We start from the raw sequence: 57671 nt of genomic DNA, 5'->3' as shown, positions 1-57671 counted from the left end.
GCAACGGACACAGCGCGCATTCGACTGATCAATTCCCGTGCATCGGCCGCGGGCGATCGGGTGACGGTCGCGACGCTTACCGTTCAAATACTTACAGCCGATTTTCAATTGTTTCCGTGATGTGCAGCGCAGCATTTGCCGACGCCGCCACACCTCACACGCTTGTTTCAAACTGTCTCAAATTTGAATCGGGGCACTAATTCGAGGCTCTGTCCGTTACCGCACACATCATGCTCAAGCCATTGATCCCAATGAAAAATCAGGCGCTCCCCGTTTATTTGTCAAATAATGTTCAATGTCGCGGGAGCCTTTCGTTGTACGATGCGCCACGTCGTTCGATTGATTCCGGTTCGACATCGAATGACAGGAAAGCGCACCAATCCATTTCCGGACAATTAATCCCTTGAAAATGAATCATTAAATCGGCATAACGTTTGCACTGAACCGCAATCGTCAAACTTTGTGAAATGACGTAATGCGAAATTGCCCGAATTCGATTGCGTGCTAGCCTTTTTCGCCAGTATCGTCATTCCGCTTTCGATCAACACAAGTCCGCACGATCGTGCGAAATCCCCGTTGCGGGATTCGCCGCGACGACGCGCGACCGCCACCCTGCGAGGATGCGCCGTGACTCACCAGGCCCCCGACGCCGTCGCGTATGCGAACGGCATGATCGAGCTTTCCCACAGCTTCGACGCCAACCGGTTTCTCGCGGCCATCGACCGCGATGAACTCGCCACGCTGACGCCCCACCTTCAACTCGTTCACCTGAAATCCGGGCAAGTGCTGTGCGAACCCGGCGAAATGCTCACGGCCGTCTACCTGCCGGTCACGACCGCGATTTCGCTGCAGTACGTGTCGTCCGGCGGCATGACGCTGGAAGTCGCGGAGATCGGCAGCGAAAGCGTGGTCTGCGACGACGTGATCGGCGGCAGCGGCCGGATGCCGTGTCGTGCGCTCGCGTGCCGCGACGGCTTCGTCTACCGGCTCGACCGGCGCGTCTTCGCCGCCGCGTTCGACGCGTCGCCGGTGATTCGCCATCTCGTGTTCGTCTGCGTGCGGCTGCTGATGGCGCAGGTGTCGCAGATCACGTTCTGCAGCCGTCACCACGTGCTCAAACATCAGTTATGCAGATGGTTCCTGCTCGCGTTCGATCGCACGCGCAGCATCGAGATCCAGGTGACGCACAGCATGCTCGCGCAAATGCTCGGCGTGCGGCGGGAGACGGTCACGGACGCCGCCGGCGAAATCCAGAAACTCGGCCTGATCCGGCAATACCGCAGCTCGATCGAGCTCGCGGACCTCGACGGCCTCGAAAAAATGTCGTGCGGCTGCCGCGCGATCGTGCGCGACGAGATGAAGCGCATCCTGTCGGCCGACTCGGGCGTGCCGGCCGCGTCGCGCACGTGATCAACGTGCCGGACCGGGACGGCGCGACGGCGCCGCCCGCGTGCAGGGTCAGCTGTTTGTAGGGTGGCGAACAGAACGCCGTGTCTGCCAATGGTCTACTGATGCCGGACTGCCGGGGGGATGTCAGCGCTTGTCGCGCGTCTGCCCGAGCGGACGACACCACGCACGCCGGAGCAGCACGTGAAAAACGAAATCAGAACCATCCTGAAGCACGTCGCCCATCTCGAAGCCGCGATCGATTCGATCGGTGACGGGGACGACCTCTACGAAGCGGGCCTCTCCTCGCTCGATACGATCCAGCTGATGCTCGCGATCGAAAAGCAGTTCAACATCGAGATTCCCGACGAGATGCTGAACCGCAACCTGTTCCGCAGCATCGACGCACTCGCGGACACGATCGCCACGCTGCAACGCACCGAGCATTCCGCATGAGCGCGCTGCTACCCGAACTCGCGCCCGACAGCGATTCGCATCGGCTCGACGAGGCCGCGCATGCGGTCGCGCAGATCGCCGCCCAGCATGCCGATGCGGTCGATCGCGACGCGCGCTGCCCGGTCGAGGCGATCGAGGCGATGCGCGCGCGCCGCCTGCTCGGCGCGATGGTGCCGACCCATCTCGGCGGCGCTGGCGCGTCGCTGGAAGACATCGCGTCGGCCTGCTCGATCCTCGGCCAGGCCTGTGCATCGTCGGCGATGGTGTTCGCGATGCACCAGATCCAGGTCGCCTGCATCGTCAATCACGCCGCCGACCAGGGCTGGCACAAGCTGTTCCTGCAACAGCTCGTGCGTCACCAGTGGCTGCTCGCCTCGGCCACGTCGGAAGACGGCGTCGGCGGCAACCTGCGCGCGAGCCAGTGCGCCCTCGAAACCGACGGCGGCGGGTTCCGGCTGCACAAATCCGCGCCGACGATCTCGTACGGCGACTATGCCGACGGCATTCTCGCGACCGCGCGACGCGATGCGGACGCGCCGGCTTCCGAGCAGGTGCTCGTCACTCTGCTGCGCGACGGCTATACGCTCACGCGCCGCGGCGAATGGGACACGCTCGGCATGCGCGGCACCTGCAGCAACGGCTTCGTGCTCGACGCGCAAGGCGCCGCCGTGCAATGCCTGCCGGTGCCGTTCGCGAAGATCGCCGAGGAAACGATGGTGCCGGTCTCGCACATCCTGTGGGCCGCGGTGTGGATCGGCGTCGCCGGCGACGCGTTCCATCGCGCGCACCAGTTCTTCCGCGCGCAGGCGCGCCAGACCGACGGCGCACCGTCGCCCGCCGCGCGGCGCATCGCCGAATCGCTCGCGCTGATGCAGGCGATGCAGGCCCGCGTCGACAACGTGCTGCGCCTCCACGCGAACGCGTCGGCCCGCTCGTGGTCGGCCGGCATGGCCTGGGCCGCCGAGATCAATACGCTGAAGACCTACGTGTCGGCAACCGCGCTCGAAGTCGCGCACCAGGCGATGATGATCTGCGGGATGGCCGGCTACAAGCAAGGCACGCCGTTCAGCATCGGCCGCCACATTCGCGACCTGCACGCGGCGCCGCTGATGATCAGCAACGACCGCATTGCCGCCAACACTGCGAGCCTGTTGCTCGCGCTGCGTCCTGCGACGCTGGAGAAACATACGTGAACGATCGCCTCGCCGTGCCCTCCGCCGCCTCCGCTCCCGCCGACGCACCGCTCGACCGCGCGGGCGTCAATCCGCTGCGCGACGCGCTGATCGACGCGGGCCTGCTGGTCTCGACCGGCATCCAGGGCCTGTTCGGTCGCAGCGAACGATTCGAGCGCGTGGTCGAGGCGCTCGACGCGTTCGTCACGCGCGTCGGCGCCGACCAGCAGGCCGAAGTGTTGCGCTTCCCGCCGGCGATGAGCCGCACCGAGTTCGAGCGCAGCGAATACATGAAGAGCTTCCCGCAACTGGCGGGCAGCGTGCATGCGTTTTGCGGCGACGAGCGCCAGCATCAGCGCGTGCTGCAATGCCTCGATCGCGGCGACGACTGGACCGAAAGCCAGAAGCCGACCTACGTCGTGATGACGCCGGCCGCGTGCTACCCCGTGTATCCCGTCGTCGCCCGCGCGGGCGCGCTGCCCGCCGACGGCCGGATCGTCGACGTATTCTCGTACTGCTTCCGTCACGAACCGTCGCTCGACCCGACCCGCATGCAGTTGTTCCGGATGCGCGAATACGTGCGGATCGGCACGCCCGAGCAGATCGTCTCGTTCCGCGAGACGTGGATCGAGCGCGGCACGCGGATGATCGAAGCGCTGCGCCTGCCGAATGCGATCGATCTCGCGAACGACCCGTTCTTCGGGCGCGGCGGCAAGATCGTCGCGAACAGCCAGCGCGAGCAGAACCTGAAATTCGAGCTGCTGATCCCGATCGAGCACGACGACCGCCAGACCGCGTGCCTGAGCTTCAACTACCACATGGACCACTTCGGGCTGCTGTGGGACATCCGCACCGCGACGGGCGACGTCGCGCACACCGGCTGCGTCGGCTTCGGCCTCGAGCGGCTCACGCTCGCGCTGTTCCGCCACCATGGCTTCGACATCGACGCATGGCCGCGCGAGGTTCGCGACGTGCTGTGGGGTACGCGATGAGGTTCGTTTCCCGCGACGGCGAAGACGCGTCGTTCGAGGACGTGCGCCACCGCGCGCGCCACTACCGGCCGCACCCGCTGCACAGTCAGGAGATGGTCTGGAAGCAGACCAACTGCTATGTCGACATGTGGCTCGAGGTGCTCCGGTGGTGGGGCCTCAATCCGTACGCGGCGCTGCCGTTCACGATCGCGCTCGACTTCGAGGGCGATCAGTTCACGTTCTTCAAGTTTCCGCACGACGAACTGGAGCGGCTCTACGGGATCGTCGTGCAGGAACATTCGATCTACGAGCCGCTCGACCAGCACATCGAGACGCAGGTCGCGCGCGGCCATCTGATGATCGTCGAGGTCGATGCGTGGTTCCTGCCCGATACGCGCGGCAGCAGCTACCGCACGCAGCACACGAAGACGACGATCGGCATCGACGCGATCGACCGCGAGAAGCAGCAGATCGGCTACTTCCACAACAGCGGCTATTACGTCGCCGAGGATTTCGATTACAACGGGCTCGTCGGCGGCAGTTCGCCGATGACGCTGCCGCCGTACGTCGAATGCGCGAAGCGGCGCTTTGCGCCGCTCGACGAACGCGCGCTCTGCGAAGCGTCGCTGGCCGCGTTGCAGCGTCACCTGCGGCGCCTGCCGGTCGTCGATCCGATCGCGGCATTCCGCCGGCAGTTGCAGGCCGACGCGCCCATCCTCGCGGAAGCGCCGCTCGAGCATTTCCATGCGTACTCGTTCAATTCGGTGCGGCAGCTCGGCGCGAATTTCGAACTGTTCGGCCACTATGCCCGCTGGCTGCAGGCAAGCGGCTGCACCGGGCCGTTCGCCGAGATCCGCGCCGCGTGCGATCGCATCGCGTCGGAAGCGATGGTGCTCGAATTCCGGCTCGCACGCGCGTGCGCGCGCGGCAAGGAAGAGCGCGGCGATTCGACGCTCGAGGCGATCGAGGCCGCGTACACCGACCTCGTCGCGTGCGCGCGGCAGATCGGTGCGCCACTGCGGCACGTGACACCCGTGCGCTACGACACGGCACCCGTGTCGGCCATGCGGTGACGCGCGCGCGCGCCCTGCCCGCGTGGTCGCTGCTGGCGACGGCCGCGGGCGCCGTGCGCGACCCGCGCGACCTCCCGGACGACCACGGCGGCTGGATCGCCGCGCCGGTGCCCGGCACGGTCGCGCAGGCGCTCGCGTTGGCTGGCCGGCTCGACGAAGCCGCGTCGCTCGACGAGCGCGACCACTGGTACCGGCTCGAGCTGCGCGGGCGCGGGCCGCGCATCCTGCGCTTTCACGGCCTCGCGACGCTCGCGCAGGCCTGGCTCGACGACACGCCGATCCACCACTCGGACAGCATGTTCGTCGCGCACGACGTACCGGTGTCGCTCGACGGCACGCACCGGCTGACCGTGTGTTTCCGTGCGCTCGCGCCGCACCTGCGCGACGCGCGCGCGCCGCGCCGTGCGCGCTGGCGCACGCGGCTCGCGGAACCGGCCGCGCTGCGCACGATCCGCACGTCGCTGTTCGGGCACATGCCGGGCTGGTTTCCGCCGTATGTCCCGACCGGCCCGTGGCGGCCCGTCGACGTGCTCGATCCGGCCGACGCGCCCGTTCCGAGCGACTGCAAACTGCATGCACGCGTCGACGGCGACACAGGCTGGCTCGACGCGGAACTGACGTTCGCCGCACCGCTACCCGAACCGCTCGTCGCGCGGCTGTCGTGCGGCGACCATCACGCGACGCTCGAACGCGCCGGCGCCGGCCAGTTGCGCGCGAGCGTCGCGATACCGAACGTGCGTCGCTGGTGGCCGCATACGCACGGCGAACCGGCGCTCTACGAGATCACGCTGCATATCGGCGACGCGCGCCTGCCGCTCGGCTCGACGGGGTTCCGCACGATCGAGATCGATTCCGGCGCAGACGGCAAGGGGTTCGGGCTGCGCATCAACGGCGTGCCCGTATTCGCGCGCGGCGCATGCTGGAGCAGCGCCGCGCCGCTCGCGCTGCACGCGGACGACGCGACCTACGGCCGCCTGCTCGGGCTCGCGCGCGACGCCGGTTTCAACATGATCCGCGTCGGCGGCACGATGACCTACGAGGCCGACGCGTTCCACGCCTGGTGCGACCGGCTCGGACTGCTGGTCTGGCAGGAATTCGGCTTCGCGAACTTCGATTACGCGCTCGACGATCCCGCGTTCGCGGCCAACGTCGATCGCGAAGCGAGCCAGTTGCTGTTGCGTCACGGCGCGTCGCCGTCGCTGGCCGTGCTGTGCGGCGGCAGCGAGATCGCGCAACAGGCCGCGATGTCCGGGCTCGGGCCGAAGCAGCGCTTCCTCGAGCTGACGGCCGACCGGCTGGCCGGCCACGCGGCCGCGCACCGCCCCGATGTTCCGTACGTGCCCGATTCGCCCGACGGCGGCGTGCTGCCGTTCACGCCGCGCGAACGCGTGTCGCACTACTACGGCGTCGGCGCGTACCTGCGTCCGCTCGACGATGCGCGCCGCGCGGACGTGCGCTTTGCGAGCGAATGCCTCGCGTTCGCGAACGTGCCGTGCGATGCGACGCTCGCCGAACTCGGCTGGCCGGGCGTGCACGAGCCGCGCTGGAAGGCGGCCGTGCCGCGCGACCCCGGCACGTCGTGGGATTTCGAAGATATCCGCGACCACTATCTGCAGACGCTGTACGACGTCGCGCCGGACCGGCTGCGGCGCGAGGACCCGGCACGCTATTTCGAGCTGTCGCGTGCGGTGATCGCGGACGTGATGCGCGAGACCTTTTCCGAATGGCGACGCAGCGGCTCGCGTTGCGCCGGCGCGCTCGTGTGGCAGTTCCAGGACGTGATGCCCGGCGCCGGATGGGGCGTGATCGACGCCGCGCACCGGCCGAAATCGGCCTGGTATGCGCTGCGCCAGGTGCTGCAGCCGATCCAGGTGCTGCTGGTCGACGAAGGCCTGAACGGGCTCGACGTGCATGTCGTCAACGAACGCCCGGCGCCGCTGTCGGCGGCGGTCGAACTGGTCGCGCTGCGCGACGGCCGCACGCCGGTCGCACGGGCCGGCGGCCCGGTGCGGATCGCCGCGCACGACACCGTGCGGCTCGGCTCGGCCGAGCTGCTCGGCCGCTTCTTCGACTGGACCTACGCGTACCGCTTCGGCCCATGCGAACACGATACGGTCGTTGCAACGCTGCGCGCCGACGACGGCACGCTGCTGTCGCAGGCGTTCCATTTTCCGTCCCGCACGCATCCGGCCGTGCTGGCGCGCCGCGAGCCCGGGATCGAGGCATGCGTGTCCCGCACCGGCGAGACCTGGCACGTCGACATCGATACGCGGCACGTCGCACGCCACGTGCAGATCGACGCGCCGGGTTTCATGCCGAGCGACGACTGGTTCCATCTCGCGCCGGGCACGCCGGCGCGCATCGCGCTCGTTCCATTGCAAACCGACGGGAAGCCCGCGACGGCTGGCGACAGCGCGCCACCGACGGTAGACATCCGCGCGGTGAACGCCGCGCGCGCGGTGCGGGCCACGCAGGCAGGGTGACGCGACGCTCGCGGCCGCCGCGAGCGTCGTGCCGCTCCGTGTCAGTGCCGCGCCTCAGTCGGACGAGCCGGTGCCGCGCGGTCGCTCGATACCGTACGCCTCCATCCAGCGATACAGCGTCGCGCGCGACACGCCGAGTTCGCGCGCCGAAGCGGCGACGCGCCCACGCGTGCGCAGCAACGCGGTTTCGATCGCCTCGCGCTCGATCGACTTGCGGATGTCGGCCACCGACGGCGACGCCGCGTCGAGACAGTATTCGAGCTCGAGATCCTGCGCGGTGATCAGGCGCCCTTCCGTCATCACGACCGCCCGGCGCACGCGGTTGATCAGCTCGCGGACATTGCCCGGCCAGTCGTGCTTGTAGAGCGCCGTGATCGCATCCGTCGAAAACCCGCGCACGCGATGGCGCGCATCGCCGCGAAAGCGTTCGAGCATGTGGTGCGCGAGCAGTTCGATGTCCTTGCCGCGTGCCCGCAGCGGCGGCTGGTCGATGCGCATCACGCACAGACGGTGGAACAGGTCGGCGCGAAAACGCCCTTCCTCCATCGCATCGCGCAGGTCGACGTGCGTCGCCGACACGATCCGGACGTCGACCGGCACCGGGTCGCTGCCGCCAAGACGGTGAATCGAACGCTCCTGCAGAAACCGCAGCAGGCTCGCCTGGCTTTCGTGCGGCAGGTCGCCGATCTCGTCGAGCAGCAGCGTGCCGCCGTTCGCGGCTTCGACGTAGCCGATCTTGCGCGCGTTCGCGCCGGTAAACGCGCCACGCTCGTAGCCGAACAGTTCCGATTGCAGCAGGTGCGGCGGAATCGCACCGCAGTTGACCGCGACGAACGGGCCGTTGCGCCGCTCCGAATGGCGGTGGATCGCCAGCGCCGTCAGTTCCTTGCCGGTTCCCGTTTCGCCGAACACGAACACCGGTGCGTCGGTGCGCGCGAAACGCCGCACCGTATCGAACAGCCGCAGCATCGCGCTGCAGGTGCCCACGATGCCCTTTTCCTCCGATTCGAGCTGTTCGCGATCGCGCGCGAACAGGCATTCCATGCCGTAGGCATGGCCGACCGTATCGGCGATCCGCTGATGCGACGCCGGCAATGTCACGTAATCGAAACAGTAGTCGCGCAACAGCGCCCGCACGTTCGGCGACGCGGTCTGGCCGACATCCACGAGCGCCACCCAGACGACGTCGCGCATCGACGCGCAGGTCGACGCGATGCTGCCGATCGCATCGGCGTGGCCGCCGCTCAGATCGAGAATGCCGCACGTAATTTCGCCGGACGTGTCGCGCAGCTCGCTCGCATGGGCGACGACCGACACTTTCCAGTCGCGGCGCGACAATTCCTTTCGCAGCATCACGGACGGCGATTGCGTCCAGTAAATCAGCGGACGCTGCCCGTTACCGCTCCCCGCGCCGGCGCTCTTATCGCGCGTTATTGGCATATTCATAACGAACCATCACTTTCTGCACTCCGCGAACCGTTCGCGTGCGCTGCGGCCGGCGGCGCATGGCCGCCTTTCCGCGCTGCGTTTCCGCAGCTTTGGCGAAGATCGAAACTGCACACGGCGAGAACCCCCGGAGGTCGAGCCGGATGTCATCCGGCCTCGTTGTCATCGAACTCGAACGGAATGCGCGGCTGCGGGAGCCACAACATTCCGGCTTTGAAGCGACCCGCCGTCAGGCGGGGCACGTCGGCAAACGGAAATTCCGTCCGCATGTGCGTCGCGTCGTACACGACAGTCGCGCCCGATGCTGAACCGGAGGGCCGCCAAAACCGCGCCGGATTGACCGCCCCATTTCATCCGCACCTGAATTTACACCCCGTTTCGAGATGACCTTGTTACCAAAAGATAAACCTGAATCAGTCGGTTACGCTGCCCGTGGCCGCGCGCTCCGCGCGTTTGACCACTGAGATTTGATTATCTCTGACCATTCCCGTCAATCAGTGGCAAATACTACTTTTCTGCAAGATTGATTCCGTCGATTGCCCGCGATTTCCATCGAAATCTCCCCAAAACCGCAGTACCGTGCTTCCCGGATCGCATAATCGCGCGCACCGCCGGGTAGCCATCCCGCCTTGCGGCCGCGTACGGACCGCCCGGCCGTTACACGTCGTAATCAGCGGCGTCACCCCGCGCCGGCGCTTTTCGGCGAATTCCCGCCGGCCGGCGTGAATGCCGCGCGCCGGCACGCGCGTCGTGCGGTGCAGCATGAGGGCCATCCTTTCTCGCCGGACCGGATGACCCGCGCGGTTCGAACGGAAGCAGACGCACCGCAGAGCGCGACAGCCATACATGCGCGCAAGCGGCAGCATACCGCCGGCCGGACGTGTGCACCGCGCAGGTGCGCACGATTCCAATGAAATGCCGCGAGGCCTCATGAACCGGCCTGCGCGAGGCAATCAACGACGAACCGGTGCCCGACGCCGTCATGCACGAGCGCCCATCGTGAACTCGCAATCGTCGGTCCCGCGCCCGGCGCCCAGTTCGTGCGCGATGTCCTCCGGCCGCACTTCGCTGCACGCCGCCACAATGAATCAATTATGAAAAGGCACCGGCCCCGACGGTGTGTGCTACCGCACATTGCGACGCTCGCGCGTCGCGAACATCGCCTCGTATCCCGCGCCCGGCATGCGAATCCGGAGCGTGAGTAGGCTTTCGAACAGACCGCCGGACCGTGCTTCCGGATGATGAAGATCGCCGCGCCGCACGGAACGATCGCGTCCGTGCGGCGCGACGTGCCGAAGGCATCACGCGAGGACAGCATCATGGAATGGCATTGTTGTGAATTCGAACATCTGAGCGCCGTCGATCTCTATGCAATCCTGCGCGCGCGCAACGCCGTGCTGGTGGTCGAGGATGCCCACACGCATCTCGACATCGACGGCAAGGACGCGGGCGCGCTGCACGTCTTCGCGAGCGTGCACGACGGCGACACGACGGAAGTCGCCGCGTATGCGCGCATCCTGCCAGGCGACGACATCGATCCTGACGTCGTGATCGACAAGGTGCTGACGAGCGAAAGCTGCCGCGACGACGACACGCTCGAGCGGCTGATCGGGCGCGCGCTCACCGCCGCGCAGGCCGCATGGCCGGACACCGCGGTGCGCACGCACGTCCCTGCGCCGCGTCAGGCGTTCTACAAACGGTTCGGATTCCGCAAGGCTTACGGCCCGTATCTCGAACAGGGTGCGCCGTTCGTCGGCCTGGTCCGGTCGGCCGACCGCGCCGCCGGCGCGCTGCGTCACCTGCTGTCGCGGGCCGTTTCGGTCTCGCGCAGCGACGACTCGCGCGCCGACGGCCGCGCTCACACCCGGCTACCCGCCGATACCGGAGCGAACCGATGACCCGCACCCTTCATCCGGTTCCCGAGCCCGATCTGCCGAGCATCCTGCCGGTGATTCTCGCCGGCGGCTCCGGCACGCGGCTGTGGCCGCTGTCGCGCGAACAGTATCCGAAGCAGCTGATCGAGCTGGTCTCGAACGAATCGCCGCTGTCGGCAACCGCGCGCCGCCTGAACGGCATCGCGAACGCGTCGCTCGGCGATACGCTGCTGCTGGTATGCGGCGAACAGCATCGCTTCATGAGCGCCGAGCAGGTGCACGGTCGCTCGGCGCCCGCCCGCATTCTGCTGGAGCCTGCCGCGCGCAACACCGCGCCCGCGCTGACGCTGGCCGCGTTCGACGCGAGCGCGCTCGCGGACGATCCCGTGCTCGCCGTGATGCCGGCCGACCACGTGATCGTCGATGACGGCGCGTTCCAGGATGCGGTCGCGCGCGCGGCGCGCTACGCGCAGGAAGGCGCGATCGTCACGCTCGGCGTGCTGCCGCGTCGCGCGGAAACGGGCTACGGCTACATCCAGGTCGGCGAGCCGCGCTCCGGCCGCCACGGCAGCCAGGGCGGCTACGCGATCGGGCGTTTCGTCGAAAAACCCGACGCGACGCTCGCCGAGCGTTACCTGCAATCGGGCGACTACTGGTGGAACAGCGGGATCTTCGTCACACGCGCATCGGTCTGGCTGAAGGCGATCGGTGCGCTCGCGCCGGACATCCACGCGGCCTGCGAGACCGCGTGGCGCGCGGGTGTCGCCGACGATCCGTTCTTCCGGATCGATGCGGCGGCCTTCGACGCGTGCCCATCGGATTCGATCGACTATGCGGTGATGGAGCGCCTCGCGGAGCATGGTGAACTCGGCATCGAAGGCATCGTGGTGCCGCTCGCGGCCGGCTGGTCGGACGTCGGCACGTGGGACGCGATCTGGGAAATCATGCCGAAGGACGACGACGGCAACGTCGCGCGCGGCCCGATCGTGTTCGAGGATACGCAGGACAGCCTCGTGCGCTCGGAAGGCCGCCTCATCGCATGCGTCGGGATGAAGGACGTCGTCGTGATCGAGACGGCCGACGCGGTGCTGGTCGCGAACAAGCACGACGTGCAGCGTGTGAAGAACATCGTCGCGCGCCTGAAGACCGACCAGCGACCACAGGCGAGCGAGCATCGCAAGGTGCAGCGGCCGTGGGGCCACTACGATTCGATCGATTTCGGCGAGCGCTTCCAGGTGAAGCGGATCGTGGTCGAACCCGGCAAGCGGCTGTCGTTGCAGATGCACTATCACCGCGCCGAGCACTGGATCGTCGTGCGCGGCACCGCGAAGGTGACGCGCGGCACTGAAACATTCCTGCTCGGCGAGAACGAATCGACGTACATCGCCGTCGGCGAAGTGCATCGACTCGAGAATCCCGGCCGGATTCCGCTCGAAATCATCGAGGTGCAGTCGGGCAACTATCTCGGCGAGGACGATATCGTTCGCTTCGAGGATCAGTATGGGCGGGCGGTCGAGGCACTGCCGGCCCAACAGACATAGCGGACACGACGCGCCGCCCGCGTCGCATGCGAACCCGATAGCGGTCGACGTCGTTCGCGACGCGCGTTCCGCCGTCGACCGGCGGCGCCGGGAATCAACGAGGCTGCCCGACGAGTTCGCGTACGCGCGGGAGCAACGACGTATCCGCACCGACTACGTCAGGCGCGACCGAGCGGGATTGAAGCGTCATCGCACACGGCCCGGATGTCGGGGAGTCGACCACGCAATCGTGCTTCGGGCCAACCCGTACCGGCATGCCGCCGATCCCCGACAGTTGATTGTCCGCGAGCCGGACCCCGGACACGTTCCCCCACAGGCGAATGCCGTCGAAGCGTGCTTGCGATACGCGATTGCCGACCACGGCCACTTGCGTCACCGCGCCGGACCACGTGCTGACCTCTATCGCGCCCTGCTGCGTGAGCGGGCGGGGATCGGTCCGGCCGGTCGCCGTCTGGATGTTCGCAATCACATTATTCTCAATCCGGACACCGGACGCGCCGTAGGTTTGGAAGCTGTCCTCCTGTGCGACGAGAATCCCCGCGCTCACCTGTACGTTGCGTACGATGTTGTTCGAGATCGTCACGTCCGCGCCACCGACCACCGTAATTCCGCGCCCCCACGTGTTGCCTTCGAGCGAGTTACGCGTGATCAGCACGTTGCGGCTCAGCACCCCGTCGCCGCGGTAGCTCACCACGGCAATCATGTCGTCACCGGTGTCACGCACGACATTGCCTTGAACCAGCACGTCGCGCGCACCATGCGTCATGTGAATGCCGTCGGCAAGCGTCGACAGTACCTCGTTTCCGACGATCGCGACGCCCGAGCCGCCAAACACGAAAATGCCGGCGCTGGCACCGCCTTCGACGACGTTGTCGAGCACCTGCACGTCGTGCCCCGTGACCTCGACCTTGGTCGACTCCCGCGACGCGAGACGCGTCGTGCCGGTGCCCTTGAGCCGGAACCCGACCAGCGTCGTACCGTCGCCCCGCATCTCGATCGTCTGGTCACCCGGCCTGGTCGCCGTCAGCGTCGCGCCGTACCCCGACAACACGACATGCGGCCGCCGCACGATCAACGAACGGCCGACCACATACCGCCCAGGCGCGAACACCAGTCGCTGCCCGGGACGCAAGCCATCCAGCACGCGTTGCAGCTCATCCGCCTGATCGGCCGAGCCGGAAGCGGGATAAACGTACGCATCCGGCACCTCCTCATGCCGTGTACCTGCTGTGGACACGCCGGGCGCCGCCACGGCGCACCCAGGCCACCACAACCCACCAGCCATGAACATGCCGGCGATCACGGCGCATACGCGAGACAGGCATCGTGAAGCACGCATAGTGAATCCGTTCCCTCGAACAATCTGGCGCACGGCGCTGGCACGCGCGCTCGAACAACCGCTTTCGCGGTAGACATGATTCATGCCGGCTGCCTGGACATCGATCGCTCCCGGCGATGGCAACCGGCTGTATTCCGGCCAACCGTCGAGCGCCGCGCAGACCGGCGACTCCGTTGAAACGAACGGAACGGCGCCTTCCATTGGACCATTCGATCCGGGCGGCCCTCGGTGCGTCAGCACACCAAGATATCCGGCACCAGCTCGACGTGATGCCGTGCCATTCCACGATGCGTTACGCGTACATCGCGCGAATACCCGCCCGACAAATCGCTCGACGAATGTCGTCAGACAGCAGCCGCGATCGACTAATCCCTCCGTCGGTAAGCCATCGCACCCAGCGCGTCGCGCATGCGCTGCACAATGACTCAAGCACCGGATGTACGCCACGGCAGGTACTTTCGGTCGCGTGATCTCGCGTGGCTGTGGCCCGATCTCAACCTGCATCGACGCCACCTGCGGCGCCAGCGGATCACGCACCTTTGCCCCCCCCCGGCGCGACGGATTCAATGTTCTCGATCTTCATGGATTCACAAATTAGGAATCCATATCTCATCGGCATGGCATTGCATCTGCGCAACCGTCCGGCAATTTGACAATCCGCCGTCCAACCACTTTCACGGCGAGCGATGAAAAACGCGATCGAACCGACAGGCCGAAAGATGACCACCAAAAAGATCGTTCATATCGCCGAGGCGTTCGGTGGCGGCGTGCTGTCGATGTTGACCCAGCTTGCCAACCATGCCGCGGCGGCCGGCATCGACGTAACGGTACTGCACTCGATTCGACCGGAAACACCGGCCGATTTCTCGACGCTGTTTCGTCCTGACGTGAAGCTGATCCACGTCGACATGACTCGCGAGGTCAGCATCCGGCAGGATCTGCTGAGCGTACGCGCGCTGGTCAGGATTCTTCGCGACTGCAGACCGGCCGCGATTCATCTGCATTCGTCGAAGGCCGGTGTGCTGGGGCGTCTCGCTTCGAGGATTGCCGCCCCCGATGCCAGGGTCCTCTATTCGCCTCACGGGCTTTCATTCCTGCGCTTCGACATTTCGCGCATGCGGCAAAGCGCCTATCTGAACTTCGAACGCATCGCCGCGCATATCGGCGGCACCATTGTCGCTTGCTCGGGCAGCGAACTCGGCGAAATCAAGGAAAAGGTCCGCGCCAAATCGGCCGTCCTCGTGGAAAACGGTGTCGATGTTGCCGAGATCCTGCCCCGCCGAACACGAGACGATGGCAAAACCGTAATCGGAATGAGCGGTCGGGCATCGTTCCAGAAGAACCATCACGCATTCGTCGAACTCGCCGCCAAACTGCGGCGCGCCGACGTCGACTTCCTCTGGATCGGCGGCGACGCCAACGAGATTCCGGATCCGCGCCAGGGCGAGGCCGTCATCTGCAGCGGCTGGGTGACTCGCGCGCACGCGCTGGCACTCACGTCGGGACTGGACATCTATGTCCAGACCTCTCGCTGGGAAGGCATGCCGGTCGCATTGATCGAGGCCCAGGTTGCTGGCATCCCGGCCGTGGTGACGGACGTCGTCGGCAATCGCGATGTGGTGGTTCACGGCGTGACCGGATATGTCGCGTCAAGCGTCGACGAGATGGCCGCGTATCTGGCCAAGCTGCGCGACGACCGGCAACTTCGCGAAAAAATGGGTGCCGCGGCCCGAACGCGGGCGGTTCAAAGGTTTTCGATGAACACGGTCTTCCGGCAGTGGCACGCCTTGTACGGTCTGGATACCGTCGAGTCTCACGCTGGTACTCGCGGTTTCGAACCGGTTGCCCTGGATCACATCAAGGCCCGATTCTGAATTCGATATGCAATGATGGACATGACCGCTTTCAAAAAACCGAAACAGCTCCTTTACAACGGTCGATTTACGACACAGAAGACGACCGGAGTGCAACGAGTGGCGCGCGAGCTGATCGCCGCGCTCATCAAGTTTCAGCCGCAAGACCCGGTGACCCTCCTTATGCCTCCCCAGCCTGGCGTCGAGGTGAATGGAGCGCGGACCGTCAAGGTCGGCATTCACAAAGGCGTCGTCTGGGAGCAACTGGTCCTGCCGTTTTTCGCCCGCTCCGGGCGCCTCGTCAATCTCGGCAATTCGGCGTCCATTTTCATTCGCAACCAGATCATCTACATGCATGATGCGGCGGTATTCGACACGCCTGCACATTTTTCGCGGTCGTTTCGGATGTGGTACCGGATCATGTTCTGGATCCTGGCGAGAACCTCCGCTTGCGTGCTGACGAATTCCCGTTTTTCACGGGATCGCCTCGCGTACCACTGCGGTATCTCCACCGAGAAAATCAGCGTCGTTCCGCTCGGGGCGGATCACCTCGACTCGCTGGAGCCCGACGCGAGCGTGCTCGACGCCCATTCGCTGACGCCGAACCGGTTCGTGCTCGCGGTCAGCAGCATGAATCCCACCAAGAACTTCGGCCGGCTCATCGCGGCATTTCGGCAACTCGACGATCCGTCGGTCGACCTCGTCATCGTCGGGATGAGAAACACGACCGTGTTCGGCAACCAGGATCATGTAGCGGCGGCAGAACCGAACATCAAGTACGTCGGCTACATCAGCGACGAGCAACTGAAGGCGCTGTATCAAAATGCGGTTTGCTTCCTGTATCCGTCAATTTACGAAGGTTTCGGTATTCCGCCCCTTGAAGCGATGCGATACGGCTGTCCGACGATCGTCGGAAAAGCCGCGGCGCTACCGGAGGTCTGCTCCGATGCGACGCTGTACTGCGATCCATATTCGCAGGACGACATTGCGGAAAAATTGCGGCGCCTGCTGGATTCCGACGATCTCAGAGCCGAGCTCAAGCGGAAGGGAATCCATCACGCGGAAAAATATTGCTGGAGCAAAAGCGCAAAAATGATGACGGAAATATTCGAAAGGCTGTAGGCGATCGACACAAGTCGTCGCCATGACCGAGGCCGCGAGCCGCGTCATACCCCGCCGCGCTCGCGCCTGCGGTCGTCGCAATCAAGACACGCACCGTCGCCCTGCCTCGCAATCGTCGTGACGGCAGCGCAACCTGTCGCCTCGCGAACCGCGTTACCTCGATCTCGCCGGCATGTTGATCAGGCCAACCCGTTCGCGGAAAAGCACGTACATGAGTACGACGGCCACCGTCGTTTCGACCATCAAGACGGCAATGGCCGCCCCACGCTCCGCAAACAGCGACGCAAGCGGCGGCAGTATCGTGACGTTCAGCAAGCCGGACGAGATCAGAATGGTGCTGAAGACACGCTTCATGCCCAGCGGCAGCATCGTTTGAACGCCAAAGAGATCGGTCATGCATGCCATGAACGGCACCAGGGCGAGACAACGCAGTACGGCGACTGTCGGCTCGAACGTGGTTCCGTACAGGATCCGGACGGCGAGCGGCGCGAACTCGTAGATCGTTGCCGACATTGCGAGCACGAGCGCGCCCTGCACGACAATCAGCTTGCGCAGGAACGCAAATGCTTCGTCACGTGCGTTATGCATCAGGTAAGTGATATGCGGGTATGTCGTTGCCCTCAGCGGCTGCAGCATGCCGACAGCGGCACGGATCAGCTTGTCGCCGGCGGCAAAATAGCCTGCGGCGACGTGACCGGAAACGATACTCAGCAGGACGGTGTTGGTCGATGCGTAGAACGAGATCGACGTCGACGCGAGGAACACCTGCGTGCCGCCTTTCAACGCTTCGGTAATATCGGCGAACCGCACGCGGACACGCGCGATCTCACGGCAAAAAAACAGGTAAGCAAGCAAGGTAGCTCCGCAGAGCAATGGCACGGCCGCGTTGATGGCGACCGCGTACAGGATATCGTCCGGGGTGCGAACCCAGAGGAAGAAGGCGGCGACGCTGAGTGCGCGATATCCGACCACCGTCATGCTGAACACGCTCAGTTTCTGAATGCCCTGAAAGTACCAGCCTGGCGTGAGCGCGGCGCCGATTGCCATCCCGAATTCGAGCAGCAGCGCCGTGCGCTCGGCCTCGAAGTACGGAATCAATGACGTCATCGCAACGAGGACTGCGAAGCCCGCGACGGTTATCAGCCACTGCGCGCTGATGGTCGTCCAGAAAATGCTCGATCGCTCGACCTTGTCGCGCGCAAGCGCGACACGCGGCGTTGCCGTCAGGTCGAAGCTGTAATTCACCAGATTGATGAAATACGTGGTCACCGCGAGCACGAACGACAGCCGACCGTACTGTTGAGGGCCGAGCACACGGGTCAAGAGCGGCAGCGTGACGAGCGGCACGACGTACGTCGAGATCTGCAACGCAAACAACATGGCGAAGTTTTTTCGAACGGCGGTCATCGTGCTTTCTTGACTGAAAATGGACAGTGCATCGCCTGTCAACAGGCATGCACGCGCTGTGCATGCTGGTCGATGCCGAGTGCAGCATACAGAGACGACGCGTAGCAATCGACCGAGTAACGCGACCAGTCGTAGCGACGTGTGCCGTCGTCGAGGTGGGCGCGTAGCGCGTCGATTGCCCGCGAGAACGCTTCGGGGGTGTTGCGATAGAGGATCTTGTTGCCGATCTCGTCGCCAAACGTCGACAAACTTCCGATGTCGTTCACCAGTACCGGCAGGCCCAGGACCGCGGCCTCGACTATCACGAGGGGGGCGTTTTCCACCCAGATCGACGGAAGCACAAGCGCGTCGTGCGTCGGCAGCTCGGCGAACAGCGCGGCATGGTCGAGACGGCCGGCAAAGCGCAGCCGTCCGTCCTTGACGAGGCCGGCGTGGCATTCCTCGAGACGAGCGCGCTCCGATCCTTCGCCATAAACGGTAAGCGATGCAATCGCTTCACCGGCGGAATCGGCCATCAGCGCGAGAAACGGCGCCAGGCCCTTGTCCTCTTCGATACGACCGACGAACGCCAGATCCAGACGCGCGCGCTGCGCCGGTTTCGGTGCGCGGGGAACCAATGCCGCGTCGATCGGATTCGATAGCAGCGTGGCGCGGGTGCGCCCGAAGCGCGCGATCAGGTCGCGCATGAACGGGCTTGGACACAGGATTTCGTCGAACAGGCCGAGCGGGTCGAAAAGCGCATTGACCGTGTGCCAATGCAACTTCTTCACGACGTCGTGGAGAATGCCGTGCGGACTGGCGACAGAGACGAAGCGCCGGACGCCGTGCAGCTGGTCGAGCGACAACGGCTTCGTCTGCCCGCCGGAATAGATCTGCAGGCTCGGATTGTAGAACACGAGATGGTAGTCGTGCGCCGTCATGTACAGGCTACACCCGGAGCGCCGCTTGTAGCGGGCAAGCACGGGCAGGATCGCGCTCGACAGGCGATTGTGATAATTGTGTACGAGAATGCGTTGTGGCCGAAACCGGTCGAGCAGCGCGCCGAGCGCATGCGCAGTCGCACGCGACCACACACGGGCGCGCCGAATATTTTCGTCCCCGGGCAGCGCATGCTCGTCGAAAGTTTCGACCGACACGTCATTGCGTGCGCGCAGCACGTCGACGGACATTCGGTATACCTCCTCCGCGCCGCCCTTTCGAACGAAGTCGTTGATGACCAACACGCGCATCACGCCGGGCCTCGACGTGCATCAGGCCCGAAGTTCAACGCCCCGTCATCGTCTTCGCGTCGAGACGCGATCTGCGCAATATCACAGACCGCTTGCAAACAGTAAAATTTACGCAATTTCCGGCAGTCGTGGCAAGTTCGTTTCATCGGCATTCCTGAGCGGAGCCACGGCGCTACGTGCGTCTGGCGAGTGGCCCTGTGAAACACTACGTCGCTACGATAACGTACCGGAAACGGCGAATCTGTTCGCATGGTCACTCAGAACCGGTTCACCCTACCTGCCCGGCGGCAACGGTACCGCTGCGACCTAGAGTGTCGATTCGGTGCGCCGCTTGCGTGAATGCGACGCCATCACACGTTTCGTCTTCTCCGTTGCCGCCAGTTCCGCCGGTGCCCGCCAACCGGCAAGCAGCCCAGTACACCGGTCGATGACATATTGCGCGGCGGCAGTGCCGTACAATGAATGATCGACGGCATCCCGCAGATCGACCGACATGTTCGGCAAACGGGCAAACGCACGCGAAGCGGGACCAAAATGCCGTACCAGCGTATCGACACCGGGATCGAACGTGCCGTAAATCAGATGGGTGCGAATGCCGCGCGCCGACATGTCGCGCAGCAATCCTCGCGGCGTATCCTTGCCCGGGCACCACCCGACCCGTTCCGCGGCACGCATGACCGGCACCCACATGAAATCTGCGACGAAGCGCGTTAATCCGCGCAGAACCGGACGCAGATCACGACCACTGCGCAGCAGGCGACGCCACTTTCCAATACTGCGCAACGATGCCAGATAGCCTCGCATCGAATTCGTCTGATTCTTGATCACGTTCGCGAGCGTCTCTCCGCGAGGCCACACGAAAACCGGGAGATTGATCGCGATCGCGCCGGCAAGCTGCCCGCTCGACGCGGCATGAAGCGACGTGTACGCGCCGGAGCAAATCCCGAATGTGACAACCTTGTGATGCCCGGCCTCTTTCAGCCACTCTGCCGCCGAAACCATGTCGGTGATCACCTGATCCGAATACGGGATGTCCGATTGATCGTCACGCGCATGCGTGCCGCTGTCGCCGATTCCGCTCGCATCAATCCGCAGGCTGCAGATGCCTTGCGCGGCGAGCGACCGGGCCAGCCGGACGGCGAAACGTCCGTCCGCGACGCGCGAATTGGCCGCCGTATTCGTGATCAGGAGCGTTGGCGCGGCGGCCCGCATGATGTCTTCGGTCGGCTCGCACAGCACCCCGACCAGTTGCTGGGGTCCCACGCGAACGATTCGTTCGACGCTCCCTTTTCCCGTGAGTACCACGCCGGGGTCGAGGCATCGCGCGGGCGCGTTGACGGCCGGCTCGGGATCGTCGTCGAACCAGCCCGCAATCGTGTCGAGCAATGCCGCCGGCCACCGCGACCAGTGCGGCTCTCGCATTGCGGCCGCCCAGTCCGCGCATGCATGAACGCTGACCGCGACACCACGTGCCTGCAACGCGTCCGATAGCATCGCACTGTCGCCGTACGGTGCATCGACAAGCAATGCGCGCGCCGGCAACGTGCCCGATTGACGGGCAGCCTGCAACAGATCGATACGCCGAAGCGCGTCGACCAGATCGTCGGGGTACGTGTGTCCGAGTATGTTCAGGGGTTTCTCGTCGCGAACCGCGCCTCGCACGGTCGGCGGGGCGTTGTCGAGCCAATGTTGCGCGACGACGGAGAGCTCGCGGAGGTAGCCGCGACCGCGCACGACGGGCGCAAGCGCGACGAAACGCGTAAGCCCGGGGATGCCGTCCGCGGCGAGAAGCGCCACGGCCGCGCCGGCACGCACCCCGATGAGCGTCAGACGGTCCAGCGCGACGCGCTCTCGCAACGCGTGTACGGCGGATCGAACGCTACCGAGCATCTGGCCGAAGCGACCGGGATCGCTTTCGTCGCCGAGCGAATCGCCACTTGCCGGGTAATGAAAGCGCAGCACCGGAAAGCCGCGCTCCGAAAGATGCTCGGCGAGTGAACGCACGAGTTTGTGAAGCCAGAGTGCTTCGTGACCGAGCGGCTCGCAAATGACGATGCCGTGTGTTCGGGTGCCCTCGTGAAGCCAGCCGACGCATCCATCAAACTGGACAGGTGTCATGGTCTTATCCTTGTTTTAATAAACGCTAGTGAAATCCGTTACAGGGCGTGTTCCCCGTCAATCGCCCGGGACCAACCGATATCCGTTTCATGCCGACTCCAGCATCCCCCGGAAGATATCGGGCGCCGTTTCCCGCTCCCGCGAACCATCCGCGTTTGATCTTTTCCAACCGGCCCTGGTGCCGCGGGCCGATCTGCGCCAATCAAGCGTCAGCCATCAGCCATCAGCCTCGCCGGAGGCAAACAGATTGCTTCTCCGGCGCGCGGTGAGCGTACGCGCAAACTGCACAAACGGTGCTTCGCACAACCGATAGCCGGCCCAAGACAACGGAATCAAAGGCAGGATCGGTACGATCATGTAGAGACCGAGCGGCCAACCAGTAATGTGGAAACGCTGGCACAACCAGAACATTGCAAACAGCGGAAGGCTATGCAGCAAGTAGATCGAGTAACTGATCTCGCCGAGCCATGAAAGCAGGCGAATGCGGAGCTTCAGAATCGTCGCCAATGCGGTGAACATCACGATGCCGATGAAGTAAGCGAGCGAAGTCGGAAAATGCTCCATGTTGTGATGTCGCCAATCGCTGAGCGCCCCCATCAGCGCGACACTTGCCATCACCGCCGTCAGGCCGGCTGCCGCCGATCGGTAAGTGATCGCGATTCGGCCCGGAGCACCACGCCACGGCCATCCCGCGCGCAGCAATTTGAGAGGCGTGTCGTATGCCTGGCGAAAGCACGCGCCCCAAAACATGATGCCGAGATGATATGGCATGGTCTTGTATTCGCTGGACATACCGGCCGGAGCGAGTTTCAATCCGACGATCATTACGAACAGCCCTGTCAATCCGATACTGACAACACACAGACAGAACATCCGGTGAAGTACGCCGCTCCAGAACAGGACCAGACACAGCCCGTAAAAAACCAGTTCTGTCTCCAGCGTCCAACCATGCGGCAATATCAGGCTCTCTCCGAATGCGGCGGGCATCATGGTCACGTTCGCGACGATTCCATCGACATCCATCTTTTTATCGAACAGATACCAATGGACAAAATATCCCAAAGGCAGCGCCAACCAGTAAGCCGGGTATAGCCGGAAGAATCTTCGAACGAGAAACCGCTTCGTTCCCGCACCAACCTCCCCGTGCAGGCTGCTTGGAATCAGCATGCCGCTGATCGCGAAAAACACCACCACGCCAACACGCCCGAAGTTCATGGAGCGCTGCAGCGTGTCGAGCATGTATTGCGAGCCCGCCAGCGGAGCGAATCGCTCGGCATAGTGCGTCCATATGACGAGTATCACCGCAACCGCGCGCATGGCATCGACATGGTGAAATCGCTTCGAATCGTTCGAGTGGGACATGGCTGAAATAGTAAAAACCGGGGTGTCTCGTCACGACTTTCCGGCGTTGCGATCGAAGTCGAATCCATCGCCCGTACGTTCGCGACGCGACATCCACGCTCGACGCATCGACCGAAACGGTTCCGGTCGTCGACATCGCCTTCGTTCCGCGCGACGACCCAGGCGCATGCCGCCTCAGCTCGCGCCGGAATGCTTCCGGTCGATCACGTACCACCAGGCCAGCGCGGCCAACGCATAGAAAGCCGTGCGCGAACCGAACATCATCCAGTAATCGCCTTGCTGAACGGCAAAGGTCGCATACGAAAAGACCTTCGCCATCAGCCACAACATCACAACCCCGCCACGCATCGTGACCAGGATCTGCAACGCGGCCAGCGCGCCGTACACGACGCCGGTCATCGCGACGAAGGCCGCCCCCCCGGCATAACCAAACCAATACACCGGCACCGCCATGTTTCCCATCGTGAACGTGACGTCGTCGAAGATGTAGGCCTTGAGGAGCTGAGGCTCCATATACGAAACCATCAAGTCACGCAAACCACTCGGTTGGGAATCGTCGAAAAAGGTCGGCATCGTCCAGGAAGCGAGAGAGTTCACGAAACGCCAAAAAGCAGCCGCGCCACCCAGCGCCGGCGCCGCGAACATGCGCGCATCACCGTCCACCACGTACCACGGCTGCCCCTGCAGCAGAAAGCGCGACGAGATCACATCGGCCACTTCCAGCCCCTGCCCCCGGTAGGCGTAAATGATGGAAACGGTGCCGAGCAACAACGCCAGTCCCGCACCGATACCCAGATAACGCACGACCGGTTTGCCGTTCATCGCATGAATCGCGATGAACGGCGCCAGCGAGCACAGGCCGATATGCAGCACCGCCATGAACTGCTCCCCATGCAGCACGTTGAGCCCGAGATCGACCGCCATCGTGACGATCGCCAACCACCGGATGCGTTTATTGGAACTGGTGGCGATGGTGCCCAGCAAAAAACCCATGAAGGTCTGATTGTTCAGGAACAGATTGAACATCGCGCCGTTCGACGCGTCGTTGCGCAACGCATACCGGTTGATGCCGGTAAACAGCGAGAATCCCGACGTCAACCCCGCCAGCACACCGGTCACGATGATCGCGGCCGCAAGTGCGAACCCCATCGCCACGCTGACAGGTTGCAATGCAATCCGCGCCCTGATCGACTTGTGCGACGGGCGCTCATCCAGGAACCGGTCGAATGCAACGAGCGCACAGACGACAAAAACCAGATAGAACGAAAGGAGTCGGCTGAAAGCGCCGGTCGCCTCACCCGAGATATCGGTTTCCCGCAGGTATCCACCGTCCTCCAGTCCCACGCCGGCAAGAAATGCGGTCAGCCCGATCGCAAGCACATAGAGCACCGTCACGGCAAACACCGGACGATACTTGACCAGGACGACGAGCCCCGATGTTGCCAACAACAACGTGCATGTGGCGCTCTCCGCTTTCATTCCGAGCGCCGGCATCATCGCGTTGATCACAAATGCAAGCGCGAGTAGCGTCGATATCGTCACCCCGGTTGCGGATATGGGGCCGGTGTCCGGTATCGCTCGCGTAGTCTTATCTATCATGCTGCAACCCGAAATTCGTTCCACCGGCGGCACCCCGGTCGAGCCTGCGCACGCGCCGGCCGCCGCATGATTGCGCCCTTGCGCGAACCTGCGCCGGTGCCCCAACGTGCATCGCGCTTGTGACGGGCGCGCTGAAACATCCCGCCATATCGCTTGTTTCCGTCATGAACCAGTGAATCGACTCGTGCAAGCGACATCAGGCAACATTTCTCAGCAGTCCCTTTCTTACCCGCTCCCATGCCCTGAACAGAAATGCATTGGGTACGACGTCGCCCGGCTCTATCCGCGACTTGACTGCTTTCGTATGTCGACGGACGTTCGCGTAATGGCTCCACTGCAACGGTGAAGGCTGAAAGCCGTTGAATACCAGCCCGTCTACCTTCACGCCGACCCGATTCAAATTCCGGATCGCATCCACCACGCCGGCGTAGCTGACCGAACCTTGTCGCGCCACCATCAACGTGACGTCCATGAGCCTCGACAACATCGCGACGTTCGCCGCCGGGCGCGCCGACGGCGCATCCACGACGACCACGTCGTATTCGCTTCGCCATGCGGTGATCAACGGCTCGAGCCGTTTCGTTTCGAACAGGTGTCGCCACGGCTCGACACGTTTTCCGGCAGGCAGCACATCGAAATTTTCACGGATGTGAACGATCGCCTTCCCGAGTTCCAGCGAACCGGTCACGACATCCGACAATCCTTTCTGGTACTTCACCGCCACGTGTCGATCTCCGCCCGATTCGTCCGCATCGGTGCGCACAAGCAAGGTTTTGAGACCGCTTTCCGATAAGAGGTAGGCGAGATTGGCGGAGATCAGCGACCTGCCCTGCGCCGGCTCCGGCGACGTGATCAGAACGACCCTTGATTTCCCCTGCTCAGCACTCGGCCCGTAACGCAGCAACAGAGCCAGATTGTCCAGCGCTTCGGTCAGCGGCGTATCCGGATACTCCCTGGCAGCAATGAACGCTGCCCGGTCGTTCAGGTCGGCCTCGACCTGATGTGGCGAGACCGGGAGAATGCCCAGCACCGGGACGCCGGCCACTTGCTCCAATTGCTCCGGATTCCGGACGCGCTGGAAAAACAGCGCGCAGCCTTGTGCCGCAGCAACGCCCAATATCAATCCGATCGCCGCACCCAGCACGATGACGAGCAGGCGCTTCGGCTGAACCGGTTTGTCGCTGACATCGGCCTTGTCGATGACGGACGCATTGCCGACCGTGCCCGCCTTGGCAATTTGCAGCTGCTGCGCGTTGTTCATCAAGCCGATATAGAGCTGGTTATTGACATCGACGTCGCGTGACAGACGCAAATAGGTCTGCTGCTGCGACGGCAAGCGCGCAACCCTGCTTTTCAATTCCGCCGACTGTTGATCGAGCGTCTTCAGCTTGCTGGCTACCGCGGTGAGCTGAGGCTGTCCGGCGACATACTTCGACGCCAGATCCTGATACTCGAGCTTGGCTTCGAGCCGTGACTTTTCGACCAAGGCCAACTGGTCGATAAGCAGTTGCACATCACCTTGCGCATCGATCGACCCCTGCGCATTGCGAAACTCGTTCAACGCATGTTCAGCCTGCTCCAGTCGCTTCTTCACCAGCGGCAATTGCGTGTCGAGAAACGTCAGACTGTGTTCGGCGTCCTCCGAGCGTCGCTTCGCCTTGGCATCCAGATAGGCGGCGGCAATGGCGTTGAGCAGCCGCGCGGCAAACACCGGGTCGGGGTCCTCGAAACTCAGTTGCATGATGCCCGACTGGCGTTTCGTTTCCGCGCCGTTCAGTTTTTTCAGGACCGCCTCGAGTCGCACCGGCGTGGCGACACGGCGCACGCGGAATTCCGTACCGACACGTGCCACGATGCGCGATATCTCTACCCGATATCCGTTGGCTTCGCTCGGTTGGCCGACTTTCCCGGTCAACACCTCTTGATCATTGCTGTCCTTCAACAGGAAGCGATTGCCGTCGAGATAGTCGAGCTCCAGTTTCTTGCCGAGCTGCGCATCCGGAACGTCGAATTTGGTGAACTCGATCCTCTCGCCGCCCCACGCCCAGAACGGCGTATTGAACCACGGCTCGACGAGGCCATTGCGATCCTTCGGCAATATCGAACCGAGTAAACCGCCAACGAGCGGAATCGTATTCCGGACCGACACATCCACCTGCGCGACGGTAGCGTCAATGGCCTGGGTGACGACCGCGCGCGAGCGCGCGATATCGATCTCGCCGACTACGGCCGAGTTCTCGATATCCAGCGCGTTCGAAATTTCGGATAGCGAACCGAGCGCACTGTGCTTGTTTTCCTGGACCTGGATCAACGTATCCACGGAGTACACCGGTGTTGCCGCAATGGCATACACGAGCGCCAGCAGCAAACATCCCAGGAAAACGGCCAGGAAAACACGCCCGTGATCGAACACGTTTTCCAGCAACTGGACCAGCGTGAAGTCAACCCCGTTGCGAGAAACACTTCCCGGCCGGTCTCGGGATTGCTTCGATGAAGGCCTATCCAATGTCATGCATACGCTCCCAAATTGCCATTCTGACGGGCATCCTGTCACCGTGCGTGCTATTGATCACGCATGTCGCGCCAGTCGATCCGGGTCATTCTCTCGGCACATCATGCGAGGCACTTGTCTGCGTCCGACCGCCTGCATGCACGACCGCACCGCCGAGTCCCGAACAGAAACAAATGCCCTTGCCTGTTCAGGTCACTATGCGATAAATGCGTGGTTTTCTGAGTGCGATTCCTTACATTAAGAAGCTCCGAGTAAGCGAACCTCCGGGTTGCCACCCCGTCTCGTACGACGTCGAGGAGCGGTTCGACACAACGTGCCCGGCCTCCCTGAACTCATTCGCTCGACAAGGTTTGGCCCTGTTTTTGGCCCACGTCAGCCACGCATCTCGAGCGGCCAATATGTCCTGCCATCCGCGGCTTGGTGAACTAACGCACATCCTTTTTTCCGTGGTTCATCCAACATGATCCATGCGGGAATCAATCTCGGGTCGGCCGGCTCACCCGACAGCATGCGATGACGTCGAGGCGTCCGACAGTCGGTTGATCGGGACGGCCAGCATATGGGCAGGGGGATGAACGCCCGCCATGTCTGTCGCCGGCGGCCCGGAAAACGGCGAGTATCCACGCATGTGCGTCGCATCAATGTTTCTCGTTTAACCATGCTGAATGACGACATGAGCAACCACCAACGATTCGACACGTCAGTGCCGGACCAGAACAACCCGACAGGACGCCGAATGCGCGCTGCCCTTTACCTGGCGATTTCCGCCCTGCTTTCCGCCTGTGCCTTTGCGCCGGGCCAGCACATGGCATCCTCGCCTGCATTGCCGGTCACGACTGACGAGAACGGTGACGTGACCAGCGACATGAAGGTTCCGGTCAAGCAGATCGACCTGACGCTGATCGGGCTGATTCGTGCGCAGCAGAAGAGCCACTCCGCGTTGCCCGTTCCGGACAATCTGCTCGGCAAGCCGAGCAGCTACAAGCTCGGTCCTGGCGACGTATTGCAGATCACCGTGTGGGATCACCCCGAATTCGCTACCGCCGCCGGCCAGCCGACGCCGAACACCAAGTCCTCCGACGCCGCGCCTGGTTTCGTGATCGATGGCGACGGTAACGTGCAGTTTCCATACATGACGCGACCGATCCACGTGGCAGGAAAAACTGCGGCGCAGGTTCAGCGGGAAGTCAGTGCCGAGCTCAGGAAGGTATTCGTGAAGCCACAGGTGACCGTTCGCGTGGCGTCGTTCCGCGCGGAGCAGGTGTATGTGGATGGTGAAGTGCGCGCACCCGGTTCGCAGGCGATCAACGACATTCCGATGACCCTCGTCGAAGCGGTCAATCGTGCCGGCGGCTTTGCACCGACCGCGGATCAAAGTCGTGTAACGATTACGCGCAATGGAACGACGTATCCGGTGAATGTCGCGCGGATGATGCAAACGGGCAAAAACCCCGCCGCCATCATGCTGCAGCCAGGCGACCTGCTCCACGTGAGTGCACGCGAAGACAACCCCGTCTACGTGATGGGTGAGGTGAACAAACCGCTGGCCGTGCCGCCGCAACGTGACGGTTCGCTCACGCTGAACGAAGCACTCGCACAGGCAGGCCAACTGAACCAGCAGACGTCGAATGCCAAACAGGTCTTCGTACTGCGCAAGGCAGACGACAGCGATCCCGTGGTCTATCGACTCGACATGAAGTCGCCGGTTTCGATGCTGCTCGCGAACCAGTTCCCGCTCGCGTCGAAGGACATCGTCTATGTCGACAATACCGGGCTCGTCCGGGCCAGCCGCGTGTTGAATCTGCTGCTGCCGGCGATCAGCGCGGGTTTGACGGGCGCACTGATCACCAAGTGAGTCCGCGTGTCGGCCTCGGGCAAGCCGGCGTGCGAGCCGGACCTACACCACCCGGTGATGCACGCCGCTTCATTCATCCGGGCGGGAATACGCCGCGACCTCGCGTGAGCGACACGATGCGTGTCGCCATACGATGCACGATCAACGAGACGACTCCCCGCCCGGACTTTCAGCGCCCGAACGGCGTGACGTACGCGGGTGGCCGCTACGTTCTCAATAGGCCATCACGCCCTCGGATTGCTAACCACCACACCACTTGTTCAGCGTCGCGTCGAACGTAAAGGTCAGGACCTGCCCGCTCGCCATGACGACGTTTCCCCCCGTCGTCGTCTGGATGTTCGCGTTGTTCGCGATCGTGCAGTTGCCGTTGGTCGCGATGATCCTGACCGACTGGCCGTCGATCCCGCCGACCAGGTTGGTCAGCATCGTCGGCGACGCATAGTTCGCCGTCAGTTTGCTGATGCCGGTCACGCCGGGCGTCGAACTGGTGCCGACGAAGCCGTTGGACCAAACCGCCAGCGCATTGCCCGCGCTGTCGGCCGTCGGCACCCCGTAGCTGTAACGGACCAGCCCGGTCGCATTTTCGACGTGGAATTGCCACGGCCACATCTGCAGCAGGCGCCCGCTGGCCCACGCGCTGTTGACGGCGCGTCCGTAGCGGTCCTCGGGAATATATTTGTAGCGCCCGGAAACCCCGTTGCCTTGCGACGCATCGACACATATCTTCGAAAAGTATTCGCCGGCAGGAATGTACGCCGTACTGGATGAAGACGGCGTAAACGTATAGGTGTCGGTTCCGGCCGTGACGCTTCCGGAACGCGCGATCGTGCCCGTGATGCCGAAAATGGTCGCCAGCGTCGTGTCGCCGGTCCCGTTGACTGCATTCACCGGCATGAAGATCGACAGGTTCGGCGTCGTACCGAACGACCAGCCCGGAATCGCGACGGCGCCCGTCCCCGTCAACACCAGCGCCGAGGTGACCTGCTGAAACACGCTGTCGGTCTCGCAATCGATTCTCAGGTTGTACGGACTCTCGGTGGAAATGAATACCGCCTCGGCGCATCCGAAATAATTCCTGAACCTGATCGTGTTGTAGCCGATGTTCCCGATCGTCACCCCCTTCACCGTCTTCGGAAATGCGAAGGTAAATTCATTGTCCGTGGGATAGACATTGAAATTCGGGTTCGGCAGAATCTCCGCCGCGTAGTCGTTACGTGCGCTCAATGGGAAGTTGATGTCGAACAGGCAGTTGGTGACTTGCCCGATGACGCTGAACATCCGCCCGCCGCTCAGCCCCATCGTGGTCATCCGGTCGTGCAGCACGATGTTTCTCGCTTGGATTCCGTACAGCGAAACACCGGTATTCGACGTGCGCCGGTCCTGCACGGCCAGTGCGGTACCGTAACTGAAGATGATGTCGATATTGTTCAGGTTGAACAGGTTCGATGAATCGGACGTAGGGGCAGCCGGGCTGTCATCGAGGTAGATGCCGAAACTGGGCGTATTCGTCGACAGGTCGCCGCAGTGTCTGATCTTCATCGTGTTCAGATTGACTTCGCGCACGGTGGCGCGTGCTTGCGTCGATCCGCTGCCGGTGTCCATCCACAGCACGCCGCCGCCGCGAAAATACAGACAGTTCACGTGAGCGACGTCGAGCCAGTCCACGTTGCCCTGCAACACCAGCCCATGTTGCAGCGATGCGCATGCGCGATTGCCCTGAAGGGTAAAGTCGCGCAGGACGCACCCGGCGAGGACGGCCATGTTGGACGTCCATGACACGTTGCCGGTTTGCGGCAAATCCGTCGCTTCATTGTTGAAGCCCGCGTTCAATACCGTCAGGCATTGGCCGCTGACCCCCGCGCCGAACTGGATGATCGAGGTGCGGGCCGAATGCCCGAACACGGCGATCGGCTTCGTGATCGGGGGAAGCGCGAGGCTGGAATAGTAGACCCCGGCAGGCAGGTCGCCTTTGACGGGCCAGATGGTCATCAGGTAGTTCAACCAGGCCGTCAGGGCCGGGCCGTCGTCACTGCCATAGACCACATTCGCCCCTGTCGACGACGCATTGGCCGCTTTCGCGAGCGTGACCTGCGTTGCGCTGACGAACGCCGCGATCGTGGTGGAAACGACCAGCGTTGCAACGCCGCTGGCGTTCGTCGTCGCAATGTCGATACGCTTGCCGATGTCCGCCGCGGTGAACGCCGCCGAGGCCGACGAAAACGCGGTGGACCCCGATGTCGTGACGCCATCGTTGACGATCCTGGTGTTCCCCTTCGCACCAAAATATTTGGCGCTGACCGGCAGATTGGCCGGAAGCGCTGCCGGTAAATCCATCCATACCTGGGTGGTACCTGCGGCAAGATTGACGACCGCACCGCCATTGCTCGACGCCAGCACGGTGGTGCGCGACAGCGTGTTCGCGCTGGCGTTGTATGTGCCGATGCCGATCTCCCAGCTCCCGCTCGGGACACCGGTACCCGTTACGGCTTGCAGCCCGTAATAGAACGTATCGGCATTGGCGCACACGGACGAAAATGTGCGGAATCCCGTCATTGCACCGGCAAGGGACAACGCCCCCGTACCTGTGGACGTGGTCGTTTCCTGAACGCGATCCTTGAGCTGGAATGCCATACCGATCCTGAGAGTGTGGTTGACAGATTCGTTTGATACCTGCTGGTCGCCTGAATGCCGGAACGGCGCCGTGCGTTACTGGCCCAGCCGCGGAATCATCGTGACAGCGGGCGCAACGCTATAGGTGACCGTCATCGCGTCGCCGGGCTTGAGATCGATCATCCCGTTCGTCAGTCCGCACGCATAGGCAGCCTGCCCGTTTCGGGACACGCCGATCGACGACACGGTGCCTCCGGCGACCGACAGGCTGACCGCGCTCGGGTAGGTGTTCGCGAACGTCCATGGCGAAGCCCCCACCGCCTGCACAACCGGCGTCAGTTGCACACCGAAGCCGACGAAACCGTTTTGCGCGATGTTGTCTTCGCTCCACGACGTGCAGGCCCATGAGCTCGACGAGATCAGCGCATCGATCGCGCGTGGATAGTTGACCGGCTGGGCCATGTAGTTTCCGCGCAACTTGAGCGATGCGCCGGCCGCGAGCGCGCCGACCGTGACGAGGCGGGCGAAGCCGTTGCAGCAGCCGATGTTTTCACCGGTATTGCCGCTGACTTCGGTGAACGACGTACAGGATCCGTCCACGTAGATTGCGTCCTTTGCAATGCCGGAGAATTGATTCTTCGAGACGATGCACCCTCGCGTGTTGTACAGCGCGATGCCGGAAACGGCGCTCAGTCCGCCAGTGCCGGTGAACGTGATCGATGTGCCGCTGGCGATTCCGCTGCCCGTGACATTGTTCGACAGCGTCACGGTCGGACCATTTCCGTTACCGGAAACCGACGTCACGTACGTGCCGACCGGGATATTCGTTGCGGTGACACCTTGTCCCACCGCGCAGCCGCGTGCCGACGGATACGGCGTGAACGTCAGCGTGTTGGTTCCCGCCGCGGCAGCAGCCGATGTCGTGATCGTTTGGGACGTCATGCAAACCATCGGGGTAAAGACGATCGAAGCACCGCTCGCCACGGTGCCGGTCGTCGCCTTGCTCAGCGTGACCACACTCCCCGTCACGCCGGTCACGAAGGTGCCGGCCGCGATGTTGGTCCCGCTGACGCCCTGTCCGATCGACACGCCTGTCGTTTCGTCTCCGGGCGCGCCGAAACCGTAGTTGTCGTTGTAGGGCACCCCCGTCGTCGTGGCAAACGTCAACGATGTCGCGCCGCTCGCGGCCGACGCGGTAGTCTTGATCGTCGCGCCGAACAACCCGACCCCGGCGAAGATCACGGTTCCGCCGCTCGGCACTGTCGCATTCTGCTCGAGCGTGACCGTCGACGCGCCCGCCGCCATGACCGTACCGATCGGCACGCTGGTCGACCCGTTGAAATACCAGGCCGCCATGCCGACCGCGACACCCGGGGTATTGGCAAAGTTCAGCGTCGCGGCGCCCGACGTCGCGGCGATCGTCGTCAACGGGAATCCGTTCTTGTTGTTCGGATCCCATGCATTGGTGATCGTGTTCTGCGAGATGTTGACGTGGATGTTGCTTCCGCTCGGCTGCCACAGCCCGATCGGCGACCCCGCTGCATTCTTGATCGTGTTGTTGACGATCGTGATGTTCGAATTGTTGAAGCCTGCCGTCGCGGTCACGACCAATGCGCCATAGCCGAGCGGTCCATTGGGCGCATTGACTATCGCGCCGATGTTGGATTGAACGCCGCACGTATCCAGGAGGTTGTTCGCGACCGTCACATTGTCGTTGCCGTACGACTGATACACGCTCGTCAGTTCCGACGCGACATAAATACCGGCCGCCATCGGGTTGTAGATCTGGTTGTCGGCCACGGTGATGTCCTGAGCCCCGACGATCGCGATGCCGCGTGCGTATTTGGTGCCTACCACCCGGTTATTGGCGATCGTGATCCGGCGAGGCCGGACGCCCTCATTGAAGTAACCGACCACCGCGAATGCGTCGTCGCCGCCGTTGATCACTTCATTGTTCGTAATCGTGATATCCGCGCTGGCCTTGGTTACATGAATGCCGTCATGCCAGATGTCGAGCAGCGTATTGCCGAACACCTTGCCGTTGACGCAACTGCGCATCAGCGCGCCGCCACCGGCCGCATTGTTGAACTTGCACCCCGAGATTTCGAACTGGCTGCAGTCCCGCAAGTTGATCGAGCCGGCGTTCTCGTCCGGGTAATACGCGGTCGCATTCGCTGAAAAGAATTGCAGATTGCGGATGTTGAAATGACTGGCGCCGCTCCAGTAAATCGCCGAATTCTGGCCTTGCGATGTCGTGCATTGCAGAATCGAGTCCCACCCTGCGCCGACGATCGACGCCGCTGCCTTCAGCGTATTGCCGTACAGGTAAGTCCCCGGCGGGAAATACAGCGGAATCCCCGCGTTGAGCGCCACCTGAAGCGCCGCCGTGTCGTCGGTCACGCCGTCACCCTTGACGCCGAACCGCCTCACGCTCATCGGAAGATCGACCAGTTCCTGCAGAAGCGGGCGGGCCGTGAGGCCGGCCGAGGTACCCACAACGTATGTAGCCGGAAATTCTGCTGTCATTCAAACGCTCCATATCGTCGCAATTCAATCGCGATCCAAACAAGTCGGCAATCAACGGGAATGAGCGCGCACGGTCGTTCATACACGCCCGCGCCAGAATAGAAGCGGCGAATTCGACGCACAGTGCGTGAAATGACCCAAGTCTCCGTTCGATGCGCATGCAACGAATCGATCTGCGCCCCGCCGACTTACCCGCAAAACCGCTTTCCGCCCAGTACTTCTTACCCGATCACACAGCCTCGATCGGGAACGATGACCGCCTCCTCACGCCACCTCGCGTGACTACGAAATAAAGATCGCACGTATCGGTAGAAACACCGATGCTGTAGTCAAACTACATTCATACCATTAGTCGCAGCAGAGAATCGCTACATCCGATTCGACAATGCCGGGCGGCCTGCGCGTCGCCGCCCGCATTGACCGGTCGAGCCCAACCGGCCGTAACGATTCCCCGCCTGGCCTGGCATGCCGACGCGCAACCACCCTGCATCGCCAGCCGAATGCGTCCGGTGCGAATCCACCGGACGTGCGCAGCTCCAGACATCATCCGAACAACCGGCAATACGATCATGGAGAGCAACATGCGGGACACCCTCTGGCCGGCCGTCGTGCTGGCAGCGACCCTCTGCACCACCGCCTACGCCGGCGACGCCGATTTCAATGCGCAGGGCGACGCCACCGACGCGTTCGCATCGGTGGCCGCGCAACGGCGCGCCGATCTGCTCGTGCGCAAGATGACGCTCGACGAGAAACTCCAGTTCATTCATTCGCAATACGAAATGTCGAAGGTGCCGGGCGGCGGCGCCGGGTACATCCAGGGCGTGCCGCGGCTCGGCATTCCCGATCTGAACATGGTCGATTCGGCCACCGGCTCCGGCAGCACGTCGCAGGCCAGCACGACGTTCCCGGCGACGATCGCGGTTGCCGCCAGCTGGGATCGGCGGCTGTCGTACGACTTCGGCAAGCAGGTCGCGATCCAGTTGCGCGCGCAAGGATTCGGCATGGGGCTCGGCGGCGGCACCAATCTCGCGCGCGAGCCGCGCGGCGGCCGCCTGTTCGAGTATCTCGGCGAGGATCCGTTGCTCGCCGGCGATCTGCTCGCCGAACGCACGCTCGCCACGCAGCGGCAGAAAGTCATTGCGACGATCAAGCACTACGCGGGCAACGAGCAGGAGCACGGCCGGATGGGCGGCAATACGCAGATCGACGAACGCACGCTGCGCGAGCTGTACCTGCTGCCGTTCGAGATCGCCGCGAAGCGCGGCCGGCCCGGCAGCGTGATGTGCAGCTACAACCGCCTGAACGGCGCCTATGCGTGCGAGAACCCTCACCTGCTGAACGACGTGCTGAAGAACGAATGGGGCTTCCAGGGCCAGGTGCAGTCCGACTGGGGCGCCACGCACAGCACCGCCGCCGCGATCAACGCCGGGCTCGACGAGGAAGAAGACGTCGGGCCGAGCGTGTACCTGACGCCGGCAGCCGTCAAGCAGGCGATCGCGAACGGCTCGGTGTCGACCGCGCGCCTCGACGACATGGTGCGCCGCAAGCTCGCGGTGATGATCCGCGTCGGCGTGATGGACGATCCGGCCAAAGGCGGCGGCACGATCGATTTCGCGGCCGGCAACCGGTTCGCGCAGGCGGCTTCCGAGCAGTCGATCGTGCTGCTGAAGAACGACGGCAACCAGTTGCCGCTCGTCGCGTCGGCGCTGTCGCGTATCGCCGTGATCGGCGGCCATGCGGATGCGGCCGTGCTGTCCGGCGGCGGCTCGGGCAACACGCGCGATCCCGTAACGGGTTCGTTCGCAGGCTGCGGCGGCCTGACGTTCGGGTCGTCGACCGGGTGCAGCTGGTGGCGCAATCCGTGGCTCAAGGTCGACGTGCCGATCGTCGCGGCGATCCGCGCGCTGGCGCCGGCCGCGCAGGTCACGTATGCGGGCAACAGCGACCAGCAGTCGCCGTTCCGCGCGTACACGCAGCAGGAGATCGACCAGGCCGCAGCGCTCGCCGGCCGCTCGGACGTCGCGATCGTCGTGGTCGCGCAGCCGGCTGGCGAGGATTTCGGCGACCTGCAAAGCCTGAGCCTCGCGAACCCGTCGAACCAGGATGCGCTCGTCGAAGCCGTCGCGCGTGCGAATCCGCATACGATCGTCGTCGTCCAGAGCGGCAATCCGGTACTGATGCCGTGGAAGGACAACGTGTCGGCCATCGTCGAGGCATGGTATCCGGGCGAAGCCGGCGGCAAGGCGATCGCGAACGTGCTGTTCGGCGCGGTCAACCCGTCCGGCAAGCTGCCCGTGACCTTCCCGGCGCGCGATCAGGATTCGCCGACGTGGGGGCAAAACGGCGCGTTCGAGACCGACCCGGTGTACGCGGAAAAGCTGAACATGGGCTACCGCTGGTATGACGCGCGCAACATCAAGCCGATGTTCGAGTTCGGCTACGGCCTGTCGTATACGCACTTCGCGTATTCGGGACTGTCGGTGTCGAAGCAATGGGATGGCTCGCTGAGCGTCGCGTTTACCGTGCGCAACGACGGGCGCGTGGCCGGCGCGGAAATACCGCAGGTCTATCTCGGCGTGCCGTACAAGGACGAGCCGCCCAAGCGGCTGGTCGGCTGGGAGAAGATCCGGCTGAATCCGGGCGAGGCACGGCGTGTGCACATAACCGTGTCGCCGCGGATGCAAAGCGTCTGGGATACGTCGCGCAACGGCTGGCGGGTCGTGTCGGGCGGAACCGTGTATGTCGGCGCGTCGTCGCGCGATATCCGCTTGCAAAGCCACTGAGCGAGCGACGAAGAAGCGGCCGGGGGCGCCGTGCATCGCATGCGCGGCGCCCCCGCATCAACCGTCTCTGCACTGCAACGCGTTACCTGAACAGCAGCGCCAGCACCGTCGCGAGCGCCGCGATCGCGACGATGCCCGCCACCACGCCCGCCAGATGCGCGGCAATCACCACCCCTGCCGGCAGTCGCGACGCGATGCCGGCCATCACGCGCCGCCCGCTTCCAGCGTGTCGAGCAACGGTCTCGCCAGATGCAGGACCTGGTACATCGTGCCCGCGCCGCCGTCGTCCGGTTCATGTTCGGTCACGAGCGCACGCGTCAGCCGCCAGCGCAGCGGATCGAGACTGACGGCCGCCGCGACCACGCCCGGCCGTGCCGCCGCTTCGCGATTGCGTGCGATCTCTCGCGCCAGGACCGCATCGAGATCGGCGTCCGCCGGAATCTCGATCGTCTCCAGACGCGCGAAACGTCCCGTCGACGCACTGCCCTTGCGCGCGTCGAGCGCAATCTGCGTGTCGATCGGCGCGCGGCCGAAGCTGTCCGTGACGACCCGATAGCGGCCGTCCGTCACGAACCGCGCGAACGCCTGCTCGTTGCGCCACAGGTAAAACGACGCGTAGCCGTTTTCCGTCGCGCCATGGCGGCCGGCCTCACGCAGCAGGAAGCCCTTGAACAGCAGGTCGGGCGTGTCGTCCCATAGCCGGCCGCGCTCGCGCACGCGATCGCGGATGATGTCGAGATCGTAGTCCGCCGGCAGGCGGTGCACGTAGTACGCGGTCAACATGATCGACTCCTGGCGAAAGAAACGGACGGCATTCCGGACGGCATGAACGCAGCGTAGAAGACCTTGAATCATTTGAAAAGGAGATGGCAGAATATTTCAATGATTCGATTCTGAAATGGACGAGGGTGTGATGAAAACGCTCGACATCGAAGCCGTGCAGGCATTCGTGCTGACCGCCGACCTCAAGAGCTTCACGCGGGCCGCGGAAGTGCTGGACACGACGCAGTCCGCGGTGAGCCTGAAGATCAAGCGGCTGGAAGACGGGCTCGGCCGCCGCCTGCTGGAACGCACGCCGCGGCAGGTTCGCCTGTCGGCCGACGGCACCGCGTTCCTGGAGCCGGCGCGCGAACTGGTGGCCGCTCACCACGGAGCAATCAGCGCGTTCGGCACGAGCCAGCGGCGGCTGGTGATCGGTGTCAGCCACCATGTCGTCGGCGCCGACCTGCCGATGCTGCTGCGGCGGATGAGCGAAGCGGAGCCGGCGCTCGTGCTGGAGATTCGCGTCGCCGCATCGCGCGACGTGCTCGACGCGTTCGACCGCGGCCAGCTCGACGCGGCCGTCGCGCTGCAACACGACAGCCGGCGGCTCGACGGCGAAACCATCCTGTCGGAGTCGTTCGGCTGGATGGCGGCGGCCGATTTCGAGTACCGTCCGCCGCAACCGCTGCGGCTCGCGACGCAGGCCGAACCGTGCAGCGTGCGCCGCATGGCGGTCGACGCGCTGGATCAGGCCGGGGTCGCGTGGACGGAGGTCTTTGTCGGCGGCGGCGTGGCGACGATCGGCGCGGCGGTGTCCGCGGGGCTGGCCGTCGCGGCGCTCGGGCATCGCGTGGCGCCCGCCGGCACCGTGGACGTGGGGATGCGTTACGGGCTGCCGCCGTTGCCGACGCGCGACGTGGTGCTCTACTCGAGCCTGACCGATGCGCGCGCCCGGCAGGCGCTACGCACGCTGGGCGCGGCGCTCCGGTCGTCGGTCGGCGTGCGCTGATGCGATGCCTGCCCTGCATGGTCTTCGGTGACGAATCCCGTACCGGCCAACGCGTCCATCGACGCCGCGTATGCCTGGCACGGTAAAATCGTGCCTTCGCCCTCCGTTCATGCAGACGATATCCATCCGTCCGCGGGCCAACGCCAAAAGCATCGACACATCATCATCGCCTTGATTTCCCACCATTTTCCGCGTCGCGACGCATGAGTTACTCGCTCGCCACCACCTACATCCGCGAACTCGAAATCCGCAAGAGCCGTTTCATCGCGTACGCGGTTCCCGTCGAGGATCGCGATGCCGCGATGCAGGTACTGCAACGCCTGCGCGACGAACATCCGGCGGCCACCCACGTGTGCTGGGCGCTGCTGGCGGGCGGCCAGTCGGGTATGTCGGACGACGGCGAGCCGTCGGGCACGGCGGGCCGGCCGATCCTCGAAGTGCTGCGCCATCACGACCTCGACGGCGTGCTCGGCGCGGTCGTGCGTTACTACGGCGGCGTGAAACTCGGCGCGGGCGGGCTGGTGCGTGCGTACACGGATGCGATCGCGTCGGCGCTGCTCGATGCCGAGCGCGTCGAGCGCATTCGGTACACGCGGCTCGCGATCGAGATCGGCTACCCGGAAGAGGCGCGCGTGCGCCGCTGGATCGAACAGGCGGGTTACGCGCTGGTGGACAGCGCGTACGGAATGACGGTGAAGCTCGTGATCAAGCTGCCCGAAACCGCCGAAGCCGCGGCAAGAGTCGAACTGTTCGACCTGACGCAGGGGCGCTCGGGCTTTCCGGAGATGTGAGCCGCTGCGGCGACAAGCCCGCGCGGCGCACGCTCCACTTTTTACAAGGTCTCTCAGGTTCCGGCTACCGCCTGGGACCCTCGGCGCGACTGGTTTTTCCTCAGTGCGCCGGAATCGCACCGTTTCAACGGTGTCGACGCATATCGGCGCGAACATGACGGTACGCTTTCGCGACCGTCAATCCGACATCTTGAAAGACTGTCAAACCTGTCGCACCGCATCGCCCGCCATCGACCGGAACGCCTCAAAAAAACGCGCCGCATCATGCGGCGCGCTTCGTCACATCGCGTGTCGACCGGCTCGAACGGTCAATAAACGTCCGGCACGATCATGTTGTCCGGCACCGGCCGGCGAATGTAATCCTCGTGATGTTCGCGCTGCGGCAGATCGATCGTCGGACGCGGCACCTCGTGATACGGCACCTGGCCGAGCAGATGGTGAATGCAGTTCAGCCGCGCGCGCTTCTTGTCGACCGCCTGCACGACCCACCACGGCGCCTCGGGAATATGCGTGCGCTGCAGCATCTCTTCCTTCGCGGCCGTATAAGCCTCCCAGCGGCGGCGGCTTTCGAGATCCATCGGGCTCAGCTTCCACTGCTTCAGCGGATCCTCGATGCGGCTCTGGAAGCGCAGTTCCTGCTCGTGATCGGTGATCGAGAACCAGTACTTGACGATCTGGATCCCGCTGCGCACCAGCATCTTCTCGAACTCGGGCACCGACCGGAAAAATTCCTCGTACTCGTCGTCGGTGCAGAAATTCATCACGCGCTCGACGCCCGCGCGGTTGTACCAGCTGCGGTCGAACAGCACGATCTCGCCGCCCGCCGGCAGATGCGCGACATAGCGCTGGAAGTACCACTGCGTACGCTCGCGGTTGTTCGGCGCGGGCAGCGCGGCGACCCGGCACACGCGCGGGTTCAGGCGCTGCGTGATGCGCTTGATCGCACCGCCCTTGCCGGCCGCGTCGCGCCCTTCGAAAATGACGACGAGCCGATGCCCGGTGTGCACGACCCAGTCCTGCAGCTTCACGAGCTCGCCCTGCAAGCGGAACAGCTCGCGGAAATATTCCTTGCGCGCTTCGCGGCGCTCGGGCGAGAACAGCAGGTCCTCACCGTCGTCGAAGCGGCGGTCGTCGAGCTCCATCTCGAGCTCTTCATCGTAGGCGTCGACGAGATCCTCCTCGAAACGGCGCTGGCGCGCTTCCATCGAGCTCGTATCGGTGCGGTTGTCGGTCTCGGTGCGGGTATCGTTGTCGCCCATGGGGCCTCCTTCCATCATTGACGCAGCCAAACCCCACCATTATCCCAGCGTCGCGCGTCAAATTCATGAAAATGGGCGGCCATGCCCGTCAGAAGCGGAAGTTCAGCAGCACGGTGGCCAGCACCGGATTCGCCGAAATATCGAACGTATTCGACGCAAGCGTGCGATTCGGCTGGCTGATGTCGAGCGTGATCCTGGTGCGCAGCGGGATGTAGGTCACCATCCCGGTGATCCAGAACCGGCGCGTGATCTGGTAGCCGGCGCCGACGGTGAACACCGGCTCCCACACGCTCTTCACCTTCGCCGATACGTTGGTCCGCCCCGACAGCAGCAGGTCGCCGCCGGCATCCCAGATCCGCTGGAACAACGCCGGATCGAGCAGCAGCGACTGCAGGCTGCCGATGTCCGCGCCCGCCGCGAGCAGGCCGCCGAGCGACGCCAGCTTGCGCTGGAACACCGGGTTCAGGTTCGTGTTCGTGAAGCGCGTGTAGCTGATGCCGAGGCCCGCGAACGGGCGGAACCGATCGTCGCGCTCGCCGAGGTAGTACTTGAACACGACCGAGCCGAGCCAGGCCCGCGTGGTCGCGAGCGGGTTGCTTTGCGTGTTCGCGAGATCGATCAGCGGAAAGCGGCCGTGCACGCCGGCAAAGATGCGGTCGAGCGGCAGCGCGATGCTGCCGTGCCCGCGCAGCGTCAGCACCGGCGGAATGCCGGCGCCGAGTTCGGCCGCCCAGTGCTCGGAGACGAAATGCGTGAACGTGAACGCCAGCGTGTTCGTATTGCTGAGCGACAGGCTCGAACCCGCGTTCTGGAAACTGTTCAGCCCGAGCGCGTCGGTATGCGTCGTCACGGGCGTCGAGCGGCCGGTCGTCCCGACGAAGTGCCAGCCGAGACCGACCATGTTGCGGTCGTCGCCCATCAGTTGCTCGAGCAAGGGCGGCGCCTGCGCGGCCGGCAGATCGGGCAGCCGCGATGGATCGACCGGATGCAGTTCGTACGGCATCCGGTCGGCATGGACGACGCCGCGCGCCGCTGCATCGTCGGCCGGCGCATCGTGCGTGGCGGCCGGATCGCAGCCGCCGCCGGCACCGGTGTCGTCGAAACCGATGCCGTCCGCGCCGTCGTCGCCCGCGGCCGCGCAGGCGCGCGCGGCTGCGCCGGTTCGCTGCCCGAGCGTGATCTTGCGGGCGGTCAGCGGGACGGTATCGGGTTGCCGTCCGTCGCTCGACGATGGGTTGCGTGCGCCGCGCGCCGGCTCCGCATTGGTCGTCCATGCGTGCGCATCGAAGCCGTCCGCATCGCCGCCCGGCCAGAATCCGATCCCGTCGGCGCCGGCCTGCCAGCGCGATGCAGCGTCGCCGTCGGGCTGCGGTGCGGCGTGCGCGGCGGTCGCGCACGCGACCAGCGTCGCACCGAGCCAGCGCGACAGCGGGCGCACGGTGCCCGGCCGCGCGCGGCGGCGGCGTGTGTCGCGATTCCCCATCGGCTCAGGCCGGCACGCCGAACAGGCGCTGGCGAATCCGGTACAGCGGCTCGAACAGCCATTCGAGCAGGCTGCGCCGCTCCAGCACGATGTCCGCCTTCAGCATCATCCCGGCCCGCAACGACAGCGGCCGCCCGTCGAACGACGGCGTGCGCTCGGCGAGTTCGACCCAGGTCTTGAAGTAGGTCTGCGGCGCGGCCGCATCGCCCGGCAGGTTCAGCTCCTTCGCCGAGAACGCGACGGGCGAGATCGACAGCACCTTGCCGCGATACGTACCGAACTTCTCGACCGGATAGCTTGCGTACGCAACCTTCACCGCCTGCCCCTTCTTCACGAAGCCGGCCTTCGACGACGGAATGTAGACCTCGGCGATCAGCCCGTCGGCCTTTGCCGGCAGGATCTCGACGACGCGCGTGCCGGGCGGGTCGATCACGCTGCCCTGCACGACGTCGAGCCGCACGATCTGCCCGTCGGCCGGCGCGTACAGCACCTGGTTCACGTTCTCGTCGATGTTGTATTCCTTCGCGTTCAGCTCCTCCTGCTTGATCTTCAGCTCCGCGTTCGCGCCGTCGTACTTGCTCTGCATCGTGTCGAGGTCGCCGCGCAGCTTCATCGCGTTCTTCGCGAGTTCGGCGCGGCGCAGCAGCAGGTCCTGGTACGCCTGCCCGGCCTGCAGGTATTGCGTGTTGACCTGGTTGTACTGTTCGAGCGTCACCACCTGTTCGTCGAGCAGCTGCTTCACGCGTGCGCGCCGTTCGCCGTATTCGTCGACGATGCGCTTCTGGTCCTGGATCTGCCGGTCGATCAGCCCGCGGCTCTCGCCCTGCGCGGCGATCTGCTGGTTGATCTGCTGCACCGACGACCGGTATTCGAGCCGCGCCGCATCAATCTGCTGCGTCACCTCGATGCGCTGCCGGTCGAGCGCCGCGCGCATCCCCTGCACGTTGTTCGCCTGGCTGACGAAGCTCGTGTCGCGCGTCACCGCGAGCAGCCGCTGGCCGGCCTTCACGTGCTGATCCTTGCCGACGTAGACCTCGCGTACCGCCCAGCCCGGCGGCGCACCGACGCCGATCAGCCCGGAGCGCGGCGTCAGCATCCCCGACACGCTCTCGGTGTTCGCGTAGCTCAGCTCGACCAGCGCGGTCACGAACATCGCGAACATCGCCAGCGACAGGTAGCAGAAGAACCGCATCGACACCGGCACGTCGACGACGCCGTGAATCACGGTGCCGAAGGTCGTGCCGCGCGCGAGCTTGCGCGACGGCTTCTGTTCTCGGAGGGCGGAATTCCAGGTCGGCATGGGGCGGGCTCGTCAGGAGCGACGCCGCGCGGCCGCATCGAGCAGCGGCGCCGGCATCAGGTAAGGCGTGAAGTGTTCCCAGAAATGCCATTGCTCGGGCTGGCGCACGAGCGCCTGCTCGAGACGGTCGACGATGCGCTGGTGCGTCGCGCGCACCGGTGACGCGTCGTCGTCGGTGCCGAGCATCGGCGCGAGCGGGCTGGCCGCGAGCGCGGTGAAATGCACCGCGCAGCGATCGCGGAACGGCACGCCGGTCGCATACGCGACCAGCAGCGGAATGCCCTGCTCGACCGCGAGCTTCACGCCGCCGCCGGCCATCCGCACCCAGCGCCCGCCGAGCCGGCAGCGATTGGTCTTGCCGAATTTGCCGTGCAGGTCGGAGAACAGCAGGAACACCGGCGCCTCGCGTCGCAGGCTCGTGATCAGCCGCCGCAGGTGTACGCGCTCCTCGATGTCGATGAATTCGACTTCGCCGGCGCCGTACTCGGCGACGAGCCGCAGCGCATCGTCGAAGAACGCGCCCGGCGCATCGCGGTGCAGGATCACCATCAGCTTGCGATCGTCGGGAATCATGAAACGCAGCTTCGTGACGAACAGCATCAGGTTGCCGAAGTGCAGCCCCGCCAGCATCAGCGGGCCGCCGCGTGCGAGTGCGGCGCGCAACTGGTCGTCGCCCTCGCACGCCATGCCGTCGATCATCGTCTTCATCGATGCGAGGCTGTGCGTGCGCAGCTTGAGCCCCGCGAACTCGGCCTCGAACAGCTCGCGCACGATCGCGGCCGACACTTCCCGCACGCGCCGCGGATCGTCGTTCAGGTGCGCGCCCAGCATGTAAGCGACCGCGCGCTCGATCGACTCGCGAATGCACGGAAAGCAGCGCAGGCACGCGCCCGAGCACCAGCGCATCAGCCGCAGCCCGCGCGCGGGCGACGTGCGCAGCGCGACCGCGCGCACCGCGCGGCGCACCAGGAACGCATAGGAGAACGGATTGAGCAGGAACAGTCGCCCGAGCATCACCGCGCCTCCTCGTTCGCACGCCACGCGTCGGTCGCGTCGGTCGCGTCGGTCAGCACGCCGTCGTGCATCCGGTAGATCCGGTCGACCATCGACAGGATCGACGCATCGTGCGTGACGAGCACGATCGTGCACGGCAGCGTCAGCACGTTGCGGCAGATTTCGTGCGTGGTCGTCTGGTCGAGATTCGACGAAAACTCGTCGAGGATCAGCAGGCGCGGCTCGCAATACAGCGCCCGCGCGATCAGCAGCCGCTGCATCTGGCCGGCCGACAGGAATTTCTGCGTATCGCCGAGCGGCGTGTCGTAGCGATGGTCGAGCCGCTCGATCTCGTCGTGGATGCATGCGAGCTTCGCCGCGTCGAACATCGCGCCGATCCGCGGCGCGGGCGCGAAATTCGTGATGTTGTCGCGGATCGTCCCGCGAAACAGCTGGTCGGACTGCGTGACGGCCGCGAGATGCTTGCGGTATTGCCGCAGGTTCACTTCCGCGAGATCGACGCCGCCGACGAACAGCGTGCCGGGCGCGGGCCGCACGAGCCCGCAGATCAGGTTCAGCAGCGTCGTCTTGCCGCTGCCGGTACGGCCGACGATCGCGATCTTGCTGCCGGCCGGCACGTCGAGCGCGACATCGCTCAGGATCGGCCGATGGCCGCCCTTCGGCGTGTACGACAGCGCGCGGATCGACAGCGCGCCGTCGAACCCGTCGACCGGCCGCACGACCGCGTCCGGCGCCGGCTCCTCGGTCTCGGTCTGCAGCACGTCCGCGACGCGATCCATGTGCACCTGCAGCACCTTGCGCCGCACGTAGAGCTGGATCGAATCGATGAACTTGTCCGCGAACAGGTTCTTGTACTGGATGAACGCGTAGATCACGCCGATCGTGCTCTGGCCGTGCATCACGAGCCACGCGCCGTATGTGACGATCACCAGTTGCTCGACGTGCACGATCCCCTTCGAGATCGCATCGAACAGCAATTGCAACCGCTCCTGCTGGCGCATCGCCTGCAGCTTCTGCGTGAACGCATTGACCCACAGGCTGCTGCGCGCGGTTTCGGCCGACAGCAGCTTGATCGAATGCGCGGACCGGATGTTCTCGATCAGCAGCGCGTCGGCCTCGGCGCCGCGGGTGAGGATCTGCGACATCGCGTCCTGCAGCTGCGGCTGGATCGCGAGCCGGCTCAATGCGAACAGCACCATCCCGGCGAGGCTGATGCCGGCCAGCACGGGGCTGTAGTACAGCATCAGCACGAGCGTCAGCGTGCAGGTGACGATGTTCAGCAGCCCGCCGACCAGCCCGTCGACGAGAAACCGCCCGACCTCCGACACCGACGACACGCGCGAGATCGAATCGCCGGTGTTGTGAAACAGGAAATAGCCGATCGGCAGCCGCGCGAGATGGCCGACCAGGTTCGCCGACAATTGCTGCGACACGATGTTGCGCAGATAGCTCTTGATGTTGCCGACCAGGTTCGCGTAGAGCGTGTCGAACAGGAACACGATCGCGAACAGGATCGTCAGCAGGTACAGGATGTCGACGTCGGTCTTCTTCAGCGCCTCGTCGATCGTCAGTTGCACGTACGACGGGCCGAGCAGCAGCAGGAGCTGCGCGGCGACGCCGCCCGCGATGCCGATCGCGAGGCTCTTGCGGATGCCGGTCAGCCCTTCGAGGTAGTCGCGCAGCCGGATCCGGTCGGCCTGCCCGGCCCGCGTGAACCCGATGTCCGGATTCAGTTCGAGCGCATAGCCGGTGATGTGCGTGAGCGCCTGCGCGAGCGGCAGCTTCGTCTCGCCGAGCGCGGGGTCGACGATATGCACGCTGCCGTAGCCGACCTTCGTCAGCACGACATAGTGGTTCATCCCCCAGTGCAGGATGCACGGCGTCTTCAGCGCGTCGAGCTCGCCCGCGTCGAACTGCAGCCCGCGGGCGCGCAGACCGAGATCGTTGGCGATCTCCATCAGGTCGAAGAACGACAGGCCGGAGTCGATCCGCACCGGATAGCGGTTGCGCAGCGTGCGCAACGTCGTTTCGCGCCCGTGCCACGACGCGATCATCGCGAGACAGGCCAGGCCGCACTCCGTCACTTCGTCCTGCAGGACCGGACGGACTTTACGCGTATTGAAGAGCATGGTCGGGCACCCGGGGCGCGACGACGCGCCGCCCGGGCCGGCCGGTGCGGGCCCGTGGCGGGTCGTGCGCGATACGCATGAGGCGCAGCCGGCGCTACCGGCCGCGACGGAAGATCGGCGTTACCGGCCGCTCGGCGGGCCGCTCAGCGCGACGAGCCGAGCGACATCCGGAACTGTTCGACGGCGTGGGCCTGGTACTGGGTCATCAGGCCTTGCAGCGTGGTCCCGATCGACTGATTGACGAGATCGACCGTATAGGCGGCCGAGTTGGAGTAAAGCGACGCGCCGCCCCGAATCTGGCGGGCCTGTTCTTCCGTGATGTCTCGCATTTGTTGTGGCCTTTATATTGTCGGAATGCCAACAGCCGTCGGCCAATTGCAAGCTCAATGGCCGTTCACTTTATTACGGCGATAATCCGGCACTCCCGCCTCCTGACAATCGCCCGATTTCGAAATAATGCATTTCGAAGTCACTTTATTTCCACTGCGGCGATCGATTCTTTTCCTTCTGTTTCGCAGCATTTCACGCGGGGGGCGCCTCCCCGCGCACGGCGGTTACTTGCCGGTGTTATTGAACGTCTTCGGGTTCTGCAGGTAATTGCCGAGGCTCGGCAGGAATTGGCCGAGCGCGGTCACCACCGGCGCGGCATCAACGGCGAGGCTACCCAGCGAGCTGATCGCACCGCCGCCATGCACATTCCTGACCTGTTCCGTCGTCATGACCTTCATCATTCTCTCCTCGTAAAAAATAAAGATGATGCAAAGAACCTTCATTGAAAGACCAACGGCTTTTAATCCCGAGCGACTTGTTAATCTAATAATCACTGCGATTACCAGCCGAAATCAGGCTATCATGCGGGCGCGTCGGAATTCAATGGAGGACACACTCTTACAGCCATATTTTCCGATGCGCGGCGAGTAGCAGGCATTCACGCTGTTTGAATTTCAATTTCAAAACGTTTAAATCCCGCCGCAATGCATTGCGGCACGGACAGGAGACGGAGACGGCCATGTTTGAAACGAGGCGCACGAATCGCGGGTCGGCAACACCGGATGCGGGTATTTCCCTATCAAGATTTTCGACTAGGTGGAATCCCCGACTTGCAACCATGACATTGTTCGCTGTAACGATAGTCGGCGTGCCGGCACACGCCCGTGCGTTCTGCCTCGATACCGCCTACCAGTACGCGTCCGGGCACGATCCGCGCTACCTGCAAGCCCGCAGCGAATACGACGCGGCCCGCCAGAAATTCCCCGAGGCGCGCGCGCAGATGCTGCCGCAGGCTGCCGCGCAGCTCGAATGGGGGCGCTACGGCACGCACGCGAACCTGTTCGGCATCGACGTCAGCGGATCGAGCAACGCGGCATACGGTTCCGCGCAGGTGACGCAAGCGCTGTTCAACGTGCCCTACCTGTACGACATGCGGCGCGCGACCGAGTACGAGGAAGCGGCGAAGCAGAAACTGGAAGTCGCGAAGCAGGACCTGATCCTGCGGGTCGCGAATGCGTGCTTCGATCTGCTGAGCGCGCGCGAGAAACTGCAATCGGCCGACGACGAAGTCAGCGCGCTCACGCGGCTCGAAAGCGACACGCGGCGCATGGCGCAGCTCGGGATGAAGACGATCGGCGACACCGCCGAGATCGAGGCGCGCCGCAGCCTCGCGCAATCCGACGAGGCGCTCGCGCAGACCGACGTCGACGCGCGGCGCGCGCGTTACGAGACCTTGCTCGGCTCGACGATCGATTTCGCGCGCTGGCCGCGGCTCGCGATGCGCGGGTCTTCGCCGCGCATTCCGTCCGGCGACTACGCGCCGCAGGACAACCCCGCGTACCGGCAGGCCTATCGCGACGTTCAGGTCGCGCGGCTCGCCGCGAAACGTGTCAGCGCCGAGCACTTGCCGACCGTCGACCTGTTCGCGTCGTATTCGCGCGGACTCAACCCGAACCTGCGCGGGCTCACCGATCGCTCGGACTTCCATCAAAGCGCGGTCGGCGTGCAGGTGACGATCCCGATCTTCTCCGGCGGCAGCGTGTACTACCGGCAGGTCGAGGCCGAGCACGTGACCGAGCAGTACCGCAACCGGCTGCGCGAGGTCGAGGAGCAACTGGGCACCGATCATCGCGAGGCGTTGTCCGCGCTCGAATCGGTCGGCAAGCGCATTCGCGCGCTGCAGCAGTCGCTGCAGGCCGCGCGGCTCGCGTACGATTCGTCGATGAAGGCGCACCAGGTCGGCTACAGCACGACGTACGAAACGCTGAACCTGCGGCGCGACATTTCGGGCATCCGGCAGAAGCTGTTCGACAGCTATCTCGATGCGCTGAAGTTGCAGTTGAAGCTGAAAAGCGTGCTCGGCACGCTCGACGAACAATCGCTGATCGCGGTGGACACTTTCCTCGAAAGCAACGCGGCGAACGATCGGAGCTGAACGCGTCTCGGCGTATATCGCGGGGATCTCATAAAGTTGCATACACAACTTTATAGCGGTGCGCCGATGCACCGGCCGATTGCTTCGGCGACACCGTTTCATCGCGATTGCCGCGCGTCGCTCCCGGCAAACTTGCGTCCGACCCCGCACGAGCGCGCCACGCAATGCGCGGTCCCGGCCGCACGTCGAGCCGCTCGCCCCGCCTTCACGACGTGCAGGGGTATACGCGATGTTGCGTCCGAAAAAAACTTTGCATAGAGTGCATCCCATCGATCCGGCGGACAAAGACGTCCCACGATCGTGCGCAGCGCGAGCCCGATAGCCCGCGCTTCGCCGGCCGCGCATCCGGCCACTCATCCGCATTCCCGTTATCCGACAGCGTTGTCGGATGAACGGACCGGCAAAGAAGCCCTTGCCTCGCTCGTCGAGGCAAGGGCTTTTTTTTGCCTTTCGAAAACGCACGTCTTCACCCGAACCAGGAGCACACCATGCGTCATGGCGATATTTCCAGCAGCAACGACGCCGTCGGCGTCGCCGTCGTCCAGTACAAGATGCCGCGCCTGCACACCCGCGCCGAGGTGATCGCGAACGCCCGCGAAATCGCGGAGCGCGTGGTCGGCATCAAGCGCGGCCTGCCCGGCATGGATCTCATCGTGTTTCCCGAGTATTCGACCCACGGGATCATGTACGACGCGAAGGAGATGTACGACACGGCATCGACGATCCCCGGCGAGGAAACCGACATCTTCGCGGCCGCGTGCCGCAAGGCCAACGTGTGGGGCGTGTTCTCGCTGACCGGCGAACGCCACGAGGAGCACCCGAACAAGGCGCCGTACAACACGCTCGTGCTGATCGACAACCACGGCGAGATCGTGCAGAAGTACCGCAAGATCATGCCGTGGGTGCCCGTCGAAGGCTGGTATCCGGGCAACTGCACGTACGTCGCCGACGGGCCGAAGGGGCTCAAGATCAGCCTGATCATCTGCGACGACGGCAACTATCCGGAGATCTGGCGCGATTGCGCGATGCGCGGCGCCGAGCTGGTCGTGCGCTGCCAGGGCTACATGTACCCGGCAAAGGATCAGCAGGTGCTCGTGTCGAAGGCGATGGCGTTCATGAACAACTGCTATGTCGCGGTCGCGAACGCATCCGGGTTCGACGGCGTGTATTCGTATTTCGGGCACTCGGCGATCGTCGGCTTCGACGGCCGCACGCTCGGCGAATGCGGCGAGGAAGAAAACGGCGTGCAGTATGCGGAACTGTCGGTGAGCCTGATCCGCGACGCGCGCCGCAACATGCAGTCGCAGAACCACCTGTACAAGCTGCTGCACCGCGGCTACACCGGCAAGATCGGCTCCGGCGAATCGCCGAACGGCGTCGCGCAATGCCCGTTCGAGTTCTACGCGAACTGGGTGAACGATCCGGACGGCACGCGCCAGGCCGTCGAGCGCCTGACGCGCGCGACACCCGGCACGCCCGAATGCCCGATCGAAGGCATTCCGTCCGAAGCGCCCGCGCACCGCTGAGCCCGCGCATTGCCCGGTCGTTCGCGCCGCCCGCGCGAACGGCTCCGCCCCACTCTGGAGCCTTCATCATGCTCGGTGTCGCTCTCTTCTTCATCGGCGCGGTGCTGGTCGTCAACGGCGTCGCGCTGACCGGCCGCATCGAACCGCGCGACGCGGCCGGCCTGAACCTGCTCGTCGGCTTGCTCGCGCTGCTGATCAACCTCGCCGGACTCGTGCAGGCATCGACGCCCCCGCAGTATTTCTCGAGCGCGGGCGGCCTGCTGTTCGCTTTCACGTACCTGTATCTCGCGGCCGTCCAGTGGCGCGGGCTGCAAGGCGCGGGGCTCGGCTGGTACTGCCTGTTCGTCGCGATCAGCGCGCTCGTCTATGCGGGCACGTCGCATGACGTGCGCTTCGGTGCGATGTGGCTGCTGTGGTCGAGCCTGTGGTTCCTGTTCTTCGTCGCGCTCGGGCTGAAGCGGCGCGTACGCTTCCTGCCCGGCTACACGATCGCGATCGGTGTCGGCACCTGCTGGTTGCCCGGCATGCTGATGATGACGGGGAGGTGGTGATGAGCGCACGCGATACGCCGCTGGCCGCCGATCCGCTCGCCGGACACCGCATCGTCGACGCGCCGTTCTACCAGCCGGCCGGCGCCGAAGCCGACTGGTTCGAGACGGCCTGCCGCCAGCGCCTGCCGGTCCTGCTGAAAGGGCCGACCGGTTGCGGCAAGACGCGTTTCGTCGAGTACATGGCGTGGCGCATGGGCCTGCCGCTGATCCAGGTCGCGTGCAACGACGATACGTCCGCGGCCGACCTGACGGGCCGGCACCTGCTCGACGCCGACGGCACCTACTGGGCCGACGGGCCGCTCACGCTCGCCGCGCGGCATGGCGCGATCTGCTATCTCGACGAGATCGTCGAGGCGCGCCCCGACGCGACGGTCGTGATCCACCCGCTGACGGACTCGCGGCGCGTGCTGCCGCTCGACCGGCTCGGCGAAGTCGTGCATGCGCATCCGGATTTCCATCTGGTGATCTCGTACAACCCCGGCTATCACGGCGAGCACCGGCGGCTGAAGCCGTCGACGCGGCAACGCTTCGTCGCGATCGACTTCGGCTATCCGGACGCCGCGCACGAGGCCGAGGTCGTCGTGCGCGAAAGCGGCGTCGATCGCGACACCGCGCGCCGGCTCGTCGATCTCGCGCAGCGCACGCGTGCGCTGGCCGGCGACGGGCTCGACGAAGGCGCCTCGACGCGCCTGCTCGTGCACGCGGCCCGGCTGATCGTCGCGGGGCTCGCGCCGCTCGACGCGTGCCGGATCGCGATCAGCGACGCGGCGACCGACGACGCCGACACGCGGGCCGCGCTGCAGACGATGGCCGCCGCGCACTTCGCGACATGAGCGCGCTGCACCTCGCCCGCTTCCTGCACGGGATGACCGCGCACGAGACCGACGTGCGGCTCGACGATGCGGCGCTGCGTGCGACGCTCGGCCATGCGGCGCTGCGCGTGCCGGGTACGCTGCCGCCCGCCGCGCGCATCGCGGCGGCCGCGCACGCGCTCGCGCACTGGCTGCATTCGCCGTCGGGCGAACCGGCCGACACACTGACGCCGATCGGTATCGCGGTCGCCGGGTTGATCGAGGATGCGCGTGTGGAGGCGCTGCTCGTCCGCACGTGGCCGGGGCTGGCGACGTTCTGGGCGCCGGCTTTCGCACCGATCGACCGCGAAGGGCTCACGTTCGGCCGCCTGTGCGCCCGGCTCGCGAAGGCGCTGTTCGATCCGTCGTATCGCGACGGCAACCCGTGGGTCGACAAGGGCGCGCAGTGGTTCGCGGAACGGCGCGACCGGCTCGACGACTACCGCGCATTCCGCACGATCGCGTCGCGGCTCGCGAACGATCTCGGCCAGATGCGCGTGCGCTTCGAGCCCGACGACGGCGCGTGGCTGCCGTATCGCGACGACAACGCGTGGCTGTGGGCGCAACCCGCCGCCGCGGCCGAACAGGCGGGCCACGCAGGCATCGAGATGTCGGCGGCGACCGGCGGCCAAAGCGACGAACCCGACGACGAGCCTCGATCGGCACCCGATGCGCCGCGCTATCCCGAATGGAATTGCCATACGCGACGCGAGCGCCGCGACTGGACGACCATCGTCGAGCGCGCGCCCGTCACGTCGGCTCCGCCGCGCTCGCTGGCCGCGCTGATCGAGGCCGACCGGCGCACGGCGAAGCGGCTACCGTCGCCGCGTGCGTCGGAACCGATGCGGCGCGTCGGCCGCCAGCTCGATGGCGACGCGCTCGACGTCGACGCGGCGATTGCCGCCCGCATCGCGCGCCGCGCCAGGCAAGCGCCCGATCCGCGCGTGTTCCGTCGCCGCGTGCCCCACGACGCGCGCGGGCCCGTGCTGATCCTGCTCGACCTGTCCGCATCGACGGCCGCACAGGTCGCCGCGCTCGAAAAACGCGCCGCGTTCGTGCTCGGCGACCTGTTCGACCGGCAGCGACGGCGCTGGGCCGTGCACGGCTACACGTCCGACGGCCGGCATCGCGTGTACTACGCGCGCTTCAAGGATTTCGGCGACGCGTTCGACGCCGGCCGTCGCGCGGCGCTGCTCGCGGCCGACGCCGGGATGAGCACGCGCACCGGCGCGGCACTGCGTCACGCGCTTGCGCTGCTGCGTCGCGAAGCGGCAGGCATGCGCGCCGCCGTGCTGATGATCGGCGACGGCGAAGCCGCCGACATCGACGTGTTCGACCCGCGCTATCTCGTCGAGGATGCGCGCCACGCGGTGCGCCAGGCCCGGCAGCGCGGCGTCGCGATCGCGGGTTTGTCGTTCGGCGCGCCGCCGGGGTTGTCTACAATACTCGGCGTCGGCCCCGGCTGCGTGCATGCGGCGACCGGCGACGCCCTGCCCGCCGTCGTCGCGCACGCGGCCGGGCGGTTGAGCGCATGACGGCCCTCCCCGGAACAGACAGGACAGACCGAATGAACAGTGTGAAGGTTGGCGTATTGTTCTCGCAGAGCGGATGCACGTCGCACCTCGGCCAGAGCCAGTTGCGCGGCACGCTGCAGGCGATCGCCGAGATCAACGAAGCGGGCGGCGCGAACGGCTGCGAGATCGTGCCCGTCGTGCGCGATGCGTGCTCGGACCCGGCCGTCTACGCACGGCTCGCCGACGAGCTGATCGCCACCGAACGCGTGAACGTGCTGTTCGGCGGCTACATGTCAAGCAGCCGCAAGGCGCTGATTCCGATCGTCGAGAAGTGGGACAAGCTGCTGTTCTACCCGACGCTCTACGAAGGCTTCGAGTTCTCGCCGAACGTGATCTACACCGGCGCCGCGCCGAACCAGAACAGCGTGCAGCTCGCCGCGTTCATGACCGCGCAGTTCGGCGCGCGCGTGTACCTGGTCGGCTCCGACTACATCTATCCGTACGAGTCGAACCGCATCATGATCGACCTCGTCACGCAGCATCCGGAAGGTCAGATCCTCGGCGAGGTGTACATGCCGCTCGTCGCGTCCGAGCAGGATTTCGCGGCGGTGGTCGAGGACATTCGCGCGAAGGCGCCCGACTTCGTGTTCAGCACGCTGGTCGGCGACAGCACGGCCGCGTTCTATCGCGCGTATGCGCAAGCCGGCCTCGACGCACGCAAGATGCCGATCGCGAGCCTGACGACGTCCGAAATCGAGCTCGGCCAGATGGGCGCGGCCGCGGCTGGGCACTACACGTCGTCACCCTATTTCCAGACCATCGATTCCGACGTGAACCGGCGCTGCATCGCGCAACTCAAGGCGCGCTTCGGCGACGACGCGAGCGCGTCCGCGCCGTGGGAAGCCGCGTATTTTCAGGTCCATCTGTTCGCCAATGCGCTCGCACGCGCCGGCACCGACCAGCGCGACCGGCTCGTCGAGCATCTCGCGGATGCGGAATTCGATGCGCCGCAGGGCCGCGTGAAGATCGACCGGCTCACGCAGCACACGTGCCTGTACCCGCGCATCGGCTGCGCGACGGCCGACGGCAATTTCACGATCGTGCGCGAAGCGACGCGCCGCGTGCATCCCGACCCGTACCTCGTCACGCACTCGCTCGGCGACCGCGTGCACGCGCCCGACGAACTGAAGGCGTAACCGACGATGCGCGCCCGCACCCCGATCCGCTCGACGCCCCGCCTGCTCGCCGAACTGCGTTCGCTCCGCGTGATGGTGTACTACCCGGACGACGACAACGGCCTGCTGCTCGTCGAGCAACTGTCGCGCATCGGCTGCCCGAGCGAGCAGCGCTGGCCGCCGCCCGCGACGCTGCCGGAAAGCGTCGATCTCGTGATTCTCGCGGTACGGCCCGACCTGCTGCACCTGTCGATCCCGTGGCTCGAGGACGACGCGCGGCCGCCGCTCATCGCCGTCACGACCTACGAGAGCCCGACCATCCTCGAACTGATGCTGCGCATCGATGCGCAGAGCGCGGTCACGACGCCGGTGCGCTCGTTCGGCCTGTTGAGCGCGATGGCGCTCGCGTGTCATCAAAGCCGCCGGCACGACGAATACCGGCGCCGTATCGCGCAACTCGAACAGCGCGCGATGTCCGTGCGCACGCTGCAGGAAGCGAAGGCGCTGCTGATGCAGCACAACGCGATCAGCGAGGAAGAGGCGTATCAACAGATCCGCACGCAGGCAATGGAGCGGCGCATTTCGATCAATCAGCTCGCCGAGCAGATCGTGCAGGCGCATGCGTTGCTGAAGCGGTGATGCATTCGGCAAATGCTCCTACACGATTGAATTTCAAACATACACACCCTGCCAATAATTCAGGCAATAAAAAAGCCGCCTGATATTCCGGCGGCTTCTGCCCGAGTCGGCACGATCACTGCAACGGATCGTACACGAGTCAACGAATGATCCGCGTCACGCCCCGTCCGCGCGGATCGGCCATCGCCTCCGGCGTCTTGCCGTCGATCTTGATGACCTGGATGTCGCCGCTGAAATCCTGCCCCTTCAGCGTATAGCCGCGTGCCTCGATCTGCTTCGCGAGTTCGCCTTCGATCGGATGGTACGGCTCCCAGAAGATCGTGTTCGGCGGCAGCAGCTGGTGATGGAACCGCATCGCGCCGACCGCTTCCTTCAACGGCATCTTGAAGTCGTAGATGTTGTTGATCACCTGGAAGATCGACGTGAAGATGCGCGAGCCGCCCGGCGTGCCGATCACCAGCGACACCTTGCCGTCCTTCGTCATGATCGTCGGCGACATCGACGACAGCGGGCGCTTCTTCGGTTCGATCGCGTTCGCGTCGCTGCCGACCACGCCGAACATGTTCGCGACGCCCGGCTTCGCGGAGAAGTCGTCCATCTCGTCGTTCAGCACGATGCCCGTGCCGTCGGCGATCACGCCCGAGCCGAAATAGCCGTTGATCGTGTACGTGTTCGACACCGCGTTGCCCCACTTGTCGACCACCGAGAAGTGCGTCGTTTCGGCCTTCTCCGGCATCGTCGTGCCGAGGCCCGGCTGCACGCTCTTCGTGTCCGACGGCTCCTTCGGGTTGACCTCGGCCGCGCGCTTCGCGATGTACGCGTCGTCGGTCAGCTGCGCGATCGGCACCTTGTAGAAGTCGGGGTCGCCGAGATACTGCGCGCGATCGGCGAACACGCGCTTCTCGATTTCCGCGACGAGGTGGATGTACTGCGGCGAGTTGAGCTTCACGCCCTCGAAGTCCTGCTTCAGGTCGGCCTTCATCTTCAGCAACTGCACGAGACCGATGCCGCCCGAGCTCGGCGGCGGCGCGGTGATCACGTCATAGCCGTTCCACTTCGCCTGCACCGGCTGGCGCCACACCGCGCGGTACTGCGCGAGATCCTCGGTCGTGATCAGCCCGTTGCCGTCGCCCGTCTTCATCGATGCGGCGATCAGTTCGGCCGTCTTGCCCTTGTAGAAACCTTCGGCGCCGCCGTCCGCGATGCGCGTCAGCACGTCGGCGAGATCGGGCTGCTTGAAGTTCGCGCCGGCCTTCAGCCCGGAGAAGTACTTGTCGAAGTTGGTCTTGCCGCCGAACTCCTTCGACGCGTCGACGCCGCGCTGCGCCAGTTGCTCGTCGACGACGAAACCGTCGCGCGCATAGTGGATCGCCGGCGCGAGCACCTGCTTCCACTTCAGCTTGCCGAAGCGCTTCTGCGCTTCCCACATGCCCGCCACCGTGCCCGGCACGCCAACCGCGCGCGGGCCGTACAGGCTCATGCCCTTGACGACGTTGCCGTCCTTGTCGAGGTACATGTCCTTCGTCGCGGCGAGCGGCGCGCGCTCGCGGTAATCGATGAAGTACGGCTTGCCGTCCTTGTAGATCGTCATGAAGCCGCCGCCGCCGATGTTGCCGGCTTCCGGGTACGTGACGGCGAGCGTGAACGCGATCGCGACGGCCGCGTCGATCGCATTGCCGCCCTCCTTGAAGATCCGCTCCGCGGCATCCGCGCTGTACTTGTCGGCCACCGCCACCGCGGACCTCGTCAGGACCGCGGGCTGCGGCCCCTTCGCGTAAGCGGGCGCGTTCGGCAGGAAGCCGATGCCGGCCACCGTCGCCAGCACGGCAGCGGATGATTTGAAGCGATTCAGCGTAGTCATTGCATGTCCCCCATGTGGATCTCCTTCAGGCACGACGAGCACCTGATCCGTGGATGGCCGCTGGCGCGCCGACGACCATCTGCCGGCTTCGTAGTATAGGGGGACAAAAAGGGTCGAACACGCGACGGGCGACGAAAGCGTGGCGATTGTGTGCGCCCGGTCACGTTGCGGCGCCGCGACACGCACGCGGCTCGTTCGGTATCGCCCGCGGCGCGCGCCTTCGCGCACCGCACAAAAACCGAAAGTTGCGAACCGCGCGACGCGCCTCGCCGCCCGTGCAAAAAAATCTGCGAACGCCTCGCCCGCGGCATGGCCCGATCTGCGAAGATAGCGCCCCGCTTGCGCGCCGCATCATCGTTTCGTGCACGCGCCGCTTCACGTTTCTTCGTCTCGCTCCGTATGGCATCACACAACGCGCATCACGCATCCGGCTTCGCCGCCGGCGTCGCCGCCGCCGTCCTCGTCGCGCAAACCGGCGCCACCGGCCCGTGGCACTCGGGCATGCTCGCCGCGTTCGCGGCGGGCGTCGCGGGCGGCACTGCGCCCGACTGGCTCGAAGTCGCATGGTGGAGCCGCAAGCGCCGCCTGTGGATCACGCATCGCACCATCACGCACTGGGGCGTCGGCTGGGTCGCGCTGCTCGCGCTCGGGTGGCACGGGCTCAC

At 64.8% G+C, this 57671-nt stretch carries 42 protein-coding genes (1 of these 42 cut by a window edge); 22 read left to right on the top strand and 20 right to left on the bottom strand.

The features are described from left to right. Window positions 1-627 precede the first annotated feature (627 nt). The 6 genes from H0X95_RS13615 (at window position 628) to H0X95_RS13590 (ending at window position 7541) form a co-directional block, all read left to right on the top strand. Entirely contained in the window at window positions 628-1410 is a 783-nt protein-coding gene (locus H0X95_RS13615) for a Crp/Fnr family transcriptional regulator (protein ID WP_006494986.1), read from the top strand. A 180-nt stretch (window positions 1411-1590) separates the two neighbouring features. Then, window positions 1591-1842, top strand: a complete 252-nt coding sequence (locus tag H0X95_RS13610; protein ID WP_006490451.1) for an acyl carrier protein — start codon at window positions 1591-1593, stop codon at window positions 1840-1842. Next, entirely contained in the window at window positions 1839-3035 is a 1197-nt protein-coding gene (locus H0X95_RS13605; RefSeq protein WP_006494988.1) for an acyl-CoA dehydrogenase family protein, read from the top strand. The genes H0X95_RS13610 and H0X95_RS13605 overlap by 4 nt, the downstream gene beginning before the upstream one ends. Next, window positions 3032-4006 carry an amino acid--[acyl-carrier-protein] ligase gene (locus H0X95_RS13600; RefSeq protein WP_006490442.1) on the top strand — a complete coding sequence of 325 codons (975 nt, stop codon included), beginning with the start codon at window positions 3032-3034 and terminating at the stop codon, window positions 4004-4006. The genes H0X95_RS13605 and H0X95_RS13600 overlap by 4 nt, the downstream gene beginning before the upstream one ends. Beyond that, complete coding sequence (locus H0X95_RS13595) at window positions 4003-5058, top strand: DUF1839 family protein (protein ID WP_196446080.1); 1056 nt, start codon at window positions 4003-4005, stop codon at window positions 5056-5058. The genes H0X95_RS13600 and H0X95_RS13595 overlap by 4 nt, the downstream gene beginning before the upstream one ends. Next, the gene (locus H0X95_RS13590; protein WP_059723308.1) at window positions 5055-7541 is read left to right on the top strand and encodes a glycoside hydrolase family 2 protein; all 2487 of its coding nucleotides are present in this window, start codon (window positions 5055-5057) and stop codon (window positions 7539-7541) included. Before H0X95_RS13595 ends, H0X95_RS13590 begins: the two co-directional genes overlap by 4 nt. Before the next feature lie 54 nt (window positions 7542-7595). Here H0X95_RS13590 and H0X95_RS13585 read toward each other — a convergent pair whose 3' ends face one another. Further along, window positions 7596-8987, bottom strand: a complete 1392-nt coding sequence (locus tag H0X95_RS13585) for a sigma-54 dependent transcriptional regulator (RefSeq protein ID WP_012493293.1) — start codon at window positions 8985-8987, stop codon at window positions 7596-7598. A 1319-nt stretch (window positions 8988-10306) separates the two neighbouring features. Here H0X95_RS13585 and H0X95_RS13580 point away from each other — a divergent pair. Together H0X95_RS13580 and H0X95_RS13575 are read left to right on the top strand one after the other, a co-directional pair. Next, window positions 10307-10885: a drug:proton antiporter gene (locus H0X95_RS13580; protein ID WP_043204796.1), complete on the top strand. Its 579-nt coding sequence runs from the start codon at window positions 10307-10309 to the stop codon at window positions 10883-10885. Then, the gene (locus tag H0X95_RS13575; protein WP_006490764.1) at window positions 10882-12402 is read left to right on the top strand and encodes a mannose-1-phosphate guanylyltransferase/mannose-6-phosphate isomerase; all 1521 of its coding nucleotides are present in this window, start codon (window positions 10882-10884) and stop codon (window positions 12400-12402) included. Before H0X95_RS13580 ends, H0X95_RS13575 begins: the two co-directional genes overlap by 4 nt. A gap of 94 nt (window positions 12403-12496) precedes the next feature. Here H0X95_RS13575 and H0X95_RS13570 read toward each other — a convergent pair whose 3' ends face one another. Beyond that, window positions 12497-13741 (bottom strand): right-handed parallel beta-helix repeat-containing protein, encoded by a 1245-nt coding sequence (locus H0X95_RS13570; RefSeq protein ID WP_059723305.1) that lies wholly within the window; start codon window positions 13739-13741, stop codon window positions 12497-12499. A 719-nt stretch (window positions 13742-14460) separates the two neighbouring features. Here H0X95_RS13570 and H0X95_RS13565 point away from each other — a divergent pair. Continuing rightward, on the top strand, window positions 14461-15615 hold the full coding sequence (locus tag H0X95_RS13565; RefSeq protein WP_060265861.1) for a glycosyltransferase: 1155 nt from the start codon (window positions 14461-14463) through the stop codon (window positions 15613-15615). Between the two features lie 21 nt (window positions 15616-15636). Beyond that, window positions 15637-16716, top strand: coding sequence for a glycosyltransferase family 4 protein (locus H0X95_RS13560; protein ID WP_006490756.1), 1080 nt, complete (start codon window positions 15637-15639; stop codon window positions 16714-16716). A gap of 153 nt (window positions 16717-16869) precedes the next feature. Here the strand turns inward: H0X95_RS13560 and H0X95_RS13555 are convergent, their stop codons facing one another. The 6 genes from H0X95_RS13555 to H0X95_RS13530 form a co-directional block, all read right to left on the bottom strand. After that, a complete protein-coding gene (locus H0X95_RS13555) occupies window positions 16870-18123 on the bottom strand; it encodes an oligosaccharide flippase family protein (RefSeq protein ID WP_043204741.1) in 1254 nt (417 codons plus the stop codon). A 38-nt stretch (window positions 18124-18161) separates the two neighbouring features. Further along, window positions 18162-19352 (bottom strand): glycosyltransferase family 4 protein, encoded by a 1191-nt coding sequence (locus H0X95_RS13550; RefSeq protein WP_059723302.1) that lies wholly within the window; start codon window positions 19350-19352, stop codon window positions 18162-18164. A 306-nt stretch (window positions 19353-19658) separates the two neighbouring features. Next, window positions 19659-21470, bottom strand: a complete 1812-nt coding sequence (locus tag H0X95_RS13545) for an alpha/beta hydrolase (RefSeq protein WP_059723299.1) — start codon at window positions 21468-21470, stop codon at window positions 19659-19661. 216 nt (window positions 21471-21686) lie between these two features. After that, on the bottom strand, window positions 21687-22832 hold the full coding sequence (locus tag H0X95_RS13540) for an acyltransferase family protein (protein WP_048985593.1): 1146 nt from the start codon (window positions 22830-22832) through the stop codon (window positions 21687-21689). 174 nt (window positions 22833-23006) lie between these two features. Beyond that, on the bottom strand, window positions 23007-24431 hold the full coding sequence (locus H0X95_RS13535; RefSeq protein ID WP_059723297.1) for a DUF6418 domain-containing protein: 1425 nt from the start codon (window positions 24429-24431) through the stop codon (window positions 23007-23009). A 196-nt stretch (window positions 24432-24627) separates the two neighbouring features. Next, window positions 24628-26943, bottom strand: coding sequence for a GNVR domain-containing protein (locus tag H0X95_RS13530; protein WP_196446079.1), 2316 nt, complete (start codon window positions 26941-26943; stop codon window positions 24628-24630). A 673-nt stretch (window positions 26944-27616) separates the two neighbouring features. On the opposite strand from H0X95_RS13530, the gene H0X95_RS13525 reads away from it, so the two are divergent. Then, complete coding sequence (locus H0X95_RS13525; protein ID WP_012493286.1) at window positions 27617-28798, top strand: polysaccharide biosynthesis/export family protein; 1182 nt, start codon at window positions 27617-27619, stop codon at window positions 28796-28798. A 240-nt stretch (window positions 28799-29038) separates the two neighbouring features. Here H0X95_RS13525 and H0X95_RS13520 read toward each other — a convergent pair whose 3' ends face one another. Together H0X95_RS13520 and H0X95_RS13515 are read right to left on the bottom strand one after the other, a co-directional pair. Further along, complete coding sequence (locus H0X95_RS13520) at window positions 29039-31429, bottom strand: hypothetical protein (RefSeq protein WP_059723291.1); 2391 nt, start codon at window positions 31427-31429, stop codon at window positions 29039-29041. 75 nt (window positions 31430-31504) lie between these two features. Continuing rightward, window positions 31505-33934 carry a right-handed parallel beta-helix repeat-containing protein gene (locus H0X95_RS13515; RefSeq protein ID WP_059723289.1) on the bottom strand — a complete coding sequence of 810 codons (2430 nt, stop codon included), beginning with the start codon at window positions 33932-33934 and terminating at the stop codon, window positions 31505-31507. A 581-nt stretch (window positions 33935-34515) separates the two neighbouring features. Here H0X95_RS13515 and H0X95_RS13510 point away from each other — a divergent pair. Continuing rightward, entirely contained in the window at window positions 34516-36717 is a 2202-nt protein-coding gene (locus tag H0X95_RS13510; protein WP_006492957.1) for a glycoside hydrolase family 3 C-terminal domain-containing protein, read from the top strand. A gap of 82 nt (window positions 36718-36799) precedes the next feature. Here H0X95_RS13510 and H0X95_RS36175 read toward each other — a convergent pair whose 3' ends face one another. Both H0X95_RS36175 and H0X95_RS13505 read right to left on the bottom strand, forming a co-directional pair. Then, entirely contained in the window at window positions 36800-36922 is a 123-nt protein-coding gene (locus tag H0X95_RS36175; RefSeq protein ID WP_012493285.1) for a hypothetical protein, read from the bottom strand. Continuing rightward, the gene (locus H0X95_RS13505) at window positions 36922-37500 is read right to left on the bottom strand and encodes a DUF4865 family protein (RefSeq protein WP_006490749.1); all 579 of its coding nucleotides are present in this window, start codon (window positions 37498-37500) and stop codon (window positions 36922-36924) included. The genes H0X95_RS36175 and H0X95_RS13505 overlap by 1 nt, the downstream gene beginning before the upstream one ends. Before the next feature lie 130 nt (window positions 37501-37630). Here H0X95_RS13505 and H0X95_RS13500 point away from each other — a divergent pair, with 130 nt between their 5' ends. Then, window positions 37631-38488, top strand: a complete 858-nt coding sequence (locus H0X95_RS13500) for a LysR family transcriptional regulator (protein ID WP_012493284.1) — start codon at window positions 37631-37633, stop codon at window positions 38486-38488. Window positions 38489-38691: 203 nt separating this feature from the next. Further along, the gene (locus H0X95_RS13495; protein ID WP_006490745.1) at window positions 38692-39279 is read left to right on the top strand and encodes an IMPACT family protein; all 588 of its coding nucleotides are present in this window, start codon (window positions 38692-38694) and stop codon (window positions 39277-39279) included. A gap of 308 nt (window positions 39280-39587) precedes the next feature. Here the strand turns inward: H0X95_RS13495 and ppk2 are convergent, their stop codons facing one another. The 7 genes from ppk2 to H0X95_RS13460 form a co-directional block, all read right to left on the bottom strand. Next, window positions 39588-40538 (bottom strand): polyphosphate kinase 2, encoded by a 951-nt coding sequence (ppk2, locus tag H0X95_RS13490; protein ID WP_006490762.1) that lies wholly within the window; start codon window positions 40536-40538, stop codon window positions 39588-39590. Between the two features lie 88 nt (window positions 40539-40626). Beyond that, a complete protein-coding gene (locus tag H0X95_RS13485; RefSeq protein WP_059723286.1) occupies window positions 40627-42021 on the bottom strand; it encodes an OmpW/AlkL family protein in 1395 nt (464 codons plus the stop codon). Between the two features lie 4 nt (window positions 42022-42025). Next, a complete protein-coding gene (locus H0X95_RS13480; RefSeq protein ID WP_059723283.1) occupies window positions 42026-43321 on the bottom strand; it encodes an HlyD family efflux transporter periplasmic adaptor subunit in 1296 nt (431 codons plus the stop codon). Between the two features lie 12 nt (window positions 43322-43333). Next, window positions 43334-44338: a hypothetical protein gene (locus tag H0X95_RS13475; protein ID WP_006481683.1), complete on the bottom strand. Its 1005-nt coding sequence runs from the start codon at window positions 44336-44338 to the stop codon at window positions 43334-43336. Next, window positions 44335-46464, bottom strand: coding sequence for a peptidase domain-containing ABC transporter (locus tag H0X95_RS13470; protein WP_059723280.1), 2130 nt, complete (start codon window positions 46462-46464; stop codon window positions 44335-44337). Before H0X95_RS13470 ends, H0X95_RS13475 begins: the two co-directional genes overlap by 4 nt. Before the next feature lie 143 nt (window positions 46465-46607). Further along, window positions 46608-46793, bottom strand: coding sequence for a hypothetical protein (locus tag H0X95_RS13465; RefSeq protein WP_006479215.1), 186 nt, complete (start codon window positions 46791-46793; stop codon window positions 46608-46610). A gap of 225 nt (window positions 46794-47018) precedes the next feature. Continuing rightward, complete coding sequence (locus H0X95_RS13460; RefSeq protein WP_006495012.1) at window positions 47019-47192, bottom strand: hypothetical protein; 174 nt, start codon at window positions 47190-47192, stop codon at window positions 47019-47021. A gap of 281 nt (window positions 47193-47473) precedes the next feature. Here H0X95_RS13460 and H0X95_RS13455 point away from each other — a divergent pair, with 281 nt between their 5' ends. From H0X95_RS13455 to H0X95_RS13425, 7 genes are all read left to right on the top strand, one after another. Then, on the top strand, window positions 47474-48889 hold the full coding sequence (locus H0X95_RS13455) for a TolC family protein (RefSeq protein ID WP_059723277.1): 1416 nt from the start codon (window positions 47474-47476) through the stop codon (window positions 48887-48889). 488 nt (window positions 48890-49377) lie between these two features. Further along, window positions 49378-50415 (top strand): aliphatic amidase, encoded by a 1038-nt coding sequence (locus H0X95_RS13450; protein ID WP_059723274.1) that lies wholly within the window; start codon window positions 49378-49380, stop codon window positions 50413-50415. A gap of 68 nt (window positions 50416-50483) precedes the next feature. After that, window positions 50484-50966 carry an AmiS/UreI family transporter gene (locus tag H0X95_RS13445; RefSeq protein ID WP_006481687.1) on the top strand — a complete coding sequence of 161 codons (483 nt, stop codon included), beginning with the start codon at window positions 50484-50486 and terminating at the stop codon, window positions 50964-50966. Beyond that, window positions 50966-51799 carry a CbbQ/NirQ/NorQ/GpvN family protein gene (locus H0X95_RS13440; protein ID WP_006495014.1) on the top strand — a complete coding sequence of 278 codons (834 nt, stop codon included), beginning with the start codon at window positions 50966-50968 and terminating at the stop codon, window positions 51797-51799. Before H0X95_RS13445 ends, H0X95_RS13440 begins: the two co-directional genes overlap by 1 nt. Then, complete coding sequence (locus tag H0X95_RS13435; RefSeq protein ID WP_006495015.1) at window positions 51796-53352, top strand: VWA domain-containing protein; 1557 nt, start codon at window positions 51796-51798, stop codon at window positions 53350-53352. Before H0X95_RS13440 ends, H0X95_RS13435 begins: the two co-directional genes overlap by 4 nt. A gap of 32 nt (window positions 53353-53384) precedes the next feature. Further along, entirely contained in the window at window positions 53385-54527 is a 1143-nt protein-coding gene (locus H0X95_RS13430; RefSeq protein ID WP_006495016.1) for a transporter substrate-binding domain-containing protein, read from the top strand. A gap of 6 nt (window positions 54528-54533) precedes the next feature. Further along, window positions 54534-55145 carry an ANTAR domain-containing response regulator gene (locus H0X95_RS13425; RefSeq protein ID WP_006481676.1) on the top strand — a complete coding sequence of 204 codons (612 nt, stop codon included), beginning with the start codon at window positions 54534-54536 and terminating at the stop codon, window positions 55143-55145. A gap of 139 nt (window positions 55146-55284) precedes the next feature. Here H0X95_RS13425 and ggt read toward each other — a convergent pair whose 3' ends face one another. Further along, complete coding sequence (ggt, locus tag H0X95_RS13420; RefSeq protein ID WP_059723271.1) at window positions 55285-57006, bottom strand: gamma-glutamyltransferase; 1722 nt, start codon at window positions 57004-57006, stop codon at window positions 55285-55287. A gap of 399 nt (window positions 57007-57405) precedes the next feature. On the opposite strand from ggt, the gene H0X95_RS13415 reads away from it, so the two are divergent. Then, window positions 57406-57671, top strand: the 5' portion of a protein-coding gene (locus tag H0X95_RS13415) for a metal-dependent hydrolase (RefSeq protein WP_059723267.1). The gene runs 259 nt beyond the window's last position; only the first 266 of its 525 coding nucleotides appear in the window; it begins with the start codon at window positions 57406-57408; its stop codon lies off the right edge, out of view.

The sequence above is a fragment of the Burkholderia sp. 9779_493 genome (genome assembly GCF_015712215.1).
In the GTDB taxonomy this organism is placed as follows: domain Bacteria; phylum Pseudomonadota; class Gammaproteobacteria; order Burkholderiales; family Burkholderiaceae; genus Burkholderia; species Burkholderia cenocepacia.
The sequence above is the reverse complement of the archived record's forward strand: the minus strand, read 5'-3'. Positions and strand labels throughout refer to the sequence as shown.

What these genes read in the sequence shown, in the direction of transcription:
- H0X95_RS13440 (WP_006495014.1), top strand. Translation starts at nt 50,966, where the DNA reads ATGAGCGCACGCGATACGCCGCTGGCCGCCGATCCGCTCGCCGGACAC.
- H0X95_RS13480 (WP_059723283.1), bottom strand. Translation starts at nt 43,321, where the DNA reads ATGCCGACCTGGAATTCCGCCCTCCGAGAACAGAAGCCGTCGCGCAAG.
- ggt (WP_059723271.1), bottom strand. Translation starts at nt 57,006, where the DNA reads ATGACTACGCTGAATCGCTTCAAATCATCCGCTGCCGTGCTGGCGACG.
- H0X95_RS13450 (WP_059723274.1), top strand. Translation starts at nt 49,378, where the DNA reads ATGCGTCATGGCGATATTTCCAGCAGCAACGACGCCGTCGGCGTCGCC.
- H0X95_RS13570 (WP_059723305.1), bottom strand. Translation starts at nt 13,741, where the DNA reads ATGCGTGCTTCACGATGCCTGTCTCGCGTATGCGCCGTGATCGCCGGC.
- H0X95_RS13435 (WP_006495015.1), top strand. Translation starts at nt 51,796, where the DNA reads ATGAGCGCGCTGCACCTCGCCCGCTTCCTGCACGGGATGACCGCGCAC.
- H0X95_RS13500 (WP_012493284.1), top strand. Translation starts at nt 37,631, where the DNA reads ATGAAAACGCTCGACATCGAAGCCGTGCAGGCATTCGTGCTGACCGCC.
- H0X95_RS13605 (WP_006494988.1), top strand. Translation starts at nt 1,839, where the DNA reads ATGAGCGCGCTGCTACCCGAACTCGCGCCCGACAGCGATTCGCATCGG.
- H0X95_RS13460 (WP_006495012.1), bottom strand. Translation starts at nt 47,192, where the DNA reads ATGAAGGTCATGACGACGGAACAGGTCAGGAATGTGCATGGCGGCGGT.
- H0X95_RS13550 (WP_059723302.1), bottom strand. Translation starts at nt 19,352, where the DNA reads ATGCGCGTGTTGGTCATCAACGACTTCGTTCGAAAGGGCGGCGCGGAG.
- H0X95_RS13485 (WP_059723286.1), bottom strand. Translation starts at nt 42,021, where the DNA reads ATGGGGAATCGCGACACACGCCGCCGCCGCGCGCGGCCGGGCACCGTG.
- H0X95_RS13565 (WP_060265861.1), top strand. Translation starts at nt 14,461, where the DNA reads ATGACCACCAAAAAGATCGTTCATATCGCCGAGGCGTTCGGTGGCGGC.
- H0X95_RS13525 (WP_012493286.1), top strand. Translation starts at nt 27,617, where the DNA reads ATGAGCAACCACCAACGATTCGACACGTCAGTGCCGGACCAGAACAAC.
- H0X95_RS13545 (WP_059723299.1), bottom strand. Translation starts at nt 21,470, where the DNA reads ATGACACCTGTCCAGTTTGATGGATGCGTCGGCTGGCTTCACGAGGGC.
- H0X95_RS13535 (WP_059723297.1), bottom strand. Translation starts at nt 24,431, where the DNA reads ATGATAGATAAGACTACGCGAGCGATACCGGACACCGGCCCCATATCC.
- H0X95_RS13555 (WP_043204741.1), bottom strand. Translation starts at nt 18,123, where the DNA reads ATGACCGCCGTTCGAAAAAACTTCGCCATGTTGTTTGCGTTGCAGATC.
- H0X95_RS36175 (WP_012493285.1), bottom strand. Translation starts at nt 36,922, where the DNA reads ATGGCCGGCATCGCGTCGCGACTGCCGGCAGGGGTGGTGATTGCCGCG.
- H0X95_RS13580 (WP_043204796.1), top strand. Translation starts at nt 10,307, where the DNA reads ATGGAATGGCATTGTTGTGAATTCGAACATCTGAGCGCCGTCGATCTC.
- H0X95_RS13430 (WP_006495016.1), top strand. Translation starts at nt 53,385, where the DNA reads ATGAACAGTGTGAAGGTTGGCGTATTGTTCTCGCAGAGCGGATGCACG.
- H0X95_RS13445 (WP_006481687.1), top strand. Translation starts at nt 50,484, where the DNA reads ATGCTCGGTGTCGCTCTCTTCTTCATCGGCGCGGTGCTGGTCGTCAAC.
- H0X95_RS13510 (WP_006492957.1), top strand. Translation starts at nt 34,516, where the DNA reads ATGCGGGACACCCTCTGGCCGGCCGTCGTGCTGGCAGCGACCCTCTGC.
- H0X95_RS13595 (WP_196446080.1), top strand. Translation starts at nt 4,003, where the DNA reads ATGAGGTTCGTTTCCCGCGACGGCGAAGACGCGTCGTTCGAGGACGTG.
- ppk2 (WP_006490762.1), bottom strand. Translation starts at nt 40,538, where the DNA reads ATGGGCGACAACGATACCCGCACCGAGACCGACAACCGCACCGATACG.
- H0X95_RS13455 (WP_059723277.1), top strand. Translation starts at nt 47,474, where the DNA reads ATGTTTGAAACGAGGCGCACGAATCGCGGGTCGGCAACACCGGATGCG.
- H0X95_RS13470 (WP_059723280.1), bottom strand. Translation starts at nt 46,464, where the DNA reads ATGCTCTTCAATACGCGTAAAGTCCGTCCGGTCCTGCAGGACGAAGTG.
- H0X95_RS13560 (WP_006490756.1), top strand. Translation starts at nt 15,637, where the DNA reads ATGACCGCTTTCAAAAAACCGAAACAGCTCCTTTACAACGGTCGATTT.
- H0X95_RS13465 (WP_006479215.1), bottom strand. Translation starts at nt 46,793, where the DNA reads ATGCGAGACATCACGGAAGAACAGGCCCGCCAGATTCGGGGCGGCGCG.
- H0X95_RS13505 (WP_006490749.1), bottom strand. Translation starts at nt 37,500, where the DNA reads ATGTTGACCGCGTACTACGTGCACCGCCTGCCGGCGGACTACGATCTC.
- H0X95_RS13530 (WP_196446079.1), bottom strand. Translation starts at nt 26,943, where the DNA reads ATGACATTGGATAGGCCTTCATCGAAGCAATCCCGAGACCGGCCGGGA.
- H0X95_RS13495 (WP_006490745.1), top strand. Translation starts at nt 38,692, where the DNA reads ATGAGTTACTCGCTCGCCACCACCTACATCCGCGAACTCGAAATCCGC.
- H0X95_RS13540 (WP_048985593.1), bottom strand. Translation starts at nt 22,832, where the DNA reads ATGTCCCACTCGAACGATTCGAAGCGATTTCACCATGTCGATGCCATG.
- H0X95_RS13425 (WP_006481676.1), top strand. Translation starts at nt 54,534, where the DNA reads ATGCGCGCCCGCACCCCGATCCGCTCGACGCCCCGCCTGCTCGCCGAA.
- H0X95_RS13575 (WP_006490764.1), top strand. Translation starts at nt 10,882, where the DNA reads ATGACCCGCACCCTTCATCCGGTTCCCGAGCCCGATCTGCCGAGCATC.
- H0X95_RS13515 (WP_059723289.1), bottom strand. Translation starts at nt 33,934, where the DNA reads ATGACAGCAGAATTTCCGGCTACATACGTTGTGGGTACCTCGGCCGGC.
- H0X95_RS13585 (WP_012493293.1), bottom strand. Translation starts at nt 8,987, where the DNA reads ATGAATATGCCAATAACGCGCGATAAGAGCGCCGGCGCGGGGAGCGGT.
- H0X95_RS13520 (WP_059723291.1), bottom strand. Translation starts at nt 31,429, where the DNA reads ATGGCATTCCAGCTCAAGGATCGCGTTCAGGAAACGACCACGTCCACA.